General features: G+C 57.3%; 52 protein-coding genes, 17 tRNA genes, 1 rRNA gene and 1 other annotated feature (2 of these 71 only partly in view). Of the genes, 8 read left to right on the top strand and 62 right to left on the bottom strand.

Annotation, left to right across the window (positions count from 1 at the left end; translation table 11 throughout):
* Positions 1-486: the 5' portion of a phytanoyl-CoA dioxygenase family protein gene (locus tag MJA45_RS05595; RefSeq protein ID WP_315606284.1), read on the bottom strand. 303 nt of this gene lie to the left of the window's left edge; 486 of the gene's 789 nt are visible here — the first part of the coding sequence; its start codon is at positions 484-486; its stop codon lies beyond the left edge, outside the window.
* A gap of 119 nt (positions 487-605) precedes the next feature.
* Here MJA45_RS05595 and MJA45_RS05590 point away from each other — a divergent pair, with 119 nt between their 5' ends.
* Entirely contained in the window at positions 606-1502 is an 897-nt protein-coding gene (locus tag MJA45_RS05590) for a helix-turn-helix domain-containing protein (protein ID WP_315606283.1), read from the top strand.
* Positions 1503-1660: 158 nt separating this feature from the next.
* Here the strand turns inward: MJA45_RS05590 and MJA45_RS05585 are convergent, their stop codons facing one another.
* The 3 genes from MJA45_RS05585 to MJA45_RS05575 form a co-directional block, all read right to left on the bottom strand.
* Positions 1661-2710 (bottom strand): NAD(P)-dependent alcohol dehydrogenase, encoded by a 1050-nt coding sequence (locus tag MJA45_RS05585; RefSeq protein WP_315606282.1) that lies wholly within the window; start codon positions 2708-2710, stop codon positions 1661-1663.
* 146 nt (positions 2711-2856) lie between these two features.
* A complete protein-coding gene (locus MJA45_RS05580) occupies positions 2857-3360 on the bottom strand; it encodes a cyclophilin-like fold protein (protein ID WP_315606281.1) in 504 nt (167 codons plus the stop codon).
* Between the two features lie 79 nt (positions 3361-3439).
* On the bottom strand, positions 3440-4609 hold the full coding sequence (locus MJA45_RS05575; RefSeq protein WP_315606280.1) for an MFS transporter: 1170 nt from the start codon (positions 4607-4609) through the stop codon (positions 3440-3442).
* A 202-nt stretch (positions 4610-4811) separates the two neighbouring features.
* Between MJA45_RS05575 and MJA45_RS05570 the strand changes: the two genes are divergently transcribed.
* A complete protein-coding gene (locus tag MJA45_RS05570; protein WP_315607943.1) occupies positions 4812-5357 on the top strand; it encodes a TetR/AcrR family transcriptional regulator in 546 nt (181 codons plus the stop codon).
* A 112-nt stretch (positions 5358-5469) separates the two neighbouring features.
* On the opposite strand, the gene MJA45_RS05565 is transcribed toward MJA45_RS05570, so the two are convergent.
* The 3 genes from MJA45_RS05565 to MJA45_RS05555 all read right to left on the bottom strand — a co-directional run bounded on the left by MJA45_RS05565 (position 5470) and on the right by MJA45_RS05555 (position 9260).
* Positions 5470-7053, bottom strand: a complete 1584-nt coding sequence (locus MJA45_RS05565) for a peptide chain release factor 3 (RefSeq protein ID WP_315606279.1) — start codon at positions 7051-7053, stop codon at positions 5470-5472.
* A 52-nt stretch (positions 7054-7105) separates the two neighbouring features.
* Positions 7106-8167 (bottom strand): metallophosphoesterase family protein, encoded by a 1062-nt coding sequence (locus MJA45_RS05560; RefSeq protein WP_315606278.1) that lies wholly within the window; start codon positions 8165-8167, stop codon positions 7106-7108.
* Between the two features lie 184 nt (positions 8168-8351).
* Positions 8352-9260: an ArsR/SmtB family transcription factor gene (locus MJA45_RS05555; protein ID WP_315606277.1), complete on the bottom strand. Its 909-nt coding sequence runs from the start codon at positions 9258-9260 to the stop codon at positions 8352-8354.
* A gap of 191 nt (positions 9261-9451) precedes the next feature.
* Between MJA45_RS05555 and arfA the strand changes: the two genes are divergently transcribed.
* Positions 9452-10969 carry an arabinosylfuranosidase ArfA gene (arfA, locus tag MJA45_RS05550; protein ID WP_315606276.1) on the top strand — a complete coding sequence of 506 codons (1518 nt, stop codon included), beginning with the start codon at positions 9452-9454 and terminating at the stop codon, positions 10967-10969.
* 110 nt (positions 10970-11079) lie between these two features.
* On the opposite strand, the gene MJA45_RS05545 is transcribed toward arfA, so the two are convergent.
* The 6 genes from MJA45_RS05545 to zwf all read right to left on the bottom strand — a co-directional run bounded on the left by MJA45_RS05545 (position 11080) and on the right by zwf (position 16917).
* A complete protein-coding gene (locus tag MJA45_RS05545; protein ID WP_315606275.1) occupies positions 11080-12216 on the bottom strand; it encodes a zinc-dependent alcohol dehydrogenase in 1137 nt (378 codons plus the stop codon).
* Between the two features lie 164 nt (positions 12217-12380).
* A complete protein-coding gene (locus MJA45_RS05540; RefSeq protein ID WP_315606274.1) occupies positions 12381-14048 on the bottom strand; it encodes a b(o/a)3-type cytochrome-c oxidase subunit 1 in 1668 nt (555 codons plus the stop codon).
* Positions 14049-14139: 91 nt separating this feature from the next.
* Positions 14140-14616: a cytochrome c oxidase subunit II gene (locus MJA45_RS05535; protein ID WP_315606273.1), complete on the bottom strand. Its 477-nt coding sequence runs from the start codon at positions 14614-14616 to the stop codon at positions 14140-14142.
* 35 nt (positions 14617-14651) lie between these two features.
* The gene (locus MJA45_RS28615) at positions 14652-15020 is read right to left on the bottom strand and encodes a hypothetical protein (RefSeq protein WP_407083107.1); all 369 of its coding nucleotides are present in this window, start codon (positions 15018-15020) and stop codon (positions 14652-14654) included.
* 14 nt (positions 15021-15034) lie between these two features.
* On the bottom strand, positions 15035-15265 hold the full coding sequence (locus MJA45_RS05525; RefSeq protein WP_315606272.1) for a hypothetical protein: 231 nt from the start codon (positions 15263-15265) through the stop codon (positions 15035-15037).
* Between the two features lie 95 nt (positions 15266-15360).
* Positions 15361-16917, bottom strand: coding sequence for a glucose-6-phosphate dehydrogenase (gene zwf / locus MJA45_RS05520; RefSeq protein WP_315606271.1), 1557 nt, complete (start codon positions 16915-16917; stop codon positions 15361-15363).
* Between the two features lie 202 nt (positions 16918-17119).
* Positions 17120-17426 (top strand) — a binding site (T-box leader).
* 119 nt (positions 17427-17545) lie between these two features.
* On the opposite strand from zwf, the gene trpS reads away from it, so the two are divergent.
* Positions 17546-18547 (top strand): tryptophan--tRNA ligase, encoded by a 1002-nt coding sequence (gene trpS, locus MJA45_RS05515; RefSeq protein WP_315606270.1) that lies wholly within the window; start codon positions 17546-17548, stop codon positions 18545-18547.
* A 180-nt stretch (positions 18548-18727) separates the two neighbouring features.
* The gene (locus tag MJA45_RS05510; protein WP_315606269.1) at positions 18728-19063 is read left to right on the top strand and encodes a hypothetical protein; all 336 of its coding nucleotides are present in this window, start codon (positions 18728-18730) and stop codon (positions 19061-19063) included.
* A gap of 100 nt (positions 19064-19163) precedes the next feature.
* Here the strand turns inward: MJA45_RS05510 and MJA45_RS05505 are convergent, their stop codons facing one another.
* The 23 genes from MJA45_RS05505 to MJA45_RS05395 all read right to left on the bottom strand — a co-directional run bounded on the left by MJA45_RS05505 (position 19164) and on the right by MJA45_RS05395 (position 40261).
* On the bottom strand, positions 19164-19760 hold the full coding sequence (locus MJA45_RS05505; RefSeq protein WP_315606268.1) for a DedA family protein: 597 nt from the start codon (positions 19758-19760) through the stop codon (positions 19164-19166).
* 107 nt (positions 19761-19867) lie between these two features.
* Complete coding sequence (locus MJA45_RS05500) at positions 19868-20926, bottom strand: FUSC family protein (protein ID WP_315606267.1); 1059 nt, start codon at positions 20924-20926, stop codon at positions 19868-19870.
* A gap of 254 nt (positions 20927-21180) precedes the next feature.
* Positions 21181-22158: a polysaccharide deacetylase family protein gene (locus MJA45_RS05495; RefSeq protein WP_315607941.1), complete on the bottom strand. Its 978-nt coding sequence runs from the start codon at positions 22156-22158 to the stop codon at positions 21181-21183.
* A gap of 164 nt (positions 22159-22322) precedes the next feature.
* Complete coding sequence (locus MJA45_RS05490) at positions 22323-22964, bottom strand: response regulator transcription factor (protein WP_315606266.1); 642 nt, start codon at positions 22962-22964, stop codon at positions 22323-22325.
* Complete coding sequence (locus MJA45_RS05485) at positions 22957-24018, bottom strand: sensor histidine kinase (protein WP_315606265.1); 1062 nt, start codon at positions 24016-24018, stop codon at positions 22957-22959. Before MJA45_RS05485 ends, MJA45_RS05490 begins: the two co-directional genes overlap by 8 nt.
* A gap of 47 nt (positions 24019-24065) precedes the next feature.
* Entirely contained in the window at positions 24066-24725 is a 660-nt protein-coding gene (gene liaF / locus MJA45_RS05480) for a cell wall-active antibiotics response protein LiaF (protein WP_315606264.1), read from the bottom strand.
* Between the two features lie 183 nt (positions 24726-24908).
* Positions 24909-25631 (bottom strand): PspA/IM30 family protein, encoded by a 723-nt coding sequence (locus MJA45_RS05475; RefSeq protein ID WP_315606263.1) that lies wholly within the window; start codon positions 25629-25631, stop codon positions 24909-24911.
* Position 25632: 1 nt separating this feature from the next.
* Positions 25633-26031, bottom strand: coding sequence for a PspC domain-containing protein (locus MJA45_RS05470; RefSeq protein WP_315607940.1), 399 nt, complete (start codon positions 26029-26031; stop codon positions 25633-25635).
* A gap of 7 nt (positions 26032-26038) precedes the next feature.
* Positions 26039-26707, bottom strand: coding sequence for a PspA/IM30 family protein (locus tag MJA45_RS05465; protein ID WP_315606262.1), 669 nt, complete (start codon positions 26705-26707; stop codon positions 26039-26041).
* Between the two features lie 23 nt (positions 26708-26730).
* Complete coding sequence (locus MJA45_RS05460; RefSeq protein WP_315606261.1) at positions 26731-27024, bottom strand: hypothetical protein; 294 nt, start codon at positions 27022-27024, stop codon at positions 26731-26733.
* A gap of 244 nt (positions 27025-27268) precedes the next feature.
* Complete coding sequence (locus tag MJA45_RS05455; RefSeq protein ID WP_315606260.1) at positions 27269-27499, bottom strand: hypothetical protein; 231 nt, start codon at positions 27497-27499, stop codon at positions 27269-27271.
* Between the two features lie 206 nt (positions 27500-27705).
* Positions 27706-28884 (bottom strand): GIY-YIG nuclease family protein, encoded by a 1179-nt coding sequence (locus MJA45_RS05450; protein ID WP_315606259.1) that lies wholly within the window; start codon positions 28882-28884, stop codon positions 27706-27708.
* Positions 28885-29077: 193 nt separating this feature from the next.
* On the bottom strand, positions 29078-31654 hold the full coding sequence (locus MJA45_RS05445) for a transglycosylase domain-containing protein (protein WP_315606258.1): 2577 nt from the start codon (positions 31652-31654) through the stop codon (positions 29078-29080).
* A 273-nt stretch (positions 31655-31927) separates the two neighbouring features.
* Positions 31928-32758: an aldo/keto reductase gene (locus MJA45_RS05440; RefSeq protein ID WP_315606257.1), complete on the bottom strand. Its 831-nt coding sequence runs from the start codon at positions 32756-32758 to the stop codon at positions 31928-31930.
* 144 nt (positions 32759-32902) lie between these two features.
* Complete coding sequence (locus MJA45_RS05435) at positions 32903-33514, bottom strand: hypothetical protein (RefSeq protein WP_315606256.1); 612 nt, start codon at positions 33512-33514, stop codon at positions 32903-32905.
* Between the two features lie 124 nt (positions 33515-33638).
* A complete protein-coding gene (locus tag MJA45_RS05430) occupies positions 33639-34097 on the bottom strand; it encodes a ferritin-like domain-containing protein (protein ID WP_315606255.1) in 459 nt (152 codons plus the stop codon).
* Positions 34098-34191: 94 nt separating this feature from the next.
* The gene (locus MJA45_RS05425) at positions 34192-35541 is read right to left on the bottom strand and encodes a sodium-dependent transporter (RefSeq protein ID WP_315606254.1); all 1350 of its coding nucleotides are present in this window, start codon (positions 35539-35541) and stop codon (positions 34192-34194) included.
* A gap of 178 nt (positions 35542-35719) precedes the next feature.
* A complete protein-coding gene (locus tag MJA45_RS05420) occupies positions 35720-36193 on the bottom strand; it encodes a nucleoside deaminase (RefSeq protein ID WP_315606253.1) in 474 nt (157 codons plus the stop codon).
* Between the two features lie 57 nt (positions 36194-36250).
* A complete protein-coding gene (gene infC / locus MJA45_RS05415; RefSeq protein ID WP_315606252.1) occupies positions 36251-36706 on the bottom strand; it encodes a translation initiation factor IF-3 in 456 nt (151 codons plus the stop codon).
* On the bottom strand, positions 36703-37242 hold the full coding sequence (locus tag MJA45_RS05410) for a hypothetical protein (protein ID WP_315606251.1): 540 nt from the start codon (positions 37240-37242) through the stop codon (positions 36703-36705). The genes infC and MJA45_RS05410 overlap by 4 nt, the downstream gene beginning before the upstream one ends.
* A 57-nt stretch (positions 37243-37299) precedes the next feature.
* Complete coding sequence (locus MJA45_RS05405) at positions 37300-38505, bottom strand: GNAT family N-acetyltransferase (protein WP_315606250.1); 1206 nt, start codon at positions 38503-38505, stop codon at positions 37300-37302.
* Positions 38506-38559: 54 nt separating this feature from the next.
* Positions 38560-39687: an anti-sigma factor domain-containing protein gene (locus tag MJA45_RS05400; protein WP_315606249.1), complete on the bottom strand. Its 1128-nt coding sequence runs from the start codon at positions 39685-39687 to the stop codon at positions 38560-38562.
* A complete protein-coding gene (locus tag MJA45_RS05395; protein WP_315606248.1) occupies positions 39680-40261 on the bottom strand; it encodes an RNA polymerase sigma factor in 582 nt (193 codons plus the stop codon). The genes MJA45_RS05400 and MJA45_RS05395 overlap by 8 nt, the downstream gene beginning before the upstream one ends.
* Before the next feature lie 215 nt (positions 40262-40476).
* On the opposite strand from MJA45_RS05395, the gene MJA45_RS05390 reads away from it, so the two are divergent.
* Both MJA45_RS05390 and MJA45_RS05385 read left to right on the top strand, forming a co-directional pair.
* On the top strand, positions 40477-42066 hold the full coding sequence (locus MJA45_RS05390) for a copper amine oxidase N-terminal domain-containing protein (protein ID WP_315606247.1): 1590 nt from the start codon (positions 40477-40479) through the stop codon (positions 42064-42066).
* A 242-nt stretch (positions 42067-42308) separates the two neighbouring features.
* Positions 42309-43103, top strand: a complete 795-nt coding sequence (locus tag MJA45_RS05385; RefSeq protein WP_315606246.1) for a C40 family peptidase — start codon at positions 42309-42311, stop codon at positions 43101-43103.
* A gap of 112 nt (positions 43104-43215) precedes the next feature.
* On the opposite strand, the gene moaA is transcribed toward MJA45_RS05385, so the two are convergent.
* Positions 43216-44220: a GTP 3',8-cyclase MoaA gene (gene moaA / locus MJA45_RS05380; protein WP_315606245.1), complete on the bottom strand. Its 1005-nt coding sequence runs from the start codon at positions 44218-44220 to the stop codon at positions 43216-43218.
* Between the two features lie 229 nt (positions 44221-44449).
* On the opposite strand from moaA, the gene MJA45_RS05375 reads away from it, so the two are divergent.
* Positions 44450-45718 carry a cation:proton antiporter gene (locus MJA45_RS05375; RefSeq protein ID WP_315606244.1) on the top strand — a complete coding sequence of 423 codons (1269 nt, stop codon included), beginning with the start codon at positions 44450-44452 and terminating at the stop codon, positions 45716-45718.
* Between the two features lie 176 nt (positions 45719-45894).
* Here MJA45_RS05375 and MJA45_RS05370 read toward each other — a convergent pair whose 3' ends face one another.
* From MJA45_RS05370 to MJA45_RS05250, 25 genes are all read right to left on the bottom strand, one after another.
* The gene (locus MJA45_RS05370) at positions 45895-46551 is read right to left on the bottom strand and encodes an MOSC domain-containing protein (protein ID WP_315606243.1); all 657 of its coding nucleotides are present in this window, start codon (positions 46549-46551) and stop codon (positions 45895-45897) included.
* 267 nt (positions 46552-46818) lie between these two features.
* Complete coding sequence (locus MJA45_RS05365) at positions 46819-48120, bottom strand: molybdopterin-dependent oxidoreductase (RefSeq protein WP_315606242.1); 1302 nt, start codon at positions 48118-48120, stop codon at positions 46819-46821.
* A 58-nt stretch (positions 48121-48178) separates the two neighbouring features.
* Positions 48179-48760 (bottom strand): histidine phosphatase family protein, encoded by a 582-nt coding sequence (locus MJA45_RS05360; protein ID WP_315606241.1) that lies wholly within the window; start codon positions 48758-48760, stop codon positions 48179-48181.
* Positions 48757-49431 carry a molybdate ABC transporter permease subunit gene (gene modB / locus MJA45_RS05355; RefSeq protein WP_315606240.1) on the bottom strand — a complete coding sequence of 225 codons (675 nt, stop codon included), beginning with the start codon at positions 49429-49431 and terminating at the stop codon, positions 48757-48759. The genes MJA45_RS05360 and modB overlap by 4 nt, the downstream gene beginning before the upstream one ends.
* Positions 49432-49824, bottom strand: a complete 393-nt coding sequence (locus MJA45_RS05350; RefSeq protein ID WP_315606239.1) for a fluoride efflux transporter FluC — start codon at positions 49822-49824, stop codon at positions 49432-49434.
* Positions 49825-50141: 317 nt separating this feature from the next.
* Positions 50142-50531, bottom strand: a complete 390-nt coding sequence (gene crcB, locus MJA45_RS05345) for a fluoride efflux transporter CrcB (RefSeq protein ID WP_315606238.1) — start codon at positions 50529-50531, stop codon at positions 50142-50144.
* Positions 50528-50800 (bottom strand): winged helix-turn-helix transcriptional regulator, encoded by a 273-nt coding sequence (locus MJA45_RS05340; protein ID WP_315606237.1) that lies wholly within the window; start codon positions 50798-50800, stop codon positions 50528-50530. The genes crcB and MJA45_RS05340 overlap by 4 nt, the downstream gene beginning before the upstream one ends.
* Before the next feature lie 485 nt (positions 50801-51285).
* Positions 51286-51368: transfer RNA gene (locus MJA45_RS05335), tRNA-Leu, on the bottom strand.
* Between the two features lie 33 nt (positions 51369-51401).
* Positions 51402-51478 (bottom strand) — tRNA-Arg (locus MJA45_RS05330).
* A 14-nt stretch (positions 51479-51492) separates the two neighbouring features.
* Positions 51493-51581, bottom strand: a tRNA-Leu gene (locus tag MJA45_RS05325).
* A gap of 11 nt (positions 51582-51592) precedes the next feature.
* A tRNA-Cys gene (locus MJA45_RS05320) sits at positions 51593-51666 on the bottom strand.
* Positions 51667-51677: 11 nt separating this feature from the next.
* Positions 51678-51752, bottom strand: a tRNA-Gly gene (locus MJA45_RS05315).
* A gap of 6 nt (positions 51753-51758) precedes the next feature.
* Positions 51759-51833 (bottom strand) — tRNA-Gln (locus MJA45_RS05310).
* 23 nt (positions 51834-51856) lie between these two features.
* Positions 51857-51932: transfer RNA gene (locus MJA45_RS05305), tRNA-His, on the bottom strand.
* Positions 51933-51946: 14 nt separating this feature from the next.
* A tRNA-Trp gene (locus MJA45_RS05300) sits at positions 51947-52020 on the bottom strand.
* Positions 52021-52026: 6 nt separating this feature from the next.
* Positions 52027-52112, bottom strand: a tRNA-Tyr gene (locus MJA45_RS05295).
* 21 nt (positions 52113-52133) lie between these two features.
* Positions 52134-52209: transfer RNA gene (locus MJA45_RS05290), tRNA-Thr, on the bottom strand.
* A 7-nt stretch (positions 52210-52216) separates the two neighbouring features.
* Positions 52217-52292 (bottom strand) — tRNA-Phe (locus MJA45_RS05285).
* Positions 52293-52313: 21 nt separating this feature from the next.
* Positions 52314-52390: transfer RNA gene (locus MJA45_RS05280), tRNA-Asp, on the bottom strand.
* Between the two features lie 4 nt (positions 52391-52394).
* Positions 52395-52471: transfer RNA gene (locus MJA45_RS05275), tRNA-Met, on the bottom strand.
* A gap of 15 nt (positions 52472-52486) precedes the next feature.
* Positions 52487-52562, bottom strand: a tRNA-Val gene (locus tag MJA45_RS05270).
* Positions 52563-52570: 8 nt separating this feature from the next.
* A tRNA-Glu gene (locus tag MJA45_RS05265) sits at positions 52571-52645 on the bottom strand.
* Between the two features lie 4 nt (positions 52646-52649).
* Positions 52650-52741, bottom strand: a tRNA-Ser gene (locus tag MJA45_RS05260).
* Between the two features lies 1 nt (position 52742).
* A tRNA-Asn gene (locus MJA45_RS05255) sits at positions 52743-52818 on the bottom strand.
* Positions 52819-52958: 140 nt separating this feature from the next.
* Positions 52959-55237, bottom strand: a 23S ribosomal RNA gene (locus MJA45_RS05250) (it continues 655 nt past the right edge of the window).

Raw genomic sequence — 55237 nt, 5'->3', positions numbered from 1 at the left:
GCCGTTCTTGTGAGAGCCCGGAATGACGTGGAGGCAGCCGTTCTCCTCGTCCGCGTCGTCGAGATGAAGGCTTCCGGCCATCATCGTATGGCTGACGTGAGGAAAATAAGGCTGATCCTGGTGCATGGGGAAGGCGGCGCCGTTCTCCGGCGGCTTCACCAGCATCTTGCTATGGTGAAGCTGAACGTTCGGCCCGATCAGCTTCGACAGGACCGCGCGCATGTTCGGATGAACGGCGGCACGGGTGAAGGCCGCATCCTGGTAATGAACGTCGTGGAAACCCTTCAGCACCAGCTTCTTCATCTCCTCGGGAGAGAGAAAGTCGTTGTTCCAGGCGCTGTTGCGGTCATACTTCGATTCGGCCGCGCGTTGAAGGATGCCGTCAAGAGCGGTTCTCATCTCGGCCACTTCCTCCGCGTTAAAGACCTTTTTGACGAGAAGGTACCCATTTTCTTTGTAAAATTCCACATCTTTCTCACTTATCAAGTTATTCGCCTCCCTGGTCAATCTCTGAATTTGTCTATATTATAGAGGGATAAAGCGTTTGCGGTCTTTGCATACGGAAGACACTTTTTTGCACAAATCAGCCATAAAGGAATGGGATTATGTACAAGGACGCCTGCCGGAATGCCTCTCTCGTGTTGAATGTGGAAGCACTCACCCTGCCGGGAAACGGAGTCTCGTTTCAGGTGCATTACTGGGGGGCCCAGCCTGCGCATTACGATAACCCGGTCCATCGTCATTCCTTCTTCGAGGTGTGCTATGTTCTAGAAGGAACGGGGGCTTACCTCGACGACGGGGAATGGTTCGAGCTGCGGCCCGGTACCCTTTTCTGCTCGCGCCCGGGCATTTGGCACCAGATCCGAAGCCAAGAGGGCCTGCTGCTGCTGTTTACGGCGTTTGAGGCCGATTCTTCTCCTCTCTCCCCTGAGGAGAAGGAACGCTTCCGCAAGCTGGGGCAGACCGAAAAGCGGGTGGTCCACGATGCGGAAGAGTCCGTATCCGCCCTGATCTGGCGCTCCCTTCACCTGAGGGCGGCCCGGGCGGTGCCGAATGACGGGCTGGTCCGGTCGCTCGCCTACTCGCTTCTCGCCTCGCTGCCCGACCTTTTTCTCGGCAAGGAAGCGGTCCCTGATATCCGTCTCCAGGCCAAGAAGCTGCCTTCGGTACAGCTCCATCAGGCGAAGCTGTTTATTATGGACAACCTTTCCCGGCCTCTGCACCTCGAAGCGGTGGCGGACTACCTGCACCTCTCCTCCCGCCACTTGTCGCGGCTCTTCTCGGAGGAAACGGGCCTGACCTTCACCGCCTACGTCAACCGGGAGCGGATATCCCGCGCCGTGGGCCTGCTGAAGACGACCACACACACCATCAAGGAGGTGGCGCAGTTTACCGGCTTTGAGACCGTCCATTATTTCACCCGGGTGTTCACCGCGGAGATGGGCATCCCGCCCGCCCGATTCCGCCGGGAACAGCTGGAACGCGGTCCGGACAACGGGTAGCCGGTCAGGGCAGCCCGGCCTTCGGGTTCTTGTGTCACAACAAACGGCAGCCTTGTCGGCTGCCGTTTTCCGCGTGATATATCCTGCTTTCTCTGCTGATTTATTCAGTACCGACCTAAGGAAAGAAGCACACCATAGGCGTGCCCCTTCCTTTGCTGCTATTCCTTATTCATCGTGCTGATGTCGATTACAAACCGATATCGCACGTCGGAAGCCAATACACGCTCCCATGCTTCATCAATCTGATTGGCGGAAATAACCTCGATCTCAGGAGCAATGTGGTGTTCCGCACAAAAATCCAGCATCTCCTGCGTTTCGCGGATTCCCCCGATCATCGATCCGGCAAAGGACCGGCGGTGACCGATCAGGGAGAATACATTAACGGACAACGGCTCCGCCGGTGCGCCGACATTGACGAGCGTGCCGTCCAGCGCCAGCAGTGAAAGGTAGGCATTCATATCGACTTTCGCGCTGACCGTATTGACGATCAGGTCGAACGAACCGGCCAGTTTCTTGAACGTTTCCGGATCGCTCGTGGCATAATAATGATCGGCGCCAAGCTTCAGCCCGTCCTCTTTCTTCTTCAGGGATTGAGACAGAACCGTCACCTCCGCCCCCATGGCATGCGCCAGCTTCACCGCCATATGTCCCAGTCCGCCAAGTCCCACGACCGCTACCTTCTTGCCGGGAGCAGCTTCCCAATGGCGCAGCGGCGAATACGTCGTAATGCCGGCGCACAGCAGCGGGGCGGCGGCGTCAAGCGGAAGCCCGTCCGGAATTCGAACCACAAAATCTTCCGTTACGACGATATGAGTAGAATAACCGCCCTGTGTGTATTGCCCGTAACGGTCGGTTGCGGCATAGGTGCCTGTATTTCCTTCCAGGCAGTACTGCTCCTCTCCATTGTGGCAGTTCACGCACTCCCCGCAGGAGTCGACCATGCAGCCAACCCCCACCCGGTCGCCAACGGCATACTTGGTGACGTCCGAACCGACCTGGGCGACAAGGCCCGCGATCTCGTGACCCGGAACGAGCGGGTACTGGACCGGTCCCCATTCGCCGCGGGCCGTGTGAATGTCGGAGTGGCAGATCCCGGCGTATTTTATCTCTATTAGAACATCGTGCGGCTGAAGGTCCCTGCGCTCAATAGTCGTGAGCTTGAACGGACCATCTGGGCTGAATACAGCGCGTGCATTAGCATTAATCATGGTATAAGTTCCTCCACTTCATGATGGTATAAATAATTCCTGATTAATCAACACCTGTTTATTATAAAGGAAACAAGGATGGTTTCAATGGTTAAAAAACCGCCATTCGTTGTTTATTAAACAAATTAATAAAGATTGATTTATTATTAATCTATTTTTTGAATAGTCACCGTAAAATCACCTTTCGTATCTTGAAGCTTTTTTGTGAATTCTTCCAGTCCGGATTCGATCTTCCCTAATTTGACAAGTCCGCTCGAATAACTCCAGTCTTTATAATACAGGTTCACATCTTTCCAAGGAGCGTAATAGCCCAAATCTCCAACCTCCGGATCGCTTCCTGGTGGCGCATCTTCTGTAGATAATTCTTTTTCCAGGATGGTCAGTTTTTCGAAGCCGCCAAACTCCTTAAAGGTTAGCGTTAACGGGAGCCTGGACAGAAAGTCGCGGCTTGTCGGATTATCATACATTTTCACAATGAATTCATCAGGATTCATTATTAATTTTATCCTTACCTCTTTCGCGCTCTGATTATCTGGGTTCGAAGAAGCAGAAGGTTGGTTGGCTTGGAAGCTGGACTCCTCTTTTCCCCCGCAAGCCGCAAGGGAAGCGACCATCACCAAAGCGAGAAGCAGATCTAATCCCTTTATCATTCGGTTGGTATCCCCCTATGCCATTCATCGATTATTCCACAAACCTATATCTGTTGTTCAGTATCTTATACAAAGTTATTTACCCCGGAAGTTTTCGAGTAGGGGCGAATCTATCCTTTCGGAGGGTAAGGACGGCAAAACTCAATAGGATAGATAGGAAGCCTGCAATTACGACATAGGATGTACCCATTCCCGTTATAAAGAACCCACCTGCCGCTGCACCTAAGGTTGTTCCTACGTTGGTGGACGATAAAAATAACCCATTAGCGAAATCCGGTGCCTCCGGAGCGGCGGACGTCATTAAATATTGATTCAGATTCCCCCCCATACCGGCTAAAATTCCCCAAATCAGCGTAATGACCACCATAGGCTGGCTAAACGGTCCCAATAAAAATAACGCGAGGTAAACGCCACCCAAGGCAAAAGGAAAAGATCCTACCCATTTAATGGCATGCTTCGTAAGCAGCTTTCCTGCCAATACGTTTCCCACCATATTAGCGCCGCCGTATAGGAATAATAGGAAACTAATGGGATTCGGAGACATATGCGTTACCGCCTTCAGATACTCCGCAAAATAACTATAAACGCCAAATACAGCGGAGTTTAACAATAGGACAGCCGCTGCAGAAATCCAAGTGATGGGTTTCTTTACGATGGACAATTGAGCCCCGTAAGAAAGTCTTCCCTCAACAGGCATAGAAGGGACAAAGAGCAAGGTGGCAAGGAAGACCATGCCGTTTACAACAGCAAAGAATATCATCGCCATTTGTAAAGAAAAAGCACTCGCCATAAAACTCGCGATGGGTACACCGACTACCATACCGGCGGAAACCCCAATAAAGACCTTTGAAACGGCCTTGGGAGCTTCTTCCTCGGTAACCGAGTTAGCGGCTACGGTAAAGGCCAGCGAGCAATAAACCGGATGAAAGAAGGCGGGAATAACACGGGCAAGCAGGGCAACCGTGAAGGTAGGCGCCCATACGGAAACAACGTTCCCTGCAACGAAAACACCAAGTACGAGCAACATCACCTTCTTCCGGTTGATCCCCGAAAACAATAACGGCATTGTAGGACCAGACACGGCTACTCCTATGGCAAAAAGACTCACCAACCATCCTGCTTGTGAAATACTGACATCAAAGTGTTCCGCAAGGGAGGGCAAGATTCCGATCACCCCCATTTCGGTATTTAAGATGCCGAACACGCCCAGGGTTAAGATGAAAATCAACAAATGCTTTTGGTTAGTCAATAGAAACACCTCGATTTAAAGATTTGCGGCATCGGGAAGTTAGACAAGAAACGGATAAACGAAATCTATTGCTTAATCAACTTACGTCTATTATTATAGAGAAGAGATCCGAATGTTCAATGGTTAAAAAACCGGGTTTTGTTGATAGATCAACAAAACGAAGGAAGATGTTTATTATTTAGAAAGTCAGGTGGAATTTTCGATGGCCAAGGTGGACCGACGCATTCTTAAGACACAGGAATCCTTGAAAAAAGCGGTCATTGAGCTGATGACCGAAAAAAACTTCGATGACATTACCATTCAGGAAATCGCTGACCGGGCAAACGTAAACAGGGGAACCATCTATCTTCATTACCAGGACAAATTCGATTTGTTGGATAAATTGATCGAAGCCCATATTCAAGAAATTAGGGAAATGGGGGAATGGGCTTGCAAGCTGGATTGGAGCCATGCCCTTGAACCTTTCTTTGAATACTTCGCGAAAAATTACTTGTTCTTTTCGACCATGCTTGCGAGCAAAGGAGCGCCTTCCTTCCGCACCCGGCTGCTGGAATTTATTATGGAAGGTTTTAAAGGGGAAATGGACAATGAGGGTGGAAGAAACGAGGAGTTATATGAGGACGTTCTGCTGCAATACGCCGGAAATGCTTATGTAGGGGTAATCGAATGGTGGATCCGGAACGAGATGCCTTATCCCCCTCAGACCATGGCGAAACAAGCCGGGACTCTGTTGGGAAGAACTTTATAGGTTGGAAAAGCAAAAGTGTCCCGCCTAATGGCCGGGACACTTTTGTCTTTGTATAGAGGAATCAACATCTGCAAGGACCGGAGAAAATGTCCTCCGGGGCCTGCTCCCCCACTTAGGGAGCGGTCTCCAGAAACTTCGCCGTCGGGTTCTTCTCCATCGAGGTGCGAAGGGCATACTCATTCTCGAACAGGGCCACGTAGTTGTCCTTCTTGTCCTTCACGAGCTGCGAGTTGACGCGGAATTTACTCGGGTCGATCTTGTCGTCGACAATCCAGCGGGCGAACTGATAATTCGTCCTGTGCAGCTGGATTTCCACGCCGTATTCCGCCCGCATCCGGTGCTCGAGCACCTCGAACTGCAGCTGCCCGACCACGCCGAGAATCGTATCCTCGAAGCCGATCGTACGGAACACTTGGATCGTGCCCTCCTCCGTCAGCTGGTCGATGCCCTTCTGGTACTGTTTATGCTTCAGCGCGTTCTTGACCGTTACCTTCGAGAACAGCTCCGGCGAGAAGGTCGGCAGCTCGTCGAACTCCAGCTCCCGGCCTTGGGCGAGCGTGTCGCCGATGCGGAAGATCCCCGGGTCGAACAGCCCGATGATGTCGCCCGGATACGCGTTCTCGACGATGTCGCGGTCTTGGGCGAGAAACTGCTGCGGCTGCGACAGCTTGATCTCCTTGCCGACCCGCACGTGCTTCACCGCCATGCCGCGCTCGAATTTGCCCGACACGATGCGCAGGAACGCGATCCGGTCGCGGTGAGCCGGGTTCATGTTCGCCTGGATCTTGAAAACGTAGCCGCTGAACTTCGGCTCCGTCGGCTCGATCGGTCCCGCCGAGCTGTTGCGCGGCTCCGGCTTCGGCGCCATCTGCAGGAAGTTGTCGAGGAACGTCTGCACCCCGAAGTTGTTGATGGCGCTGCCGAAGAAGACCGGGGTCAGCTCGCCGCGCAGCACCTTCTCCATGTCGAGCGGGTCGCCCGCCACGTCGAGAAGCTCCAGGTCCTCGCACAGCTTCTTGTGAAGGAACTCACCGGCGATTTCCTTCACCAGCGGGTCCTCATAGCCGTCCACCTTGCGGACGCTGATGTTCGTATGCTCATCGCCCTGGAACAGCTCCACCTGCGTTTGCGCCCGGTCGTACACGCCGTTAAACTGCTTGCCCGAGCCGATCGGCCAGTTCATCGGGTACGAGCGGATGCCGAGCACTTCTTCGAGCTCCTCTAGCAGCTCGAACGGGTCGCGGCCCTCGCGGTCCATTTTGTTGATGAAGGTAAAAATCGGGATCCCCCGCTTGCTGCAGACCTGGAAAAGCTTCTTTGTCTGCGCCTCGACCCCTTTGGCCGAGTCAATCAGCATGACGGCACTGTCCGCCGCGGTCAGCGTGCGGTAGGTGTCTTCCGAGAAGTCCTGGTGACCGGGCGTGTCGAGAATGTTGACCCGGCAGCCCTCGTAATCGAACTGCATCACGCTGGACGTAACCGATATCCCGCGCTGCTTCTCGATCTCCATCCAGTCGGAGGTGGCGTGCTTGCTGGCCTTGCGGCCTTTAACCGTACCCGCGAGGCGGATGGCTCCCCCGAACAGGAGCAGCTTCTCCGTCAGCGTCGTTTTCCCCGCATCGGGGTGGGAAATGATGGCGAAGGTGCGTCTTTTATCAACTTCGCTTTGAAGCTCTTTCTCTATGGAGGTAGACATGAAGGTAATTCCTTTCGTTATTCAGAATCTTGGGAAGAGTTGCGGAAAGCGGCTACGCCTTTCGGAGCGCCACCTTCCATTCGGAGCCTGCAATCCAGGAACGGGAGGTGAACTCCCTGGCGCGGACGACGACCTTATCTTCAAAAACCTGGACGTACAGCCCCTGGGCTTCGTTCTCGCGGTCGTTCTGGAATTGCCGGTTCAGCACCCGTCCGACGGACGAGTTCTGGAACCAATGGAAGCTTTCTTTTACATAGTGAGGCTGGCCGTTCTTGAAATCCTGATGGGTATGGCCGGAGAACACGAAGACATTCGGGTGCCCCTTCAGAATGGCGCGGAACCGCTTCGCCGGAATGACCCGGTGCGCCCCTCCGTCACTGCCGGCTTCGGGCAGCGGCTGATGAATCATAACGAACACCGGACGCCCTTTCTCCTGCCCGGCAAGCTTAGCCTCGAGCCACTTCAGCTGCTCCTCCGAATACCAGCAGCCCTCGCTGACCTCCGGCTTCTCCTGAACGTAAGCCTCCTGTGACATCATGAGGAACGTGAACCCGTTCACTTGTCCTTCGCTGTAAGGCTTCTCCACCTCGAAAAATTGCTGGAAAGCCCGGCGCGAGCCTTCGTCCGTCTTGCCGTTCGGCATCGTCTCCCGGCTGAAATTATCCGATTTGTCCATCCAGATATTATAGTAATCGTGGTTCCCCATGTTCGCGTAAACCGGAGGAAGCTTGTATTTCTTCATTACTCCGGCGAGCTCCTTGTAATCCCGGTCCCGCCCGTAATCCGTCTGATCTCCGGTCATAATGACCGCTTCGACCCGCGTTTCGAATGCCTTAAGGTCATCGAAGGCATGGCGGAGATGCTGCGCCCGTTCCGGCAGATCGGGATTGATATGAAGATCGCTCAATATCGCAAAAGACAGCAGAGCCCCGCCCGTCTCCGCAGCCCCAATGAAGGCCTGCCGACCGGGGGATGGCTCTGCCGTCGCGGCGGCTGCCACACTCTCGCCTTCCGGGGCGGTAACCGGCCGGGCGAATCTCCATAATCCCGTTAAGCCGATCGCCCCGGCCGCTGCCGTTCCCAGCAGCCAGCGCAAAAAAGCGCGTCTGTCCATAGCACCCTTCCTTCACTCTATGCCTATAGGGAAACCCGAACCGACCGAGCCGCATGATGACTTACAATGGTACCCCTCCGTTACAGGGCCCTCTCTCCCTTATCGGAATAGGCTTCCGGGTAAAGGGTCGATGGCCGTATATCCTTCTATTATAGCCTTTTTCCCGCCTGCTGCACACCACTCCCTACCGTTCCCGGTAAAAAACCTTAAGCCCGATGTCCCGGCCGTAATTGCCGAATCCCCGGCCGAACAGGGTGAGCCCTCCCACATGCCTGGCGTTCGGCTTCACCTCGAACCTCAGCGTCCACTGCTTAAGGCCGGGCTCAAGCTCGGCGATCTTCACCTTGGACAGCTCCTCTCCGTCGAGAAAGGTTCCCTCGTTCGTCACCCGGAGAATTTTGAGGAAGCCGTATTGATTAATGTTGGCCGGCCACCATTCCGGCGTGCAGGCTCCCCGCTGTCCTCCGAAGTCTCCCGGGCTTGTCCACGTGCCGATCTCCTTCCCGTTGATGGAGAAGGTGATGTCCGAAGGCCACTGCTCGTTAATGCCCGGCGCTTCGGAGCCGAGCTCGAAGGACAGCTCCAGTTCCTCGGGAAGCTGGCTCGCCAGCAAATAATTCGGAATCTTGTATTCGACGAAGCCCTGGCCGAACCAGAGAATGCCGGCGTTGACTCTTTCCGGCTCATAGAAATAACGGGGATCGTCGAACTGGCCGATCATCTTGGCCGTCGTTGCCAATCCGCATGTCGGCCGGATGTCGAAGTCGGTATAATGGCCGACGGGAACCGTCGCCTCCACGAACGGCCTTTCGAGCCCGCGCCCAGCCGGGAAAGCCACCTCCAGCCGGTTCACGGCGAGCCGGCAAACCTTCTGGTTGCCTCCGCCGGACCTTCTCGGTTCCGCCACGATCAAGCCGGCCTGCTCCAGCTTCCGGACGTGCATGGACATGATCGCACTGCTTAAGCCCAGGCTCTCCGCCAATTCCTTGACGTTGTGCTCCTTAACCGAGAGCAGCTCGATCATTCTAAGCCGGACCCGGCTCGCCAGCGCTTCGTATACCGGAAGCCATTCCTCCGCTGCGGTAATCTTCATCCGTCTGTCTCCCTCTCTTCCATTCGTTAACCTATATATTAATTACTTGCGTGGGCTTAAGCAAGCCGGGTTTATTTATTAGTCGCAAGTCCAGAAAGAACTTGAAAAATTTTAGGATGGAGTTATAATCTAAATATTAATATCTTTACTATTTAATTAATATTTATATTAATTTATTAGGAGGACTTATCATGACGCTAACCGGTAAAGCCACCCTGACCGTGGACAAATCTTTCCGACTTGGGGAAATTGACAACCGCTTGTACGGCTCGTTTATCGAGCATCTGGGACGGGCGGTTTACGGCGGAATTTACGAGCCCGGTCATGCGGCCGCGGATGAAAGCGGTTTTAGGAAGGATGTCATCGATCTCGTGAACGAGCTCCAGGTTCCGATCGTCCGTTACCCGGGAGGGAATTTCGTCTCCGGCTACAATTGGGAGGACGGGGTAGGCCCTAGGGAGCAGCGCAAGAAGCGGCTCGACCTCGCCTGGAAAACGCTCGAGACGAACGCGGTCGGCACGAACGAATTCGCTGACTGGTGCCGCAAGGTGAACGCCGAGGTGATGATGGCGGTTAACCTGGGCACCCGCGGTCCCGACGAGGCCCGCAATCTGGTGGAATACTGCAACCATCCCTCCGGCACCTACTGGAGCGACCTGCGGATCTCCCACGGCTACGAGAAGCCGCACGGCATCCGTACCTGGTGCCTTGGCAACGAGATGGACGGCCCCTGGCAGATCGGCAGCAAGACGGCCGAGGAATACGGCCGCATAGCCTGCGAAACGGCCAAGGTGATGAAATGGGTCGATCCGACGATCGAGCTCGTCGCCTGCGGGAGCTCCAGCCGGTCCATGAAGACCTTCCCCGAGTGGGAAGCGACGGTCCTGGACCACACGTACGAACACGTTGAGTATATTTCCCTCCATACCTATTACGGGAACCGGGACAACGACACCCCGAACTTCGTCGCCCGCTCTCTCGACATGGACAGCTTCATCCGTACTGTCATCTCCACCTGCGACTATATCAAGGCCAAGAAACGCAGCAAGAAAACGATCAACCTGTCCTTCGACGAATGGAACGTGTGGTTTCACTCGAATGACCAGGACAAGAAGATCGCTCCATGGACGGAAGCGCCTCCTCTCCTGGAAGACGAGTATACCTTCGAGGACGCCATCCTTGTCGGCTGCATGCTGATCACGATGATCAATCATGCCGACCGCCTGAAGATGGCCTGCATCGCCCAGCTGGTCAATGTCATCGCCCCGATTATGACCGCAAACGGCGGCGAGGCCTGGAGGCAGACGATCTTCTTCCCGTACCGGGACGCCTCCGTCTACGGCCGGGGAGTCGCGCTGCAGCCAATCGTCTCCTCGCCTAAATACGATTCCAAGGATTTTACCGATGTTCCCTACCTGGAGTCGGCCGTCGTCTACAACGAGGAAGCCGGGGAGCTCACGCTATTCGCCGTCAACCGCAGCCTGGATGGAAAGCTTCCTCTCGAAGCCGATCTGCGGAGCTTCGGCGGGCTGAAGGTCATCGAACACCTGGTTTACGAAAACCAAGATCCGAAAGCGGCCAATACCCGGGAGAATCCGGACAACGCGATTCCCCATCAAGGCGGCAATGCTTCCGTGGACGGCGGCCGCCTGACCGCCGAGCTGCCTGCCTTCTCCTGGAACGTCATCCGGCTGTCGGTCGTTCAGTAAAGCCCAGCCCAGAATGCGAAAAAGCTGTGAGTCCTGCCTTCGGGCAGACTCACAGCTTTTTTAATTGGCTTTTGGTTAACCATCAGCCGGATAGGTTCCTCGCAAATGTCTTAAGGCTTCAGAACAACCTTAATGCAGTCCTCCTGCTTGTCGTCGAACACTTGATACGCATGAGCCGCTTCCCCGATCGGCAGGCGGTGTGTGATGATGTCCGTCGGGTCGATCTGCCCGTTCTTGATCTGGTTGTACAGCTCGGGCATGTAATGGATAACCGGGGCCTGTCCGGACTTCAGCGTAATGTTGCGCTCAAACAGACGGCCGAGCGGAAACATGTTGTATTTCAGGCCGTACACCCCGATCAGCTGGATGGTGCCGAACTTGCGGACGACGTCCACCGCCAGGTCAATGGCGCTTAAGGAGCCTCCTTGAAGCTTCAGCTTCGTCTGCACCTTCTCCATGACCGACTTCTTGGCATCCATCCCCACGCAGTCAATGACCACGTCGGCTCCACCGCCGGTAATTTCCTTCAAATGGCCTTCGATCCCCTTCTGCTCCTCAAAGTTAAAGATCTCTACGTTATTGGTCCGCTTCGCGTGCTCCAGCCGGTAGCCCACATGATCGACGGCGATGACGCGTCTTGCTCCCTTCTGCCAGGCGAACTTCTGCGTCAGCAGGCCCACCGGCCCGCAGCCGAGCACGATCACGGTATCCCCCGGCTTAACGCCGGCATTCTCTACGCCCCAGTAAGCGGTTGGCAGAATGTCGGAAAGAAAGAGAAGCTTCTCATCCTCCATCTCGGCATCCTCCGGCACGACGAACGGCATGAAGTTGCCGTAAGGCACGCGCAGGAGCTCGGCTTGACCGCCCGGCCAGCCTCCGTAACTGTCGGAGTAGCCCAGGTACCCGCCCGTGTCCTTCGTATCGTTGGCGTGGTCGCACTGGCTCTCCATCTCATGCCGGCAGAAGAAGCATTGGCCGCAGGAAACGTTGAACGGGATGACGACACGGTCTCCCTTTTGGACCCGGGTCACGTCCGGCCCGACATCCTCAACGATGCCCATCGGCTCGTGGCCGATGACATAATCGCCGTGCATGCCGGGGATCTCGCCGTGATAAATATGCAGGTCCGATCCGCAGATCGCTGTGGTGGTCACCCGGACAATGATATCATCCTTCTTCTCGATCCGGGGATCCGCCACATTTTTGACTTCAATCGATTGAGTTCCTTGGTAGGTAACAGCTTTCATCATCTTGCCCCTTTCCGTGCTTAAACTGGAGTGCGCCGCCTGAAGGACGAGGACTCCCTAACCTCTTACCCAAACGAAGGGGTAACGAAAAAACCGTTCCGGGCAGGAACGGTTTATGCGGGGTGGCGGGGAACCTTTTTATCGCGGCAAAGCGGTTTCCTGCCCTACCACGTCTTGTAGCCCGTCGATCCGGGACCGCCCCCTTGGATCATCTCCATGACGGGAATGGTGTAAGCGATCAGGATGAGCACCACCGTGATGCCGAGCCACAGGCTCCACCGTTCCAGAATGCGCGGAGTGGCCGCTTCCGGCTCCATCGGCTCGCCGATCGGATAATCCGTATGGCCCTTTGGGGCCTTGAGGAGAGCCAAGAGGTTATAAATCATGAGGAGCACGGCGGCAAAAAGAATCATGCCTCCGATCGCCATCGCCACGTGGTAAGGCATCCACAGAACGGCGTCCGGGTGGTTGTCATAGGTCGTGTACGCCGTGCGCCGGGGGGACCCGAGCAGCCCGACCGTATGCATCGACCCCGACATGAAGAACATTCCCACGCACCAGAGGATCGTCTGAATAAGCCCCAGCTTGTTAATCCGCGGCGTCAGCACCCGGTTCGTCACGACGGGAAGGAGCCAATAGGCGATTCCAAAAAAGGTTAGGGCTACACTCGTCGCCACCGTCAGATGGAAATGCCCCGTCACCCAGAGGGTGTTGTGAACGACGGCATCCATCTGGTTGCTCGCATTGATCAGCCCGCCGGCGCCTGCCGGGATGAAGACGAGCATGCCCATGAACGGGGCAAAGAAGCGGACGTCCTTCCAGGGAAGCGTTTTGACCCAGCCGAACAAGCCTGTGGCTCCCTTGGCCCGGCCGCTCAGCTCAAAGGTAGCGAAGAGCGAGAACGCCGTCATGAGCGACGGAACGACGACCATAAAGGTGAGGATGACCTGGAGAAACTTCCATTCGGATGAGATGCCGGGCTCCATAAGCTGGTGATGGAAACCGACCGGGATCGAGAACAGAAACAGCAGGAGAAACGACAAGCGGGCCAGCGCGTCGCTGTAGATCCGCCCCCCGATGAGCTTCGGGATGATGACGTACCAGCAAATATAGGTCGGCAGCAGCCAGAAGTAGACGAGCGGATGGCCGAAGTACCAGAACAGCGTGCGGCTTAAGAGAACATTGACCGTCTCCACCCAGCCGAACGACCACGGAATGAGTTGGAGCAGCACCTCCGCCGCGACGCCGAGGGTCGCTACCTGCCACAGCAGCATGGTGATGACGGCCATGAAAGCGAACAAGGGAGTGAGCTTGCCCGAATGGGTTTTCTTCCAATAGCGGTACTGGTAAAAGACGCCCCAGCCGCTGATCCAGCTGCCCACGACGACGAACACGAGGGCGACATAGAAGTAAGGGGAAGCCTTCATCGGAGCATAGAAGGTGTACAGGACCGTCGCCTTGTTAAGCAGGATCAGGATGGTGCCGAGCACCGTTCCGAACGCCATCAGGCCGAAGCCGGCCCAGGCTCCTCTGCGGACAACGGACAGCAGGCTGCCGCCCGTCGTGTGCGACAGGCCGGAGTACAGGAAGCCGATGATGAAGAAGGTGGTGAAAATAAGCGCCATCAGCACCCCGTGGGCGGTCAGAAGCTGGTAATAGCCGATGCCCGCCGGCAGCGTCAGCACCCCTCCCCTGACCATCCCTTGAAGGACGCCGGCGATTCCTCCCAAGAGAAGTGCCCCGAAGGCGAACAGGATGTGGGCCAGCACCAGCCCGCCGTCACGGCGGTCGAAGGGCTTGGCGGAAGCATTTTGCGGTTGAATAGGATCCATGGTGGATACCCCGTTTCTTAGGCGCCGGACGTAAGCCCGGCTTATTTCGTCTGCCGGCTGCGGGAGGCAGCCCGGCCGGATAAAAAGTCCGTTACTTCACGACGATAACCGTCTTCATCCATTCGTGGGCCGCGCCGCAGTACTCGTTGCAAAGCACCAGGTACTCGCCCGGCTTCGTGAAGGTGTAGGTCGCATGGTTGATCTCTCCGGGCAGGATCATCATGTTGACGTTAGTCCCCGGAATTTCGAAGCCATGAACGACATCCGAGCTCGTGATCGTAAAATGAACCGTGGACCCTGCCGGAACCTCCATCCGGTTCGGGGAATACCCGAAGGTGAAGGCCGTCATGACCGCCTCGTACTCGTGATCTCCCGTCTGGCGGAGGCCCGGCTTGTCAAAGGGAGCGGTTGTCTTCACTTGGGCCGGATCGATCTTGTGATCGTGGGCGTGGCTCGTCGGCGGCGCCATGCCCATGGCGAAGGCGGACACTCCGATCACAAGCAGGAAGACGGCCAGCATGGCCATGCCGAACGCGAGCCAAATTTTTTCCAATCGGTGAATGTGCATGGGATTCCCTCTTTTCTAAATGCTGGTTGGCGTTCTTAGTTCCGGTAGAGGAACAGCAGGAAGACAAGCACCCACGAGGCGGCTAGGAACCCGCCCAGCAGAAGCACGGCGGCAAAGGTTCCTTTCAGCGCAGGCTCCTGCGGAGGGGAGGAGGCAGGCTCCACGAGTGATGCGTGGTTGTCGGCCGCCAGAGAGGCTTGGCCGCCGGCCGTCAGGGGAACTTGCCGTTCCGTCCGCTCCCTTCCGGGCTTCCCCGATCCGGATAACTCCGGTCTTCCCTTCATCTGCTTGGGTTCCCCCGCCGAAACCCCTACTTCCGAACTCCCCTGTTCCTCATGAGATGCGGCAGCTTTCTCCGGAGCCTGCCTGGATTGGTGAGTCTGCGTCTTTTGCGGTGCAGCCATCGCCGTAACCTCCTTTATCGTTTGCGCGTTCTTGATCTGCCTTCAGTGTAGAGCAGAAGAACGGAATCCTCTGTGAAAAAAGTCACAAGATCAAGCCCAAAAAGAAAAAGCCCATCGGCGCTGGTAAGGGCTTCTTCTAGGCGGATCGTCATACGGGGCACGAACAGCTCCTTCCCTGCCGGGCCATCGGTCGAGCCCACAACAAAAAAACGGCCCTCTTGTGGAAGAGGACCGTTCTCGTTCATTTTTTAAATTCGCTATAAGGGAAAGCCTTAGGGTCCACCCTAGCCTCAAGGGAAATGCCCCTATTGTTACGGTGCCCCGCCCCTTCCCTTCCCGCTTACTCGGTCCGGTTCGTCACCCAGACGACCTCGCCTTCCTCTTGGCCGTTGATCGGCCACCAATGAAAGCCGTCCCGTTCAAGCAGCTCGTGAGACTCCTTCGGCCCCCACGAGCCGGCCGGATAGAGCCGCAGGTCATCAGCCCCTTCGTTCCAGGCGGCCTTGATCCGGTCGACATACTGCCAGGCCAAGGCCACCTCGTCCCAGCGGGTGAAGTGCGTGGAATCGCCGCGGACCGCGTCGAACAGCAGCCGCTCGTAGGCCTCCGGCGTGTTGATGCCGACCTGGCAGCTCTGGCAGAAATCCATCGCCACCGGGATGATGGTCTCGTCCGATCCCGGCTCCTTGGCGTTGATCTTCAGGTAGATCCCTTCCAGAGGGTGCACCCGGAAGACCAGCAGATTCGGCTGAAGCCGTTTGTTTTTGGCCAGGTAGACGTTGTCCGGAATGCTCTTGAACTCCACGACCACCTCGGTGGTCTTGACCGGGAGCCGCTTGCCCGTCCGGATATAGAACGGAACGCCCGCCCAGCGGAAGTTATCCACGAACACCTTCGCGGCAAAATACGTCTCCGTCACCGAATCGGGGTTCACGGAATCCTCCGAGCGGTAGCCCGGCTTCTCCTGCCCTTTCACCGTGCCGGCCGTATATTGGCCCCGGACTACATTCTGGCTGACTTCCTCGGAGGTCGAGAAGCCCCGAAGCGAGCGGAGAACCTTAACCTTCTCGTCACGGATGTCTTCCGGATGCAGCCGGCTCGGCGCTTCCATCGCCATCATGGTGACCATCTGCAGCATGTGGTTCTGGGCCATGTCCCGCAGCGCCCCGGAATGGTCGTAATAGCCGCCGCGGTCCTCCACACCCACCGTCTCGCTCAGCGTGATCTGGATGTTGGCGATGTATTTGTTGTTCCACAGCGGCTCGAAGAGCGTGTTGGCAAAGCGTACCACGTTGATGTTCTGCACCATTTCCTTGCCCAGGTAATGGTCGATGCGGTAAATTTCCTTCTCCGTGAACACGCTCTGAAGCTCCGCGTTCAGCTTCTCGGCCGAAGGCAGATCGAAGCCAAACGGCTTCTCGATCACCAACCGGTGCCAGCCGGAGCACTCGAGCACCCCGCCCTCGAGGAGATTCTGGGCCACACTGCCGAACAGATCCGGAGCAAGGGCCAAATAGAACAAGCGGTTGCCCGCGATGCCGAACTGCCCTTCCAGCCGGGACGCCGTCTCACTGAGCCGGCGGAAGCCGTCGACATTGTGAATGTCGAGCGGCATGTATTCGAAGTGTTCGGCAAACCGGATCCACTCCGGATCATCCGCACCCGCTTTGTGGCGGGCAAATTCCTGAATCGACTGAAACACGTCGTCGCGGAACTGTTCGTTGGTGCGCGGGCGCCTCGCCAGTCCGACTACGGCAAACTTGTCGGACAGCTTCCCTTCGCGGTACATGCTGTATATGGCTGGGTAGAGCTTGCGGCTCGCCAGGTCACCGGTCGCCCCGAACAGGAAGATGACCACACCCTGCTCGCGTACGCCGTCCATTCTCATTTCGCTCATTGTCATCATTCTTTCTGTATGTATTTGGAAGCTGGGATGGGCTTGGGGTCTGTTCCCCTAGTGTAGCATAGGAAGCCGGAAAATGGCCATTCTTCCACCTTTCCTTTCTCTCTATTGTGCGGCAAAAAGGAAAAGAAATGCAATCGCCGGAAAACTTTCTAGTGACAAATCCTCTTAATCGGCGTACACTGATTCTCAATCTAACCAGACGATGAAGAAGAAGAGTAAGCAGCCCCAAGCCGCTTCAGAGAGCTGATGGCGGGTGAGAATCAGTGCGGCAGGCTGCCGAATGGGCTTCGGAGTTCCGGACCGAACGAAGGGCTTCCTCTACCCGTATGGGCAGAGGACGGCCATCCTTCCGGTAGGCTGCGGCGGGACGTCTCCCCGTTACCCGAGACAGGCGCCCAGAGCGCCGGATGGAAGAACGCCGAACGTTCCTTCCATCCATCAGAGGGAGTCCGTCTCAAGCGGACTAAGTAAGGTGGCACCGCGATAACCTCGTCCTTAATAAGGGACGGGGTTATTTTTATTTTTTTGGCTTTTGGAAAGGGGGTGATGGCCGTGGATGACGGCTGGTGGTGGCGCTGCGATCGTAAGAACCTATACCAAACAAACGGAGGAATGAACCATGAAAGAACGTTTGCTGTCCGGCGACCGGGTGACGGGCAAGCTGCATCTCGGCCACTACGCCGGGAGCCTCAAAAATCGCGTCGAGCTTCAGTACCGCTATGACACTTTCCTGCTGCTGGCCGACGTGCAGGCGCTGACCACGCACTATGACCGCCCCCAGTTGATCGGGGAGCATTTGCGCCATGTGGCGCTGGACTACCTGGCCGCCGGAATGGATCCGGAGCACGCTACCTTCTTCGTCCAATCCCTTGTTCCCGAGATTGCGGAGCTGACCGTCTACTTCTCCATGTTCGTCACGGTCAACTCCCTGCGCCACAATCCGACGGTCAAGGCGGAGGCGGCGGAGCGGGGCTACACCCAGCTCTATTACGGCTTCCTCGGGTATCCCGTCAGCCAGGCGGCCGATATCGCCTTCTGCAAGGCGACGCTGGTTCCCGTCGGGGAGGACCAGCTCCCGCACATGGAGCAGACCCGGCGGATCATCCGGCGCTTCCACGAGCTCTACCGCCCCGTTTTCCCGGAGCCGCAAGCGCTGGTCGGCGATTTCCCCCGGCTCCCCGGGCTGGACGGCCGCGGCAAGATGAGCAAGAGCCTGGGCAATGCCATCGCGCTCGATGCGTCCTCCGGGGAAGTGAGCGAGAAGCTGAAGAAGGCGAAGACCGATCCCGCCCGCATCCGCCGGGACGATCCCGGCCATCCCGAAATCTGCCCCGTCTTCGCCTACCACGAGGCCTTCCGTCCGGAAGGGGCGGCGGAGATTCGCCGGACCTGCTCGGCCGGAACCATTAGCTGCACCGCCTGCAAGGAGAAGATCGGCTCGAGCCTTAACCGCCTGCTGGACCCTATGAGAGAGCGCCGTGCCGCTTTTGCTTCCCAGCCGAAGAGGGTCGACGAGCTTCTGCTCGAGGGTACGGCCCGGGCGAGAGCAATCGCCGCCGAAACCATGCTTGAGGTAAGGGAAGCCATGGGGCTCGCTTATTTCGGCGGAGACCGGCGATAGCCGTCTTCGGCCCCCTGCTGATCCCCTCCCTTCCCTCCACCTAAGCCCTGTCCGGACCGGCCCATGCCGGCGGATGAGGAGACCTCTTACAATTGGGCGCTTCCCCCCGGGCATTCGTCTAAGCCGCGGCCCAGCCGGCGGAATAGGATGGAGGGAAACCTGATTCGTGGAGGTGTTACAATGTATCCGATTCATCCGGTTACCGTGGAATCGTGCAAGCCGCACTACGGCCGACTTGTCTGTGCTGTTATGCAGGACGGTACGCAGCATATCGGCATTCTGAGCCGGGTTCACGGGGGCAAGCTTTACTTAAACGAGAGCGCGGAAACCACTTCAGCCTCAACCCGGAGCAAAAGCAAAGGCAAGGGCAAGGCGAAATCCGCCGCTTTGGGACCGGAGGGCTTTCCCCCTCCTCCGGGACCGGACGGCTTCTTCCCTCCCCCTCCTAACGCCTTTGGCGGAAGGCTTGTTCTTGACCTGACGGCCTTGGCCCTGCTGTTCCTGGTCATCTTGTAGAGCCCCTGCCCCTGGCCCAGCCGCCAAAAAAACCAAGGAACGGGTTTCCGTTACCTTGGTTTTTTGGGTTTGGGCTAGAGGGCGGCTTCCGGATAAAGCGCTAGGCTTCTTCCCTCCGGCGCTTATAAAGCCGCCATCCCACCAGCGCCGCGGCGGCTGCCCCGTATCCGATATAGAGCAGATAATGATGCATGGTGTGGGAGAAAGTGAGCCAAGATCTGCCGGCCATTCGCCCCAGGGTGACGAAGACGAAGGCCCAGACAAGTCCACCCGGAGCCGCATACGCGAGAAAGGTCCGGTAAGGCCAGCCGCTGATCCCGGCCGAGTAGGCGCTCAAGTGCCTAACGCCCGGGATGAAGTAGGAAAGCGTCACGGCATACCGGCCGAACCGGGTGAACCACTTCTCGGTACGCCGTAGTTTCTCCTCCGTCAGCCCGATCCGGGCGCCATACTTCTCCAACAGAGGAGTTCCGAACCGCCGGCCGATCCAGTAGCTGAACGAAACGCCGCTTATGGCTCCGGCCGATGCCGAGAGGAGTGCGGGCAGATAAATCAGGTCTCCCCGATAGACCAGGTAGCCGGTAAAGGCCATCAGCACTTCGTCGGGGATGGGGAGGCCGATGAGTCCGAGCATCATAGAGGCAAATATTCCGGGATACCCGAGACGCGCCAGGTAACCCAGGATCCGCTGTTCCATAAGAGACCGTACCTCCTATAAGGCTGACTATCCCTCCTAGTGCCTTATCCGTAGTGTTGTGGTACTAGTATACCCGAAAGCCCGGGCTCTCCTCACCGGCCCCTCTCTTATCTCCGCAGCCAGGCAGGGAGGAGGGATTCGCTCTCTCTGTCTTCCGTCCCCTTCAGGTAATGCTCCACCAATCTATCCAGACGAAACAGCTGATGCCCGTAATCGTACATGGCCGATGCTACGATGGTCAGCCTTACGGGGCCGTCCTTCCCGCCGTCCATGCGGCAGGCCGTCTCCTGAATGAACGCCTCGTTCTCCCGCTCATTCAGATGGGAGGCGCTGTCTGCTTTGATTTTGCCGTCGAATTTCAGCATGATATGCTCATGCAGCTTGATCAGCCTCTCCAGGTGGGCGTCATACCGCTTATCCGTCTCCGCCGAACGCGCCGCCTGAAAATAGTGCTGCTCCACCACGTCAAGGACGGTCAGTCCCGTCCGGAGGCCATGCAGCATCTGCTTATACACCACAAGAAGACGCACCTGGCCGAACTTTCCTTTTCTCAGCCGCTTGATCTCTTCCTCGAACAACTTGTATTTCTCCGACAGGGAGTGAAGGGAGTCCTCCAGTCCCCGTTTTTCCTCACGAAAAACCTTTTCCTTGATTTCGTCTGAGATGACGGTGCGAAGCAGCAGCGAAAGCTTGTCGAACACCGTATGGATCTGAACGATGAACTGCTCCTTAGGCCTCGGCGGAAAGAACACAATGTTGATCAGACAGGCCGAGGCGATCCCGATTAAGCTTAACAGGAACCGATTCAAGGCAAATTCCCATTGGCCGGAGGCTTCCATGACCGCAATGACGGTGACGAGTGTCAGCCCGACGGTCTCCTCCATGCCCATCTTGAGGCAGATCATGATGACCAGAATGCAGACGAGCCCGACGGCGATCGGCTTATTGGAGAAGATGGTCCCCGCGCCCATGGCGAGTGCGGCTCCCAATGTGTTCGTTTGAAGCTGCTCGAGGAAATACCTCCAGGACCGGTAAATGGAAGGCTGCATGGCGAAGATGGCCGCCACCGCCGCGATCACCGGGGGCTTGAAGGCGAGCAGGTCGCTAATGTACAGCGCCAGCGTGACGGCTATGCCGGTTTTGAGCACCCTTGCCCCGAACGTCATGCCCTTCCCTCCTTTTCATTAGTCTTGCCTGTTTCTTCTTACCCAACTATACCGGCAGAAAAAAGACGGCCGCAGCCGCCTGATCCCTTGCTCCTTCTATTTTCGGTATTTCTGGCTCATCCCCCACATAAAGACGCCGCAAATGATAATGACGGCAATGACAACGATCCAGGTGGAATCCACGATGGCTCTCCTTCTTCCTGACGCGATTCCTCTATTGTAGCGGGTCGTCTTCTCTCCTGCAAGGAGGCCGGTTACTTGGCTTCTTTAATCCCGTACAGCTCCGGAACCGTGACGAAGGTGTAGCCGTTCTGCCTCAAATAATCGATGATCCGCGGCAGGGCTTCCACTGTATTGTCCAGATTGCCGTTCTTCCCGCCTGCGCTGTGCTGCAGAACGACGGCACCCGGGGCGGTTTCTTTCCTAAGGTATTCCAGGATGGTCTCCACCGGGGTAGCGTCCCAGTCCCGGGTGTCCACGGTCCAACCGGCGAGCCGGTGCCCCGAAGCGGTCACATCCGCCTGTACCTGCTTGTTGACGGCTCCGTAGGGAGCACGGAACAGCGAGGGCACATAGCCCGTAATGCTCTTCAGCGTCTGGTCGGTCCGGCTGATTTCCTTAAGAATCTCTTCATCCGGAAGCTTGGTCAGCTGGGCGTGGTCCCAGGAATGGTTTCCCAGAGAATGACCTTCCGAGGCAATCCGCTTGATCATGCCCGGATAAGCTTCCGCATGCTTGCCGATGACAAAGAACGTGGCTTGGATATGCTGGGCTTTCAGGATATCGAGTATTTGCGGAGTGTACTTGCCGTCGGGGCCGTCATCGAAGGTGAGGGCCACCTTCTTTGCCGGATCGGCGGGAGGATAATTCCCTGCCCCCGTCTGCGGCTTCGCGGGAGCCGCACTCGGCTGCGGCGTGGCCTGCGGCTCCAGGCTAGGTGCCGGGGATCCCGTAATGGCCGGCGTGGCCGAAGGCTTGGCGTCGGCCGGTTTGCCCGGGCTCTGTGCGGTCCCCGGCGGCACCGTGACGGCGGGTTTCGGCCCGGTCCCGTCCGCCTGGACGGCTTTGGCCGGCAGGGCCGGCCCTTCAGGCGGTACCGCCTCGGCCTTAGGCAAATTCACAATCACCGCGGCCGGCGACGGCTGCGGCGGAACGGCGGAACGGCTTTTGCGCTCCTTCGACAAAACCTCCGTCGCTCCTAGAGCGGCGGCCGCGGTTACCGCGCAAATCATCAAAAGGTGGTACCTCCGCAAACGGGGTTTTTTGCTCTTTTTCTTACTCTTCGGCATGCACTTTCTTCTCTTTCTACTATATAATGACAATCTATCAAATATAGTATAAAACGAAGAAAAAGTTTTGTCGCCGCTTAATTTTTTTGGCGAAAAAAAAGAGATGCCTACTCGACGAGACCGTGCCGATACGCGTAGATGGCCGCCTGCGTCCGGTCCTCCACGCCAAGCTTCGCCAAAATATTGGTCACATGAAACTTGACCGTCTTGATGCCTATGTAGAGCTCATCCGCCACGTCCTGGTTAGACTTGCCCGAAGCGACAAGGCGAAGCACCTCCATCTCCCTCTCCGTCAGCTCCTCATGGGGAAGCTGGGACGGCTTTGGCTGGCGGAAGCGGTTCATCATCTTCGAAGCGACCTGGGATTCGATGATGGGCTGGCCCTTGGCGGCCGCCCGGATCGCCTGGGCGATCTCGGTGGCGCGTGACGTCTTAAGCAGGTAGCTGAACGCTCCCGCTTCAATGACCGGGTACATTTTCTCGTCGTCCAAGAAGGAAGTCAGGACGATGACCTTGCACTCCGGGCAGATTTGCAGGAGGCGCCGGGTGGATTCAATCCCGTCCATCCCCTCCATGACCAGGTCCATCAGGACGACGTCCGGCTTGTATTCCTGCGCGAGCCGGATGCCGTCCGCCCCGTTGCTCGCCTCTCCTACCACCTCGATGCCTTCCTCCGTTCCCAGCACGGCGGCCAGACCGATTCGGACCATTTCGTGATCGTCCACAAGCAGTACCTTGATATCATCCATGCTCGTACCGTTCCTCCCTTGGGCCGCCGAGAAGCGGTACCCGGATTTCAATTCTCGTTCCCTTTTCGGGAGCCGTGACGATATTGATCGTCCCCCCGATCTCGCTGACCCGCTCTCGCATCGACACGAGCCCGTAGGAAGCATGCTTGGCGGAATCGAGAACGAAGCCTACTCCATTGTCGCGGATCGTCAGACGCACCGCGTCAGGCGGGTGGACCAGCTTGATCTCCATCTTCGTGGCTTTGGAATGCCGCAGCGCATTAGACAGCGCCTCCTGCACGATACGGAACAGATGGTCCTCGATTCCCTTCGGCAGCTGGATTTCCTCGTCCATGTCCCAGCCGATCTCGATCGGAACCTTGGCCTGAAGCTCGACAAGAAGCTCGCGAAGCCCTTGGGAGAGCCGCTTGCCCTCGAGATGGACGGGGCGCAGATGAAGCAGAAGCGCCCTCATCTCCGACTGGGCGACCGACGACATCTCCTCGATGAGGAAAATTTGCCGCTGCGCCTTTTCGAAGTCCTTGTCCAGCGTCCGGCCGACGGCCGTGGCGGTCATGGAGATGGCGAACAGCTGCTGGCTGACGGCATCGTGCAGGTCCCGCGCCAGCCTTTGGCGCTCTTCGACAACGGCCGAATATTTGGCTTTCTCGGCAAGCTGCGCGTTGTTGTTCGACAAGCGCTGGAGGGAGGTCACCTGTTCCTCCCACTTCTTGCCGATCCGGTTGACCTGGTCCCCGAGACGGCCTATTTCATCCTCGCCCAGCTCGGGAACCGTCCGGGAGAAGCTTCCCTTCTCCAGGTACAGCATGCCTTCCCGCAGCTGCTCCAGCCGGCGGCTCGTCCGGCTTCCGTTCCAATAGCCGTAGGCGGCGCCTATTCCGGAAACGACGACCAGCAGCATAAGGCCGATTTTGACGCCTTCCTGCCAGGTCTCCACCGGCTTCAGAATGCCATAGGTATTCAGCAGGTAAATCACCACGCCAAAAAGAAGGAGGCCCAGGAGGCACGACTCCCACATGCTGCGCCAGATCATATTGGTCAGTCGTTTGTTCATCCCGGTTCCTCCTTCCTTTCAGGGCGCGGCGGCCTGGGCCGTGTCCTCTATAAAACTTTTATGTCTATATCTCCTACGATAAAAGAAACGATCAGTTTCACCCGGTTCTCGGCACTGGCGTAATTAGGGGAATGCCAATCGAGCCGGTTCATAACGCCGGCCCCTTTGTCCGCGCCTACATCCAGCTGGCCGAAGAGGATGCTGCCCTCGACGCACACGCCCACATCATCGGGAATGATGACGTCGATATCCCCGACAAGTCCCCGGAGGACTAGGGTCACTTCCTTCTCCTCGAAGATGGCGAGCGACAAGTCCAGCCGGGTCTCTCCCACCACATGGCTGTAGCTCATGCTTCTAAGCACCCAAGGATCCTGATCGTGCTTGACGCTCTGGATGAAATGCTTGCGTTCCAAGGCCGGCCCCTCCGGCTGGACATCTCTCGTTTTCAAGTAGTAATAACCGACCGCTATGAGGACAAGAGCGAGGATGACGGTAAAATGCTCCCCTGCCACCAGCAGTAAGCCTATTCCTAAAATGACGTAACCCTTACGGTCCGAGTTCCCCCGGATCCGCTGGATGCCAAGCAGAATGAGCAGGATCCCGATAATGGAAAAAAAGCCGACCGTTTTCTCGATCAGCAGGAAAAGACCCGCCGCAATCAGGAGGAGATACGTATTCCGCTGTCTGTTGTTTCGGCTGTTGTCCATCTCGCACCTCCCTGCGGGCGTGTCGGCTGTTCTTGCTCAAAGGAAAAGCCATAAAGGCGGGTTGCTTGCCCTATGGCTTAATCCTAACCAACTATATCATAATTTTTCGGCCTGCTCAAAGGCATTTTAGGGGGCCCGGCCGGGTTACCGGCCGGCTTCCCCTTGCTGCCCCAGCTCCTTTGATCAAGCTTCGGATCCGGGTTCCCGGCCTTGCTCCGGTGCGGACGGCGCCGCGCTTCCCAGCTTGCTCTTCAGCAGCTCCAGCTGCTCATCGACCTTCTGCTGCTTGGCCGTATCCACCGGCTGGTAGGAGCCGCCTGCACTTCCCGGAGTATAAGGAACGCGGGCGATTTCGGCCTGAACCTCCATCTGCATGATCTTCTCCTCCATGCGGTGGAAGCCGCGGGCCGCCTGGCCGCCTCCGATAACACCGTTGTACGTAACCTGGGCCATCTGCTGCTTAGCCTTCGCCAATTGGGCGCGGGAAACCAGCTCGTTGCGCTTGTTGCGCATTTTGTAGAATTCGTCCTTCATTTCGTGAAGCTGCTTCATCAGGTCCTCGGCCTGGCCTTTGGACTGGGCGTGCATATCGGTGTACTCGGCCAGCTTCTGGTCGTAGTACAGCTTCTCCTCAAGCGCCTGGCGGGCAGCGGCTTCCTGGCCGTTCTTCAAGGCTTGAGCCGCCTGGGCTTCCCGGTCGCCGGCCAGACGGGCCGTTTCCTGCAGGTGCTGCTGCAGCTTGCGCTCGTTGGCGATCTGCTTGGCGACGGTCACCTCCGCCTGGGCGATTTCCTCCTCCATGTCGCGCAGGTACTGGTTCAGCATGATGATCGGGTCCTCTACCTTATCCAGCACTTCGTTAACCGATGCTCTCGTCATATCCTTAATCCGCGAAAATACTCCCATGTTATACCTCTCCTTTTTCGTTTTCGTATTTGGCCAGCTTGGCGCGAAGCTCTTCCAGTTCTTTCTTCATGGCTTTCTGTTCAATGGATTTCATCATCTCGTCCAGATCGTCCTTGGCCGCCTGCTGAACAGGCTGGGCTTTCGTATAGGTTGTCGTCCCGCCCATCGGATAGGAAGGGACAGGGGGCGAGGAGGGGAAGAAGGGGTCGTTAAACACCGGCTCCTTCGGGATCACCAGGCTCGCGATAATGTAGATGGCGATCATGGTGCCGGCCGAGAAGAAGGCCGTTACCACGAAGACGAGCCTCAGGAGCGTCGCATCGACGTTAATCATCTCGGCAAGACCGCCGCATAATCCGAACAGCTTGCTGTCTCTTCGGGACCGGTACAGTTTGGTCATCACTTCATCAGGACTCCTTTTCCAGTTTTTGGCGAAGCTTGTTCAATTCCACCTCAAGGGCGGATTGCAGAGCGCTTCCCGCTTCGTAGGCGGCCTCCCGCGTCATCCGGCGGACGTCCCGCAGCGACCGGGCTTCGAGCTCCCAGGCGGAGACTTTGTCCTCGAGCCGGTTAAACATCCCGGGCGTGCCCGCCGCACCGGCTCCCGCCATCCGCTCGTTCATCCGCTGCTGCAGACGGACCGTTTCCATCCTCGCCTGGTAATAGCTTCGCTTGGCGGCAACTTCGGTATACTCCGCCTTCAGTTCCTTTAGCTGCGCTTCGAGCTCCAGCAGCTGAGCCTTGCATTCCTCGTACAGAGCTCCATACTGGACGCTCTTTTCTTCGTTCGTTATCTTCTCCTGGAGAGCGAGGCGGGCCACCTCTTCTTCGCCGGCCTTCAAGGCGACGAGCGCTTGCTGCTCCCGCTTGTTCTTCGTCTCGAGCGCCGTCAAGTACTGCTGGCGCAAGGACTGGGCATGACCGAAGCATTGGGAGTGAAGCTTCTCCGATTCCCGGATCTGCTCCCGCTGCCGCGCCAGGTAGTTGTCGATAAGCCGAACGGGATCTTCCGACCGTTCCAGCTTGTCGTTGAGGGTGGCGACCGTCATGTCCCTCATCCGCTTAAGTATGCTCATGCTTTTATGTCCCCTTCCCCGAATTAATACGCTCTGCTTCTAAGTACCGATATTCCGTAGGCGATCATCCCAATGCCGATCAGCAGGCCGATCAGTCCGCTCAGCTTGCCGAAGAGGATGATGCCTCCAAGAATCATCAGCGCGAGACCGATGATTTTCTTCCCGTTCTTCAAGCCGATGTAGCCGAAGATCAGCATGGCTGCCGGAATGATAAGGCCCATCAGATGGCCGAGCCCCCAGGCGAACTTGTCAAACAGGATCAAGGCGCCGCAGACGATAAGGACCAGGGCGAATCCGCTTTTTCCGTTCAGTTTCATATTCGTTCACCGCCTTTCCCGATGTGTTCTCTTCTTCATGTCTTTATTGTAGGGCAAACGGAAGCCGGCCAAAACGGACCCTCGGCGGTTTATGGACTGGACCTTAGTCGGGGTTCCCACCCGGACGTAAGATCGAACAAGCCGTAAGCCCAACGGAAAAGGAGCGGAGGCAGCAAAAAAAAGGCGAAGCCCGGGGGCTTCGCCTTCGTTATCTCCTCATCACAAGTTCGGTTGAGGAAACGGCTTAACGCTCGTATTCCTCATCTTGCTGCGGGTCGGGCACGAGCCCTTCCTGCTTGAGGGTCTTGTTTGTTTTCATCCCGTCCATATCCTTGCCGAGCTGCTTCATCTCGTCCAGATTCGGGGCCATTCCGTTCATAACCTCATGCACATTGCGGTTGGATTTATGGGAAGAGTCCTTGATTTCATGTTCTACGACGGTTTTGAGGTCTTCGTTTTTGTATTTTTTATCCATTTGAATCTCCTCCTCAGAACTTCAAGCTATAGCCTTATTTACCCGGCAACCAAACAAGTGAAACAGGATGGGCCGGATAAAGGGCCAGGCCGGTGCCCCTAACCAGCTTATGCGCGGGAGGAGCGGATAAGACCCGGGGGGCTTTCCTTAGGAAAAAGACCTGCCTTCGGAAAAGCCGGCTTAACGCGGGAAGGGACCGGGCTGCCTTACGCTTGAGCCTGGCACTCGGAGGAGGCGGCGGCTTCCGCTGCACCGGATACGCGGTATTCGTAGTTTTGCCGGCTAAGCTGAAGCAGCTCGAACTTTAAGCCCCGTTTCGGAATGGTTAGACGGATTTTATCTCCTCGCAGGGCGTTTAAGGCCTTGCGGACGGCGGCCGGGTTGCCGAGCCGGTTGACGATGAGCTCGTCCGGACGCTGCTTCCCCCTGTACTGCTCCAGAAGGAAACGGTCGCAGGCCTCGTCCGGCTCCACTCCCTTGTCGAGGCCAAGCAGGACAAAATCCCGCACCATTCCTTCCCTCAGCTTGGTGATCATGACCTCTTCCCGACCGAAATAGAGAACATCCTGGTCGATGGCGGCTTCCCGGTCCACGATTTGCTTCGCATAGGTTTTCTCCAGGAGCCGGATGTGGTGAAGCATATTATTAGCCTTCTCGAATTCGAGGTTCTCGGAATATCTCTCCATTTGCCGGTTCATTTCTTGAAGCAGACCGGCTCCCTGATTCTCCAGCAAGGAAGCAGCGGCGGCTAACGTGCGGGCATACTCCTCATCGCTTATCCGGCCTTCGCAGATGCCGCTGCATTTGCCGATATGGTAAAGAAGGCAGACCCGTTTCGGCAGAGACCGGCAGGAACGGATCTTGTAGTGATCCACCAGAAATTCCAAGAGCGCATTGCGGAACCGGGAGCTGGCATAGGGGCCGAACCGTCTCTCTCCCGGGATTTCGGCCGCATAGGGCTTCTCGGATCGTCCCTTTCGGGTCTCTCCTCCTCTCCCGGCGTCCGTCTTTTCCCGGGCCGTTCCTTTGCGGTTGCGGTAGTAGACGTCAAAACGCGGATACGGCTCGTCCGTCAGCTTAAGATAAGCATACCCGCTGTTGTCCTTCTTGAGCGCCCGATTGTAATAAGGCTTGTACTGCTTGATTAAGTTATTCTCGAGCAGCAGGCTTTCCGACTCGTTGTTAACGAGCACCACCTCAATATCCGCAATTTCGGCGACGAGCTGGCGGGTTCTCTTCTTGGGGAGATTTCCCCGGAAATAAGAACGAAGGCGGTTGCGGAGATTTTTGGCCTTGCCCACGTAGACAATTCTTCCGTCGGAGCTTTTCATCAAGTAGCAGCCGGGTGATTCCGGATACCGCTTGGGTTCAAAAAGAAAAGACATGCGCCGGGCTTCCCTCCTGGTTTACAATTTCGTCTTTGGCGTCGAGGGTGTCGAATGCTTGTTCGATTTCTATGTCTATTCTACCTTCGTTATGTAAACTTTTCCACCCCATTGAATCGGTTTCCACGAAATGGTCAACAAAAAAAGCCCCGCACCGGGCGAAAGCCCGATACGGGGAAAGTGGACAGATGGGTTAGGAGACCGGCTTGGCGGTTTCCTGGGTCTTGGGAGCTGCCGTCGGGGTAGGGGCAGGCGCTGGAGCTTGCGTCGGAGCCGGCGTGGACGCCCCGCCGCTTCCGGTACTGCTCGTCGTCGTGCCGCTAGTCGTTCCAGCGGACGTGGTCCCGCCGTTCGCCGTACCGCCCCCTGTCGTACCGGCGGATGTCGTTCCACTGCCGGATGGGGTTCCCCCGCTCGTCGTGGTGCCGCCCTGCGGTGTCTTGCCTCCAGACGCCGTCGAGCCGCTGCCCGACGAAGCACCGCTGCCGGAAGCCGTACCGCCCGATGGCGTACCGCCACTATCCGCCGTCGTGCCGCTTCCTCCTGCCGCGGTTCCGCCGGTACCGGCGCCCCCGGCTTCTCCTTTCCCGCTGCCGGAAGCCGGCACATTCGCCTCCTTCGCCGGCGGCTGCGCGGCTTTCTCTTCCACGGGTACGGGCTCCGCCGCCTTCGGCTTATCCCCCTGCCGCTCCCTTCCCGCGGAAGCGGTCTTCACGGCTGGCCGCTTATCGCGCGGCTCGGTGTAGGATTCGCCCTCATCGGCGAATTGGATTCCCGCCTCGGCATTGATCCGCTTGATTTCTCCTCCGGCGACGGCATAGCCGTCAGGCTGGCGGAAGGCCGTCACCGGTTCATCCTTCAGTGCCCGGGTCATCACCTCGCGGAACAGCGCGGCCGGAAGCTTGCCTCCCGTCGTCGTGAGGTAATGCTCCTTATTCGTCGATGGGTACCCGAGCCATACGGCGGCCACCAGCTCCGGCGTGTAGCCGACGAACCAGGCATCCTTGGAGCCGTCCAGGACCTCGCCGTTCTTATTGCGGAACTCGGCTACGTTCGGCAGCTGCACGGTACCTGTCTTGCCGGCAACCGGGCGGTCCATTTTGGCGTTCGTTCCCGTCCCTTCCTGGACGACCCTCTCCATCATGGCCGTCATGGTAAAGGCGGTGTTGGCGTCGAGCAGCTCCTTCACGACCGGCTTGGCCTCATGAAGCACCTTATCGTGGCTGTCGGTGATTTTGGTAATGGCATAGGCCTGGGACAGCTTGCCTTCATTGGCGAACATCGTGTAGGCCTGGGCCATGGCCAGCGGGTTCGTTCCCCGGGTCATCCCGCCAAGCGCCAATCCGAATACCCGGTCCTTGTCCAGAATGGGCAGGCCGGCCTTTCTTCCGAAGTCCATCGCCTTCGCGATGCCTACTTCCTTCATCAAGGCGACGGCCGGAACGTTATAGGACTGGGCGAGGGCTTCTTCTACCGTGACCCAGCCGTGGAATTTCTCCCCGTAGTTGTTCGGCTTGTAATTACCGAAATCCGTCTCCACGTCGTTAATCAAATCCTGGGGCTTGAAGCCGGCCTGGAGGGCAGGGGCATAGACCACGATAGGCTTGATGGCCGAGCCGGGCTGCCGTTCATTTTGCGTGGCGTAGTTGAAGCTCCGGTATTCGCGGCTTCCGGTCCCTCTTGCTCCGACCAGTCCGCGGATTCCCCCGGTTTTGGCATCCAGCAGAACGATGGCGCTCTGCAGCCCGCCTATATCTTCAGGGAAGAAGGACGGGTCGTTGTAGACCGCTTCCGCCGCTTCCTGCACTTTGGGATCCAGATTGGTGTAAATTCTAAGACCGGCGGACAAAACCTCCTGCTCGTCCATCTTGTATTTGTTGACGGCCTCACTGATGACATGATCCACATAGGAAGGATACTTATTGGACTCGGCAAGAATCGATTTCTCCGCCAGCCGAATCTCCTCGGCCTGGGCCTTGTCCCTTTCCTCCGCCGTAATTTTGCCTTGCTGCGCCATAAGGCTTAAGACCAGGTTGCGCCGGTCCTTGGCCTTTTGCGGATTGGCTACGGGTGAATAGCTGTTCGGAGCTTTCGGAAGCCCGGCCAGGAGGGCCGACTCAGCCAAGGTCAGCTCTTCGGCATTTTTGCCGAAGTATACCTGAGCGGCCCGTTGAAGCCCCCAGGCCCCCTGGCCGAAATAGATGTGATTTAAGTACATCTCCATGATCTGATCCTTGGAATAAGTTTGTTCGATCTTCAAGGCGGCGGCGGCTTCGCTTATCTTCCGCTGGAGCGTCTGCTCCGGGCTGAGCAGCATCGTCTTGGCCAGCTGCTGGGTAATGGTGCTTCCCCCCTGCACGACTCCCCCGTTTCTCAGATTCGTATAAAGAGCCCGGCTCAGCCCTTGAAAGTCTAGTCCGTGGTGCTCATAGAACCGGCTGTCTTCCACTGCCACGATGGCATCTTTCATGGTTCGGGGAAATTGGGAAACCGGTATGTATTCCATACGCGAGCTGGTCAGCTCCGACATGATTCCGCCGTTCTTATCGTAGATAACGGTGGACCGAGGAGGATCCGTATCCAGCTTGGAAATGTCCGTCGCCTGGTACATCGCCCATCCTTTGTTAGCCGCCCATCCTCCTGCGGCCAGTCCAATCACCAAGAAAACCAGCAGGGACCATCCCGCCAGCCTGACTACCCAGGACCTCTTGCGAGGCTTCTTCCCGGACTTCTTGACCGCCCCTTCTTCCTTTCCTTTCTCGTGCTTCATGGTTGTCCCCCCACGTATCCTGTTTTACCGTTACTTACCACACGACCGGGTGGACCAAACAGGGAAACGGAAGGAAGTTTACTTTCCCTTACCATAAACATCCAAATCGACAAGCCTCCATCGAGTGGTTTCCCGCTGAGACGTCAGGTTTCCCCATGGGGGCCTGTCCTTAAAAGACAAAAAACAACCCCCGCTTTAAATAAGCGGGGGTTGTCCAGCCTGAGTCTCCAGTCCCAGGGGTCCTCTATGACCAAAGCCCGGGAAGGATTTCCTTTAGAAATTGAAATTGTCCGGATCCGCTCCGAAACGCTGGTTCTCGTTCAATGCATCGATTTTGGCGATGTCCTCTTGAGTCAGCTCGAAGTTAAAGATGTCCGCGTTTTCGTTTATCCGCGACTCGGTAACCGACTTCGGAATCGTGACGATTCCGTTCTGAATATCCCAGCGCAGGATGATCTGGGCGACCGATTTGCCATATTTGCCGGCGATCTCGACCAGATCGGGGTGATCGAACTTTTTGCCCTGCATAAGCGGGCTCCAGGCCTCGATCTGAATGCCCTTGTCCCGGCAGAACTGGCGGAGCTCGCGCTGCGACAAGAGCGGATGAAGCTCGACCTGATCGACAGCGGGCGTCACTTCGCAGTCAGCCAGAAGGTCCTCGAGATGATGGACGTGAAAATTGCTGACGCCGATGGCCCGTACTTTCTTCTCCTTGTACAGCTGCTCCATCGCTTTCCACGTTTCCTTATACTTGCCTTTAACGGGCCAGTGAATCAGGTAAAGATCTATGTAGTCCAATCCAAGCTTGCTCCGGCTTTCCTCGAATGCCTTCAAGGTGCTTTCGTAGCCCTGCTCCGAATTCCATACTTTCGTGGTGACGAAAAGCTCCTCACGGGCCACTCCGCTCTCGCGGATCGCCTGTCCAACGCCTTCTTCATTGCCGTAGACGGCGGCGGTATCAATGCTGCGGTAGCCGGCCTTCAGCGCGTGCTTCACGCTGTCGATGACTTCGCTGCCTTCCTTTACCTGCCACACTCCAAAGCCAAGCCATGGCATGGCAACCCCATTGTTCAGTGTCGTCGTATCGGTGATGTGTTTGCCCATTCTGCTTTCCTCCTTCTGAACGTGTCTGTTTACACGGGTATAATACCACACCCGCAAGCCCAAAACAAAAGAACCCCCGAATCGCTTCGGGAGTCCTGCCGCCTGGTTGGCCCGGCCCTGCTGGGCAGCGGCCGCTTCCAACCATCAATGCCGAATGTCGGGAGCCGCCGGCTCTGTCCCTGCGGATTTTGTCAGACGGGCCTTCAGCTGGGCGAATTCCTCCCGCGTCAGCACCCCGTATTCGACAAGCTTGGCCAGTTTATACAGCTCATCGGAAAGCGTGACGGTTTCGGTCGAAGCCTCCAGACTGCGGGTGAGCCTTTTGGCGAGAAACGTCTTTTTCTGGCGGTTCAACCGTTCGATAAATTTCTCGGTTTCCTCCCGGCTCGGCTTGCTGTGAAAAAAGTCCAGATTCCCCTCGAACCCGCCTATGCGGATGTACGAGTCGTAATGCAGCCAGCACAGGAAGCCGCAGACCGCCGCCGCCCCGAGACAAACCAGTCCCGGGCCAACCGGCCGTTCGATTCCTTGCCCGAACAGGGAAACCATAAAGAACGCGGCGGAGAGGGCGAGGAAGGCCAGCGCCCCGAAGAAGGATTTTTTGGGAAACACGGTGAATTCGACCCTCCGGCTGCTCAACTCTTCAAAGGGCATGAAGTATTCCATCTTTTCAAGCCATCGCTTCGTGGAATAGACCAGCCCGTTGTCCACAATGCGAAAGGTTTTGGTGGTGAGCTTGCTTCTCTGGACCAGCATGGCCTCTCCCCCTTATTTCCCTGCCCATTTCCGTTCCCGGCCAAACGTCTTTCTTAACGGTGCTGGACGTTTTTTCGACCCTTACTGTTATGTAAGCCAATTAGGCCGGGAAGAAACAGGTTTCTTAAGAAGAAGGCCGTCCCGTCAAAAAGTAAAGAAACCAAACCGCATGATTCTGCTCGTCGGCCGCCGCGCGGCGAAAGCTCTCGCTGATGTAAGGATCGGATGCGGTGTTTGCCACTTCGTGATAGAAATCAACCGTGTCCTGCTCATCCTCTATCGCGGTCCTAAGGCCTTTGGCGTACTGCTTGGCACACTCTTCCGTCATCTGGGGGCTCGGCTGCCTACCCGTCAGTGACGTATAGATCCCCGTAAAGGTCCGGTAATGACGGACCTCGTCCTCGCGGATTTCGAGAATCCGCTTCTTTTCTTTCTCGGATGGGGCAAGCTGAGCCAGCTGGTTGTAGCAGACAATCGCGCTGTATTCCCCGTTAATCGCCTTAACCAGGTCGTTAACCAGCTTCGGATCCGGCGCCGGCCGGTAGTAAGCATCCGTGTAGGGGTTCCCGTAATAAGGGTACATGGTTCTTTCCTCCTCCTTGAACGGTCTCTCCTACAGCTTATGGGCCAATGCCCGGAAGTGTGCCTGGGGGCGCGAAATTAATCGGGTTAAGAGGTTAACCGAACAAGCCGAGGGAATAGAGAAAGATGAGAAGAATCATAACCGGAGCCACATACCGCAGCACAAACAGCCAAATCCGGTAAAGCGGCCCGGTCAGTCCGGCTTCTTCTCCCGCCTTCTTCCAGGCATAGCCCGTGAACAAGGTAACGACCAGTCCTCCGACGGGGAGCAAGACATTGGAGGCGGCGAAATCGAGCAGGTCGAAGTAGGTTTTTCCCCCAAGGGTGAATCTGCTTAGAGGCCCTCCAACCGACAGGGCGGATGGAATTCCCACGAGAAAAATCAGGGCAGCTGTGCCCCAGGCGGCCTTCGTCCGGGCCAGCTTCCATTTTTCCATGGCGTAGATTACGGGCACCTCGAGAAGAGAAACCGCCGAGGTGAGCGCCGCGATGGCCAGCAGAACAAAGAAGAGTCCGCCGAAGAAGGTGCCGTACGGCATCGCCCCGAAGGCGGCCGGAAGCACGACGAAGATCAAGCTCGGTCCCTGATCGGCCTTCAAGGCGAACGCGGCTGAGGTAGGGAAAATAATCATCCCGGCCAGCAGCGCATAGAACAGATCCCCGAGACCGATGGCCGCTGCCGCCCCGCCGAGCGACTGCCGCCTGTCGACATAGGCCCCATAGGTAAGCATGGTTCCCATCCCAAGGGAAAGCGAGAAGAAGGCATGGCCAAGGGCAACCAGGGCGGATTCCGCCGTCAGCTTGGAGAAATCCGGCTTCAGGAAGAAGCGCACCCCCTCCATGGCACCCGGAAGCGTCAACGCCCTTCCCATCAGAACAAGCAGAATGACGAGAAGAGCGGGAATGAGAATTTTGTTGAACTTCTCAATGCCTCCCGATATGCCCCTTGCCACGACCCAGCCGGTCAGAACCATGACGACCAGAAGCCAGAAAACCGGAACATAGCTTCCGCTGAAGGACGCGAAGGTCCCCCCGTAGTCGGAGCTGGAGAATAGGCTGCCCGTAAAGGAAAGGAAGGCGTAATGAAGCGTCCAGCCCGCCACCACCCCGTAGAAGGACAGAATCATAAAAGCCCCCAAAATCGCCAGAAATCCAAAAGTCCCCCATACCTTTACCTTGGACAGATTGCGGAAGGAGGTGTAGGCACTCCCCCGGCCTCCCCGCCCGATGGTCATTTCCGCAAGCAGGACGGGCAGTCCCACCAAGACTAGAAAAATAACGAATAGCAGGAAGAAGGCGGCTCCGCCATATTTGCCCGTAATATAAGGGAATTTCCACATGTTCCCCAGACCGACCGCGCTGCCTATGGCGGCAAAGATAAAGCCCGAGCGGCTGAAGTGATCCGCGCCGGTTGGCGGCTGACCGCCGCTAGATTGATTGGACATCGATTCATCCTCCTTTCCATTTGCGCAGATAAGGCACTAAGTAAGGTTTACCCATTTCCGGGAGGTCTTAGCCGCCGGCGGCCAAGACCTCGGCCGGCGGGCATAACAAAAGACCAGTCCGACTGCCGGACTGGTCTTCTTAGGTGAAGAAGAGAAGGAGCCATCCTTGCTTCCTTCTTCAATACTCCTTCTTCGCGGCGGAGCGGGTCCAAGCCTGGAAAGGCTCACCGGTCGCCGCCGTTACCTTCCGGATCATGGGAATCGACCTTTTCTCCATAGGCCGATCCAGCTCCTCGTAGATGAAGGCATCGTCAAAGCCTATGGAAGCGGCATCCTCCTTCGTGCTGCCGAAGTAAATGGCGGCCGGACGCGCCCAATAAAGAGCACCGAAGCACATCGGACAAGGCTCGCAGCTCGCATACACCTCGCAGCCGGTCAGCTGAAAGCTTTGGAGGCGGCTGCAGGCCGCCCGAATGGCCTGAACCTCGGCATGGGCGCTCGGGTCGTAATGAGCGGTTACTTCGTTGACTCCCGTTCCTATGACCTGCCCGTCTCTCACGATCACACAGCCGAACGGACCGCCATGGCTGCTCGTTACATTGTCCGTGGCAAGGCGGACCGCCATTTCCATGAACCTCTCATCGTATGTCATCTGGTCACTCCCTTCTAGGTTCCGCCGGTTACGGATCGGAATTCCCCCGGCGCTGCCCTACAGCGGCATAAGCCGGACCGCCGCTTGCTTGCCGCTCAGCTGGATTCCCGTTTCTTTGGCGCCGCTTCCGGCCAAATCGCGGGCGAGCCTTTCGAGCAATTCCTTGGCTTGGGGCCCTTCCTTTCCCTTCAGCCTTATGGTCAGCTGGACGGCGTCTCCGCCCTGGAGCAGCTTCTCCGCTTGGCGCCGCTTCGTCTCGTAGTCATGCTCCTCAATCGCGGCGGTCAGACGAAGCTCCTTCACCTGAGAGCTTTTCTTCGCCTGATTTTTGGCTTCGCCCCGGGCGGTAAGCTTGCAGGGAGGCGGGCTTGCGGCCAGCGTGAGGCACACCAGATCGGCTTTGCCTTTTCTGGCCATCTCCAGGGCTTCGCTCGTCGGCACAATCCCGAGCTTTTCGCCGTTCAGACCCGTCAGGTCAACCTCGGGGGCTTTGATCTTCTCATTTCTAATCAATGCGCTTCCCTCCCGTTCCATTCCTCCCACCGGGACCGGTACTGCTCCAGCCGGGGATGCAGAGGCTCCCCGTTACGCTCTATCAGGAGCCTTGCCTTGCGGATCCATTCCTCAAAGGAAGAGTAACCCGCCACCTTGTTGGCATAGACGCCAGGGAGGAAGACAAAATAGGGACCTTTGTATTTCTCCATTAGAAACCCCAGCGAGGTCTCGACCGGGGTATACTTCTTCCTTTTCCCCTCCCACCTATCCACGGTGACGGAAAGCGGGTACTGCTTCCCGTGGATCACTTCCTCCACCACTTTAATCCGCTTCGAATAGGGAACCGTGCTCTCGATCCCCATCCGACGCAGCGTCTCCTCGGTCTGAGGGTACAGCACAAGCTTGGTGAACCCGCGTTCTTCGCACAAGCGGATCATCGCCTCGAGCTGTTCCTCGTCATATTCTTCAAAGGTCCCGAAGACGAACAGCGTTCCCTTCTTCCCCTCCGGCTCCGGCTCATAGCCGAACGGCACGGACTTGGGCTCGCGCGCCATACCGCTCCCTCCTTGTCAGGTCGTAATCGATTCTGCCCAAACGGGCAGCAGCCGGCATTAGAAGAAATCCAGCAGGTAAGTCTGCCTGGCTGGAACAAGGGATTCCAGCAGGTTTACCGCTTGATCGTCTCCTTGAAGCCGGCCGGTTCTCTGAAGAAAGCCCGGTCTCTTATAGCCGATCAGCACGGCGGCCAGCGTCTGGATATCACAGGCCAGACCTGCCGGAGCCGCTTCCGTCCCTTCCCGGTGATGGTCGTCCGTCGGAGAGCTTTCGATACGCTGAACGCTCGCCCGGCCCTCTTCATCCACGGCCACGCGGTAGGAGCCCCGGTTCCACCCGGCCTGCAAATCCTCGAGATGAAGGACGAACTCCCTCTTACCTTCTCCCGCCGTGAAGGGATACTGCTCCAGGAAAAGGGCCGCATCCACGATGCGGGCCATGAAATAAGGGACCGTTTCCTGTTTGATCCGCGGGTCTTCGAGCAGGAAAGGCAGCGCATCGTCCCCGGGTGCGGTCATCTTAAACAGCTCGGCCATCGAATCATGATCCGACGTAAATTTCCACAGACTTCGGCGGGCCTGCTCGGTCAAATAAACGAATTCGTGAATTTGCATTTCCTTGTTCTTGACCTGGTAGATCATATACCCTTCGGGCTCTCCCGACGGATTGCGGCAAACGACCGAACGGCCTTTTTTGAAGCGGAAAATGCGGTCCTGCCACCACTCCTCCGTTCGCACCAACGTGCCGTTATACCGGCTGGCATAAGCCTCGTACAAGCCGTTCAGAAGCTCCCAATCGGCCGTGGCCTCAACTCGGCCTTCCTGCACGGGATAGCGGGGGAGATTCTCCGCCGTTAGCTCGTACTTGCGGTAGTCCACATAGGTTTCCCAGCCGTAGCGGCGGTAAAACCCGAAGGAGAACGGATGGAGGAAGGAAAGCGTCCGGCCCTCCTCCTTCATCACCTCCAGGGCATGCTGCAGCAGCTGCCCAACCATGCCGCGCCGGCGGTATTCGGGCCAGGTCGCGACACCGGCGATTCCGCCCATATCGAACTTCCGCCCGTGAAGCCATACCTGCATGGGCATGAGCATCAGCTTGGCCGCCAGCGTCCCGTCTATATAGTAGCCGTAATGCTCCTCCGGCTTGATTTTGGCCATCCGGGCCGCCCTTTCTTCCTCGGTGAACTCGTATTGAAAGGCAAACTCGGACAAGCGAATGCTTCTCTCGTAATCCTCCCGCCTCATGGGCTGGATTCCGTTCATATCCTTCGTTCCTTTCTCGATGGAATTTGGCTTGCGGCCTTTGCGGCGGTTGACCTACCCTCCCGCCTTAAGGGGAGCCGCCAGCACGAGCTTACCGCGCGGCTGATCCCCTACGGCGTCCGGCTCCAGCGTGATGGCCACCGTGTCGTAGCCCTTCGGCTCGAAGGTGTAATACATGGCCCCCTTGCCGTCATACGGCAGGAAGGTGCCCGCGCTGTACTTATCATCGCCTTTGATGAGCCAAACCTGGAACGCCTCGCTGCCCTTCAGCTCGGGCAGCTTCTCCGCCTGCACGACCAGGTGCGTGCCTTTGTCGTCAATGACGATGGTGGCGAGTCCTTGGGCGACGATGTCCTTCGCCGCCGGGTTCAGCGTCACCGCCTCATTGACTTTAAGGCCCTGCACCGGGCCGTTCTCGGAGGCGAGCTGCCCGCTCAGCCGCTCGACGTCGCCGCGGAGCCCGGCCGTGTACACGCCGAGCCCCACGAGGGCGGCGGCGAGCCCGGCGGACACCCAGCGCCAGCCGTGGCCCGGCTCGCCTTCGCGGCGGCGCGAAGCCGGAGGCTTCGGCGGCGCCAGCCGCGCCCGCTCCTCCGCGCGCCGCTGCGACTCCGCCCGCTGCTTCGCCAGGGCCGCCTCCTTCGCCCGCTGGGCGTCGCCGGCCGGCCCTTCAGCCGTGACCGCCTCCGCGGCTCCCCGGCTCCGCGCTTCGGCCCGGGCCTGCGCCTCCGCCCTCTGCCTCGCCATCACGCGTTCCCGCTCCGCGGCGGCAGACGCAGGGACCGCTCCGCTCTCCCGGCTTGACCGCTCCGCTCCCGGTGCGGCATCGGCTCCGCTTCCGCTTCCGCTTCCGCTTCCGGCCGGCCCGCCGGCACGCACTTCGGTCTCTGCCGGTCCGGGCTGGAGCCCCTGCCCGCTTTCTCCCCCGTCTTGACGGTTTTGCAATCCCGCATCACTTCCAAGGACGCGCGACAAAATGCGCTCCTTCATGCCGGAGGGAGGCTCAACAGCTTCCGAGGTCAGCGGAAGCACCTCCGTAATCCGGGCGAATTCCTCCACCCGGCTTCGGCATGTGGCGCAGATGGCCAGATGCTTCTCGTAGGGCTCTCTTTCTTCGGCGGAGAGTGCATCCAACACATAGAGCTCCGCCCAATCGCACAAGGTTTCCTTGTGATCACTCATGTACACTCCCCCTAACTTCCAGGCTGGAAAGCCGCTGCTGTAGATGCTTCATCGCGAGCCTCACCCGGCTTTTGACCGTCCCTAGCGGCAGCGAGGTTTGGTCGGCGACCTCCTGCTGGGTATAGCCCTGGAAATAAATCAGCTCCACCACCTGTCTCTGGTCATGGTTCAATTCGTTTAATGCCCCGCGGACCTGTTCCCCGATCAGCTTCCATTCCACCTGCTCCTCCGTAGCCCTGGTAGGATCGGGAATAATCGCCCACTTCTCCGGCTCCGCCGGCTGAAATGGAATGCGGGACTGTTTTTTGCGAAGCAGATCAATCGCTATATTTCTTGTAATGGCACACAGCCAGGTGGACAGCCTCCCGCTCGAAGCATCGAAGCGCTCCGCGTGATTCCACAGCTTCATAAACAATTCCTGAACGACTTCCTCTGCCGCCATGGCATCCCGAACCATCCGGAAGGCAAAGGAATAAATCAGCCGTTCATAACGGTCATACAGAACCTCGAGGGCCGCGGCATCCCGTTTGGCCACGAGATGCATCAAGTGCTTGTCATCGTTCGGTACGTTCAAGTTCAAACGCCCCTTTCCCCATTCCCTCTATGTAAAGTATTCGGATCCGCGCCCATCTTGGATTCCTTTTCTTCTGAAGATTCACACCTCTTATAGAATAGTAGAAAAAAATTATTTAAGCAAAGTGATCCAACATGGCCTTCCCGCCGTTACAGGGAATAGAACCGCTTGCGCAGGCGACCTAAACTTTACTATTCCTAAGGAGTGACAAAACCATGAGATTATTGAAATCCAAGCTCGCTCTTCTGTTGCTGTGCTTCTCCATCCTTCTCCCGGCAGCCGCAAGCGCCCACACGCCCGCCACAACGGGACCGGCTGCTGACCTTAGAGCGGCCCTGGGTCAGCTGCTAGGCGAGCATGCCTTCCTCGCTATTGCAGCCATGCAGAAGGGGTATGACGGGGCTCCCGACTTCAACAGCGCCGCCGGTGCCCTGAACAAGAACACGGACGATTTGACCGCCGCCGTCGCTTCCGTTTACGGCAAGGAGGCGGGGGACGCGTTCAAAGCGATCTGGTCCTCGCACATCGGCTATTTCGTGGATTATGTCAAAGCAACGGCTGCCAAGGATGAGAAGGGACGTCAAGCGGCGGTCGCCAACCTGGAGAAGTACCGTTTCGAACAGGCCGACTTTTTTGCCAAGGCCAACCCGGCATACTTTAAAGCCGACGCCATCGCCGACGGCCTGAAAATGCACATCAACCATCTGCTGATGGCGTTTGACAGCTACGTGAACAAAGACTACGCCAATACCTACAAGGATCTGCGCACGGCATACGCCCATATGTTCCTAACGGCCGATGCGCTGGCCGGGGGAATCGCCGCTCAATTCCCGGATAAGTTCCCGTCCATGGGCCAAGCCAATCCGGCCTCCGATCTGCGTTCCGCTCTGGGACGTCTCCTCGGGGAGCATGCTAACCTGGCGATTCTGGCCATGCAGAAGGGCATCAGCGGAGCGGCTGACTTCCCGAATGCAGCAGGCGCCTTAGGTGAGAACACCGACGATCTGACCGCTGCCGTCGCTTCCGTTTACGGCAAAGAAGCCGGAGAAGCGTTCAAGACCATCTGGTCCTCCCACATCGGCTATTTCGTGGATTATGTTAAAGCAACGGCTGTCAAGGATGAGAAGGGACGTCAAGCGGCGGTCGCCAACCTGGAGAAATACCGCTTCGAGCAGGCCGACTTCTTCGCCAAGGCCAACCCGGCTTATTTCAAAGCCGACGCCATTGCCGACGGCCTGAAAATGCACATCAACCATCTCCTTATGGCATTCGACACTTACGTGAACAAGAACTATGACGCAGCTTACGGAGATATTCGCACCGCCTATGCCCATATGTTCCTGACAGGCGACGCCCTTTCCGCCGGAATCGTCGGCCAATTCCCCGACAAATTCCACGGTCCGGCGGATATGGCGAAAACGACCGTTTGGATGAAGCTCAACAGCGGAGAGTTTAGAATCAATAACGCCGTTACGTACATGGACACGACGCCTTTCCTTTATCACGAGTCCACGTTCATTCCGATCCGATACCTGGCGGAAGGCCTGGGCGCTGAGGTCACTTGGGATAACAACACCCAGACGGCCTGGATCAAAGCAGGCAGCGATACGCTCACGTTCTGGATTGGCAAGAACTACATGGAAGTGAACGGCATGCGTAAAGAAATCGGCTCTCCGGTCATGCTTCACGGAGGCAGAACGTCGGTGCCGGTCCGCTTTATCGCCGAGCTTCTCGGTTGGGATGTGCAGTGGAACAACAGCGACCGGTCCGTTACCCTAACCAAAGCGATGGACATGAACCACTGATTTTATCTAGCTGGAAGGTTTCCTTCCTCCTGCGATAACCGGCATGCTAGAATCTTCTCTCCCATAAAACGATAGATTTTTCAGAAGCGGGTACCCGAGCCCGCTTCTTTTTTTGTGGCCGGTCCCCTCTTTCTTGCCTCCTATTGGTAACATTTACTACTAAAAAACCTCCCGGCCGCTATGGTATTCTGGGCTTATCTGCTGGTAAGGTAAACGCTTTACTGGACATTCCATGGATAAACATGAAACTGGAGGGATTATCGATTAGCATGAAGAAGACCATTCCTGCCGTCCTGCTTTCCGCCGCCCTGTTTCTGAGCCTGGCTCCCCCTTCCGCCTCTGCGGCCTCTTCCACCGTGCAAACGGCCAAAGTCGTCTATGGGGTTAACTTCCGGACACAGCCTGCTCTCAGCAGCAACATTATTCGCATGCTCCCTATCGGGGAATCGCTGACTATCCTGGAGAAGACCAATTCTGCCTGGTACCGCGTAAAGGACAGCAAAGGACAGATCGGGTATGTTTCCACCTCGTCCAAATACTTGACGCTCTCCTCCGCTTCTTCTTCGACGGGTTCCACCTCAGCCGGTACGGCCCGCGAGGCTACTATAGAGAAGGTCATCGCCTACGGCATGAAGTACCTTGGTACGCCGTACCAGTGGGGCTCGGACCGAAGCACGGACACCACGTTCGACTGCTCCGACTTCGTGCGCTGGATTTACCTGAAGCAGACGGGGATCAAGCTGCCTTACGGAGCGAGCGGCCAAGGAAGCTTCGTTAAGGCGGTCGGCAAGACCACGACCGACTGGACCAAGCTGAAGCGGGGGGATCTCATGTTCTTCATGAGCTACAAGGGAACCGGCGCCTCCGCCTATTCCGGAGTCAACAAATCCAGTCAAGGCATTACCCACGTCGGCCTGTACCTCGGCAACGGCAAGATCCTCCAAACCTACTCGAAGGAGTCGGGGGGCGTGAAGATTACGACTATTGGCAAAAACCATTGGGAGTACCGGTTCCTGTTCGGCGGTTCCGTCTTTTAGACAAGCGGACAAGCATAGGAGCTTTTCGCCATCCTTGTCGTTATTTATTCTTTCTTACATACCAAAAAGAGCGCCTTCGGGGCGCTCTTTTCTTAGCTGTGTACCCTTTCCGTTATCCCCCGATTTGCGACATGCGGCGAACCGTCGGGGTATGGGAAGGCGTCTGATTGATCAGAGCCTGGGCCATTTCATGATTTTGCGGCTTAACGTCGAGTGCCCGGAAGAAAAGCTCCGCCAAGGCGCGGTCGTCGCCGATGTACCGCCTTACGTTAAATTCGTCGGACCAGTACAGGCATGGCTTGATATTGCCGTCAGCGGTCAAGCGCAGGCGGTTGCAGGCCTCGCAGAAGTGGTCGCTGACGGGGTGAATGAGGCCGAACCCGCCCTGCCCGCCCTCAATCCGGTAATTGCGCGAAGGGCCGTTGCCGTAGACCTCACCCGTCGGCTCAGCCGTCCAGCCCGCCTCCCGGCAGTAATCGAGCACCGTGCTAAGCGGCAAATACCGCTTCTTCCAGCCTTCATCGTCGTGTCCGATCGGCATGTACTCGATGAACCTCACTTGAACCGGCCGTTCCCTGGTCATCTGAAGGAAATCCCCGATTTCGTCGTCATTCATCCCTTTCATGAGCACGACATTGATCTTGATGGGACCGAGCCCGAGCCGTTCCGCGGCATCAAGGCTGTCCAGCACTTTCCTGATGTCTCCGCCTCGTGTGATGGCGGAGAAGCGGTCGGCTCTAAGCGAGTCCAAGCTCAGGTTGACCCGGGTCAGCCCCGCTTCTTTCAAGGCCTCCGCCTTTCCCGCAAAAAAGATTCCGTTCGTCGTGAGGGCTATGTCTTCAATGCCCGGAATAGAGGAGAGCATGCCTACCAGCCGGGGAAGGTCCTTGCGGACAAGCGGTTCCCCTCCGGTCAGCCGCAGCTTGCGCACCCCATAGCCGGCAAGCACCCGGACCACCTCTCGAATTTCCTCGAACCGGAGCAGGTGCTCATCCGGCTCGAACTCCATTCCTTCCTCGGGCATGCAGTATACGCAACGCAGGTTGCATTTATCCGTGACCGATATCCGCAGGTAATCGTGGATCCGGCCGAATTTGTCGATCAGTTGATTCTGCATGGGTTCCCTCCCTGCCGGCCGCCCTTTCCGGGCGGACTGTCTCTGCTTCCATTATGACACAATCCCGCGTCAAAATATATCCCATTGCCGGCCCGCCAGGCTTGCACACCCGGCAGGCGCTTCCTATAATGGATAGCATGGGAATGGGAAAGAGTAGGAAGGAGTCTGTCGCCGGACAGGCTCTTTTTCAAGTTTGAATCCATGAATTCATCCTCTGGAGGTCCTCTGTATGCATTCGGAAAGTGTCGTGGCCGCGCAGCATTATTTAACTTATCTTCTTGTGATCTTTCTGGTGGGAACGCTCGGAGGCAAGCTGGCCGGGAAGCTCAGGCTGCCGGATGTCGTCGTGTTTATCCTGACGGGCATTGTGCTCGGTCCCTCGCTTCTGGGAGCGGTCGACATTCCCGCCTCTTCTACGGTGAATCAGCTTATCCTGCTGTTCGGGGCCTGCTTTATTATTTTTCACGGGGGGATGATTACCGAATTCAGCGTTCTTAAGCAGGTGTGGAGAACCATCAGCCTGCTTTCCGTGACGGGAGTGCTGATCACCGCCCTTATCGCGGCTGCCGCGGCTTATTATGTCTTCGGGGTGTCTTTCCTGACGGCTCTGCTGCTGGGCTCCATTCTCGCTTCGACGGATCCCGCCGCCCTGGTTCCCATCTTTCAGAAGTTTCCCATCCGCCGCCGGGTGGCCCAGACCGTCATTTCGGAATCCGCCTTTACCGATGCGACCGGAGCGATTATGGCCACAGTCGTTTTCGGCCTGCTGACGGCGGAGGGCGCGATTAGCGGAGGAGCGGTTATCGGCGAGTTTCTTCTGCTCGCGCTCGGCGGAATGGTGGTCGGGGTCATTACCGGAGGCATTGCCGCCTTCCTGATTTCGGAGAACGACCGCGGGCTGCTCCGGGAATTCACCCCGATGGTCGTGGTCATTACCGTTCTTGGGGCTTACCTGCTGGCCGAGAAAGTACACGCAAGCGGGTTCATGGCCGTATTCGTGGCCGGTCTTATGATCGGAAACGCCGGGTCGCTGAAGCTTACGATCCTTCCGAAGGAAGAACACGCCGCCCATCAATTCATGGATGCCGTCGGGCTGAAGCTTCGGATGCTGATCTTCATCCTGCTCGGAAGCCAAGTGGACTTTTCCGTCCTCCGGCAGTACGGGCTCCCGGCCCTTCTGGTCGTCTTGGTCTTCATGCTCATTGCCCGGCCTGTCACCGTCCTGGCAAGCCTCCTGCCGGACCGCAGGGCCGGCTGGTCCCGAAGCGAAGTGCTCTTCTTCTTCTGGACACGGGAAACCGGAGTCATCGCCGCCGCTCTTGCCGGCATGGCGGCGGGGGCCGGACTGGCCGAAGGGAAGCTGATCTCCGCCGTCGTGTTTGTGGCCATTCTTCTGACCCTTCTTATCCAGGCCGGCACCACTCCGTGGGTCGCTAAGAAGCTGGGCCTCCTGGAGGCAGACAACGGGTCTGGCCCGAAGGAGGAGAAGGGCGCATAGGGCTCCCCGTCTTCGATCCGCGGTTCGGAGCTAGGGCACCCCGGGACTTCCGCAGCGGGAGTGTCGTTCGCTAACCGCGGTGCCGCTTAATCGGATAGGAACCAAAGGACACCTAAGCTGCTTAAGCAGCCGGTGTCCTTTTTTCGGCACCGTATACGCATGTTCCGGGTAAGCCTTTACCGGTCCCTGGCCTCCAACCGGGGACGAAGCCACTCTCTCCAGCTCTTCGAGAGCTCCTTTACCTCTAGCAGCTGGAGAAGCCCTTCCCGGTTGTCCGGTTCGTGATAAGCGATGCGGTTGGCGGCCTCTACCGTCACCTGAAGCGGATGCCGATCCACCAGCATAATGGCGTCGCCCGGGGAGACCTCTCCCTTCTCAAGCACACGGAAGTAATACCCAGTAAGCCCGGTAAGCTGGACGCGCTGGGCGAGATCCGGAACGTCATGCTTCCGGGCGAGCTTAAAGCAGGGCTGCCGGGGCTGGCTGACCTGCACCAGGGCGCGGCCGAGCCGGTAGGTATCGCCCAGGCAAACGTCCGATTCCGTCAGGCCGGAGGCCGTCACATTTTCCCCGAACGCCCCGTACTCCAGCTTACGATTCAGCTCCTTCTCCCAGTAGGCATAATGCTCATATGGATACACGCAAACGGCCTTATCGGGGCCTCCGTGATGCTTAAGATCTCCTTGGCCATCTCCTTCAAGGTTAAGCTCATTCAGAAAAAGCGGTCCGGGAACCGCCTCTTTGTTAATTCCCGTGTACAGCTCCTGCCTGCCGTACCGCATCGCGGCGGGCTTGCCCACCTGAAGCGATTCGATTATTCCCTGTCGCGGCATTTCTTGACGACCTCCTTTGATCCCTTCGAATGAAGAAAAGTTTCCGCCCGGACACTGTTGCATGGGGAGAGGCCGTTTGGCCGGATCTCCCTTTTTCTACCTCTGGGAGAGCGTGGTTATTCTTTAGTATAAGCCAAGGCACCGGCTGTCGGCCATAACGGGATGAAAGGTGGACCAACAAAAAAACAGCCTGGGAACAGGCTGTTGCTCGCTTTCCTTCACCGTTGCCGGTTCTCAAGCCGGGTCTCGCCCCATGTCTCTTGTCTATCAGGTTCTTCCCTTCACCCACGCGTCGTTGTCATACCCGCGTGCTTCCCAATACCCGATGTGCTCCTTCGGGATAAGCTCGATGGCCTGAAGCCATTTGACCGATTTGTAGGCGTACATTTTCGGGACCACAAGACGTACCGGACCGCCGAGGGTTTGCGGAATCGGCATCCCGTCGATGAGCACCGCCACCATGACGTCCTCCATGGCCGCCTGCTCCAGCGAAAGCGCATCGGTGTAGACGCCGTCCCCCGAATAAAACTTCACGAACCGGGCTTCCGGCTTCACGCCGGCCAGCTCCAGCAGCTGGGAGAGGGCGATCCCTTCCCAGGTGACCTGGTAGACCGACCAGCCGGTCACGCAGTGAAAATCGCTGACCTGAACGGTACGCGGAAGCTTGAGAAAATCCTCCCAGGAGTATCGCTGCGGGTGGTCGACGAGTCCCTTGATGGTGAACTCCCAGTTGTCCGAGGCAAAAGACGGAATCCGCGTGACCGTGTACTCGCGGAAGTGGCCCTGCGCCCCTCCCCCTGCCGGGGTCACGGACGCCGGCTGCGGCTCGGGAGGAGGAAGCATGCGGTTGCCGTCGCTCCCGCCTGCATAGGCCTCCAGAGCCGACCCGCCGTCATCCGTCGCCCGCTTCAGCCAGCGGTAGAACGCCGGGCCGAGCGCCGCCAGAAGCACGCCGGCGGCCGTCAGCCGCACGAAGGTGCGGCGGCTGAGCCGGTGGCTCTCCCACGGCTGCCGGGGCAGCGCTGCCTCCGCCGCAGGCTTCCCTGAGGCGGCAGCGGCCTCCAGCAGCCGGGAGCGCCGCCCGGCGGCCTGCGCCTGGCGCTCGCGGGCCTCCTCGCGCTTTAGCCAGCGGCTGCGCGAGACGGAGTGGTACAGCGCGTAGGGCACGCCGACCCAGGTGAACAGGTCGTGCGTGAACAGCGCCGCGCTGCTCCACTCCGGCGGAAGCTGCCGCAGCTGCCACAGCAGCAGGCCCGACACGCTCCAGCCGGCCAGCATGAGCAGCACGATCCCCAGGTTCCATTGCTGGGGAGAGCGGCCTTTCAGCTGGCGAAGGTGCTTGGCGATCAGCGGCACATAGAGCGCGAGCAGCACAACCGAAAGCAGGCCCAATACGATATGGGCCTGCTTTAGCCACACGCGCACGATCCCGAGCGGGCCGCGAATCGCCTCCAGGCTGAGCAGAATTCCACTCACGGCAAGCAGCAGCACCGTCCAGGCATTCCAGGCGTGCAGGCGCTTCAGTTTTCGGCCATACCCCTCCTTCAGCCATCCCCTCAACCGGTCCATCTTACCCGCTCCTTCCGCTCGTTGGGTTTGCTGCCGTTCGCCGGGAAGAACCGAAGCTCTATCCCACGTTTTCCAGATGCTTGATGCAGTTCATCAGGAGACAGGTCCAGGTCCCCTCCGCTTTTTCCAGGACGCAAACCGAAGTATTCGTCAGCTTCGCGATTTCCTGGCCGGGCAGCAAGGTCTCGAGGGTGATCCCGATCCAAGCCCCGTGGCTGACCACCAGCACTTTTCGGCCCGGATACGTTTCCGTAATCTCCTTCAGAAAATCCAGGCTCCGTTCCCGGACGCTTTCCGCGCTTTCCTCGTCGTGGTCGAGCTCCCGCCAATTCGGCCCCCATTTCTCGACACGTTCAGCCTCCACCGTTCCATCCAGCCGGCCGTGGGTCTTCTCGCGCAGGCGGACATCATAGCCGTCCACCGACCGGCCCATCGCTTCCGCAATGGCATCCGCGGTTTCACGGGCGCGCGACAGGTCGCTCGAGAAGATGAGGTCCCATCCTTCGGCGGCCAGACGCTTTCCGAGCATCCGGGCCTGTTCTCTCCCCAGTTCGTTGAGAGGGACGTCATGCTGGCCTTGGGCGCGCCCCTGCACATTCCAATCCGTCACCCCATGTCTTACAAAACCAATTGTCGTCATTTCCGTTCCTCCTGAACTCCTCTATTATAAACTACGGCCAAAAGGACAAAAGAGATCACAATCATTGCCCCCGACCATACCCAGGCGGGGGTCCAATGTCCCGATTCCACTGCGACGTAAATGGCCGAGGGAACCGTTTGGGTGCGGCCCGGAATATTTCCGGCTATCATGACCGTGGCCCCGAACTCCCCTAATCCTCTCGCAAACCCGAGAATATACGCTGACAAGAGACTCTTGGCCGCAAGCGGCAGTGTGATATGCCGGAAGATCTGCCCTTCCGTCGCCCCTGACGAACGGGCCGCTTCCCGGAGCTCTTCCGGAATTCCTTCGAATCCGTTTTTGACCGTCATATAGACAAGGGGAAAAGCCACGACCACCGCGGCGATGACCCCGGCTCCCCAGGTAAACACAATGGGCTGGTCCCACAGCCACTCAATCGCCCGTCCGACGGCACTTTTTCGGCCAAGCATCATCAACAGAAGAAAGCCTACTACCGTGGGAGGGAGAACAAGCGGAAGTAGGAAGACCGTCTCCAGGACGGTTTTTCCCCGAAACCGCTTTCCCGCCATTCCAGCCGCAGCCGTCACCCCAAGGAGAAGCACAAGGACGCTTGCCAACCCATTGATCTTAAGGGATAAAACAACCGGCTCCAGCCATTCTCTCACATTCATTCAGCCGGCACCCGTTCCGCCCAGCCAGAACCCGGCATAGGCAAGGAGAATGCCAAGCGATGCGCTGATGCCCAGATACATCACAAGGGGAGCCCAAGCTCTTTGAAGACCAAATTGCAGCGATTCATAGTGAAAGGTAGAGAACGTCGTATACGCTCCCATGAATCCGGTTCCGATCAGCAGTTGAGCCTCATGACCCGCTCCGGATCCGACAAGCCAACCGAGCAGAAAAGATCCGGTCAGATTAACGAACAGCGTTCCCCGGGGAACGCGCCCGCTGCCCTTTTGTCCTAACCAGCGGGTTACCGCATAACGGCCGATCGCCCCCGCAAAGCCTCCTATACCGACCAGAAGGCAGTTCCCCAGCATACCCACCGCCTCCAGCCTCCTCATGGTTACTTTTTTCCTGATTTCCTTTACGAAACACTTTCAGACGGGATCCCAGATGAAGGGGAACCATCCTCCATATTTGCCCACCTTTTACTCTATGCCCTTAGCGTGGGAAGTCCTTCTTCTTACTGAGGGTTAAAATCCCCTCGGCCGAATAGACAGAGTAAAGAGTATCTTACCGGCTAGCCGAATAGACAGGGTAAAGAGTAGCTTACCAGCCAGCGGAATAGGCAGGCTTGAAGAATCTTTTCCGCTCAGTCAATTTGCCAGATCCTTGGTGAATCTGCTCCGCTCGTCCCGAATGGACAAGCTACTCAAGCTTAGGAGAGCACACGGTCGCCTCTTCCCCGTTTTGCGGCCACATGCCCAAGTCCAGCAGCTCCCAGTCCGGCCCAGATGCTAACCAGTACATAGACAGCGGCCATCCCGGCATGGTGTGTCTGAGCCATGCGGACGGTCTCCACGCTGAAGGTCGAGAAGGTCGTAAACGATCCGATAAAGCCGGTCCCTAAGCCGCTTTTCCAATAAGGGTGGACCGACGGATGATCGAGCAGATACGTCAACAGCCCGGCGAGCAGAAAGCAGCCGATCACATTGGCAGTCAATGTCGCGGCCGGGAACCGGTCCGGTTCCCAAGGCAGCAGGAGCCCAATAGCATACCGCAGCAGAGCTCCGGCCGCACCGGCCCCGCCAATAATAAAATAAATCACAGCTTCTTCCCCCAAGCCTCCGCCCATTTCTGCAGCTCGTCCATCGAAGCCTTCAAAGCTTTGCCTTTATCGGTTAATTCGTATTCGATGCGCACCGGCGTCTCCGGGTACACCCGCCGCGTAATGAGACCTGCCGTCTCCAGTTCCTTAAAACGCTCCGACAGCATACGGTCGCTCATTCCCGGAATAAGCTCCGATATATCTTTAAACCGTTTAGGTCCATCCAGTAGCACCCGGATAATCAGGCCGGTCCACCGTTTTCCCAACAATTCGAAAGCCGCCTCAAATTTAGGACATAATCTGTGATCGTGCTCCACTGTAATCAACTCCTTAGCATTATTTTATCATAGCCACTTGTCAAAAGTAAGCCACGAGGAATAATAACCTTACCAAAAGTAAGTTGATTACATGAGTAATTAACGGCAGCCTCTACTTATGGCTCCACTTTTCCTTCTAAGGGTAAGTCCATTCTGGCTCTTTCCGCTCCCCATTGCCACGAAGTCTTTTTCCTCAAAGACACCTTCACCGGGCTGGATCCACCAACGGCTGCTTCCTTGGAGAGGGTTCGTTCTCTTCCTGTGGCCCTTAGCATGCGCCGAAACGCTCAAAAGGTTGCATCTCTCCCTTCCCTTGATACCTCTTGCCCCGCGGGAAAGCCGATCAGGATGTCTATTCCTTTACAAGACAAGCCCTGTCCGTCAGCAAAAAGAAAAAAGCACCAATCCCAAAAGGATTGATGCTAGTCTTATGTAGGTGGTGCCGGTGAAGGGACTCGAACCCCCACGGTTTCCCTCACGATTTTGAGTCGCGCGCGTCTGCCAATTCCGCCACACCGGCCTGATGAATGAATATCTAGTTATCTAAATAAAATGGCGTGCCCTAAGAGATTCGAACTCCTGACCTTTTGATTCGTAGTCAAACGCTCTATCCAGCTGAGCTAAGGGCACACGTGGCAAAAACCTGGTGCCGAGGACGAGACTTGAACTCGTACGGTGGTCACCCACCGCAGGATTTTAAGTCCTGTGCGTCTGCCGATTCCGCCACCCCGGCAAATAAAAGAATGGAGGCACCACCCAGATTCGAACTGGGGATAAAGCTTTTGCAGAGCTCTGCCTTACCACTTGGCTATGGCGCCACCATATTCTATGGAGCGGACGACGGGAATCGAACCCGCGACCCTCGCCTTGGCAAGGCGATGCTCTACCGCTGAGCCACGTCCGCATGAAATGGCTGGGGATCAAGGATTCGAACCTTGGCATGACGGAGTCAAAGTCCGTTGCCTTACCGCTTGGCTAATCCCCAACATTTATAGGGTGAAGCATAAATGGGGCGATCGACGGGAATCGAACCCGCGGATCCCGGAGCCACAATCCGGTGCGTTAACCACTTCGCCACGACCGCCATTATTATAAAATTGGCAGGGGCAGCAGGAATCGAACCCACACCAAAGGTTTTGGAGACCTTTGTTCTACCTTTAAACTATGCCCCTATGAAATGGTGGAGGATGATGGATTCGAACCACCGAACTCGTCAGAGAACAGATTTACAGTCTGCTGCGTTTGGCCACTTCGCTAATCCTCCATATAGTATAACAAAAAACAATGGTGCCGTCGAGAGGACTTGAACCCCCAACCTACTGATTACAAGTCAGTTGCTCTACCAGTTGAGCTACAACGGCGCTTCAGTGGTGGCTCGGGACGGAATCGAACCGCCGACACGAGGATTTTCAGTCCTCTGCTCTACCGACTGAGCTACCGAGCCTTACTGTGCTTTGAAGATGAATGGCGGAGCTGACGGGATTCGAACCCGCGGTCTCCTGCGTGACAGGCAGGCATGTTAGGCCTCTACACCACAGCTCCATGTTGGTTGCGGGGGCAGGATTTGAACCTGCGGCCTTCGGGTTATGAGCCCGACGAGCTACCGAGCTGCTCCACCCCGCGATAGTGTGTTTCATATGGTGGAGGCTGACGGGATCGAACCGCCGACCCTCTGCTTGTAAGGCAGATGCTCTCCCAGCTGAGCTAAGCCTCCATATGATGTGGTGACCCGTAGGGGATTCGAACCCCTGTTACCTCCGTGAAAGGGAGGTGTCTTAACCCCTTGACCAACGGGCCTTAATGGCGGAGAGAGAGGGATTCGAACCCTCGAGACGCTTGTGACGCCTACACGATTTCCAATCGTGCTCCTTCGGCCAACTCGGACACCTCTCCATGGCTCCCCGAACAGGACTCGAACCTGTGACAACTCGATTAACAGTCGAGTGCTCTACCAACTGAGCTATCAGGGAATATTTAGTTTTCAAAAAAGACTTACCTATTATATCAAGTGAACGACTTCTTGAAAACATGTATTTTCAGGAAATTCATTCCTTGAAAACTGGAATCGAAGCTTACGTTTGTTCATCCTTTAAACTCCCCTAGTGGGGTCATGAATAAGCCCTCGACCGATTAGTATTCGTCCGCTGCATGCCTTACAGCACTTCCACGCCGAACCTATCTACCTCGTCGTCTACAAGGGGTCTTACTAATTGGGAAATCTCATCTTGAGGGGGGCTTCACGCTTAGATGCTTTCAGCGCTTATCCCGTCCGTACTTGGCTACCCAGCGGTGCTCCTGGCGGAACAACTGGTACACCAGCGGTACGTCCATCCCGGTCCTCTCGTACTAAGGACAGCTCCTCTCAAATTTCCTGCGCCCGCGACAGATAGGGACCGAACTGTCTCACGACGTTCTGAACCCAGCTCGCGTACCGCTTTAATGGGCGAACAGCCCAACCCTTGGGACCTACTTCAGCCCCAGGATGCGATGAGCCGACATCGAGGTGCCAAACCTCCCCGTCGATGTGGACTCTTGGGGGAGATAAGCCTGTTATCCCCAGGGTAGCTTTTATCCGTTGAGCGATGGCCCTTCCATTCGGTACCACCGGATCACTAAGCCCGACTTTCGTCCCTGCTCGACCTGTACGTCTTGCAGTCAAGCTCCCTTCTGCCTTTGCACTCTGCGAATGATTTCCAACCATTCTGAGGGAACCTTGGGGCGCCTCCGTTACGCTTTAGGAGGCGACCGCCCCAGTCAAACTGCCCGCCTGACACGGTCCCTCTCCCGGATTCACGGGAGGAGGTTAGAACCTAGATACGATCAGGGTGGTATCCCAACGTCGCCTCCTCACAAGCTGGCGCTCATGACTCTCTGGCTCCCACCTATCCTGTACAGATCGTACCCAAGTCCAATATCAAGCTGCAGTAAAGCTCCATGGGGTCTTTCCGTCTTGTCGCGGGTAACCTGCATCTTCACAGGTATTAAAATTTCACCGGATCTCTCGTTGAGACAGCGCCCAAGTCGTTACGCCATTCGTGCGGGTCAGAATTTACCTGACAAGGAATTTCGCTACCTTAGGACCGTTATAGTTACGGCCGCCGTTTACTGGGGCTTCGGTTCACAGCTTCGCTTGCGCTAACCGCTCCCCTTAACCTTCCAGCACCGGGCAGGCGTCAGCCCGTATACTTCGCCTTGCGGCTTCGCACAGACCTGTGTTTTTGCTAAACAGTCGCTTGGGCCTTTTCACTGCGGCCCCCTCGGGCTATTCACCCTACCGAGGCACCCCTTCTCCCGAAGTTACGGGGTCATTTTGCCGAGTTCCTTAACGAGAGTTCTTCCGCGCGCCTTAGAATTCTCTTCTTACCTACCTGTGTCGGTTTGCGGTACGGGCACCTTCACCTGGCTAGAGGCTTTTCTTGGCAGCATGAGTACAAGACCTTCGGTACTGTAATTTTCCCTCCCCGTCACAGCTCAGCCTTACAGTGTGCGGATTTGCCTACACACCAGCCTTGCTGCTTGGACAGACTCTTCCATCCGTCTGCGTCTCTTCCCTTCTGCGTCACCCCATCGCTCGTAGCGGTTTACGGTGGTACAGGAATGTCAACCTGTTGTCCTTCGACTACGCCTTTCGGCCTCGCCTTAGGTCCCGACTTACCCTGAGCGGACGAGCCTTCCTCAGGAACCCTTAGGTTTTCGGCGGACAAGATTCTCACTTGTCTTTTCGTTACTTATACCGGCATTCTCACTTGTGTGCTCTCCAGCGCTCCTTACGGTACACCTTCAACGTACACACAACGCTCCCCTACCCCAAGACATCTTTAGATGTCGTAGCCATAGCTTCGGTGGCGTGTTTAGCCCCGTTACATTTTCGGCGCAGAGTCACTCGACCAGTGAGCTATTACGCACTCTTTCAATGGTGGCTGCTTCTAAGCCAACATCCTGGTTGTCTGGGCAACTCCACATCCTTTCCCACTTAACACACACTTGGGGACCTTAGCTGATGGTCTGGGCTGTTTCCCTCTTGACGATGGATCTTAGCACTCACCGTCTGACTCCCGGGGTCCAAGTTCATGGCATTCGGAGTTTGACTGGACTTGGTAACCCTTGGCGGGCCCCGCACCCAATCAGTGCTCTACCTCCACGACTTAACCTCCCGAGGCTAGCCCTAAAGCTATTTCGGGGAGAACCAGCTATTTCCGAGTTCGATTGGAATTTCTCCGCTACCCCCACCTCATCCCCGAATTTTTCAACATTCGTGGGTTCGGGCCTCCAGTGCGTGTTACCGCACCTTCACCCTGGACAGGGGTAGATCACACGGTTTCGGGTCTACGTCTACGTACTTAAGCGCCCTATTCAGACTCGCTTTCGCTGCGGCTCCAGCTCTTCACT

It is taken from the genome of Paenibacillus aurantius, assembly GCF_032268605.1.
GTDB classification, from domain to species: domain Bacteria; phylum Bacillota; class Bacilli; order Paenibacillales; family NBRC-103111; genus Paenibacillus_AO; species Paenibacillus_AO aurantius.
This window is presented reverse-complemented; position numbering and strand designations above follow the sequence as displayed.

Bases quoted from the DNA above. Each gene is read 5' to 3' on its own strand.
- MJA45_RS05485 (WP_315606265.1), bottom strand. From the start codon at position 24,018: ATGAACAAACGACTGACCAATATGATCTGGCGCAGCATGTGGGAGTCG.
- MJA45_RS05560 (WP_315606278.1), bottom strand. From the start codon at position 8,167: ATGGACAGACGCGCTTTTTTGCGCTGGCTGCTGGGAACGGCAGCGGCC.
- MJA45_RS05400 (WP_315606249.1), bottom strand. From the start codon at position 39,687: ATGAGTGATCACAAGGAAACCTTGTGCGATTGGGCGGAGCTCTATGTG.
- MJA45_RS05545 (WP_315606275.1), bottom strand. From the start codon at position 12,216: ATGAAAGCTGTTACCTACCAAGGAACTCAATCGATTGAAGTCAAAAAT.
- MJA45_RS05390 (WP_315606247.1), top strand. From the start codon at position 40,477: ATGAGATTATTGAAATCCAAGCTCGCTCTTCTGTTGCTGTGCTTCTCC.
- MJA45_RS05500 (WP_315606267.1), bottom strand. From the start codon at position 20,926: ATGACGTTCGGGGCAAGGGTGCTCAAAACCGGCATAGCCGTCACGCTG.
- MJA45_RS05445 (WP_315606258.1), bottom strand. From the start codon at position 31,654: ATGAAGCACGAGAAAGGAAAGGAAGAAGGGGCGGTCAAGAAGTCCGGG.
- MJA45_RS05470 (WP_315607940.1), bottom strand. From the start codon at position 26,031: ATGACCAAACTGTACCGGTCCCGAAGAGACAGCAAGCTGTTCGGATTA.
- MJA45_RS05475 (WP_315606263.1), bottom strand. From the start codon at position 25,631: ATGGGAGTATTTTCGCGGATTAAGGATATGACGAGAGCATCGGTTAAC.
- MJA45_RS05455 (WP_315606260.1), bottom strand. From the start codon at position 27,499: ATGGATAAAAAATACAAAAACGAAGACCTCAAAACCGTCGTAGAACAT.
- MJA45_RS05510 (WP_315606269.1), top strand. From the start codon at position 18,728: ATGTATCCGATTCATCCGGTTACCGTGGAATCGTGCAAGCCGCACTAC.
- trpS (WP_315606270.1), top strand. From the start codon at position 17,546: ATGAAAGAACGTTTGCTGTCCGGCGACCGGGTGACGGGCAAGCTGCAT.
- zwf (WP_315606271.1), bottom strand. From the start codon at position 16,917: ATGAGCGAAATGAGAATGGACGGCGTACGCGAGCAGGGTGTGGTCATC.
- modB (WP_315606240.1), bottom strand. From the start codon at position 49,431: ATGAATGTGAGAGAATGGCTGGAGCCGGTTGTTTTATCCCTTAAGATC.
- MJA45_RS05540 (WP_315606274.1), bottom strand. From the start codon at position 14,048: ATGGATCCTATTCAACCGCAAAATGCTTCCGCCAAGCCCTTCGACCGC.
- MJA45_RS05410 (WP_315606251.1), bottom strand. From the start codon at position 37,242: ATGGCGCGCGAGCCCAAGTCCGTGCCGTTCGGCTATGAGCCGGAGCCG.
- MJA45_RS05420 (WP_315606253.1), bottom strand. From the start codon at position 36,193: ATGACATACGATGAGAGGTTCATGGAAATGGCGGTCCGCCTTGCCACG.
- MJA45_RS05430 (WP_315606255.1), bottom strand. From the start codon at position 34,097: ATGTACCCTTATTACGGGAACCCCTACACGGATGCTTACTACCGGCCG.
- MJA45_RS05525 (WP_315606272.1), bottom strand. From the start codon at position 15,265: ATGAACGAGAACGGTCCTCTTCCACAAGAGGGCCGTTTTTTTGTTGTG.
- MJA45_RS05465 (WP_315606262.1), bottom strand. From the start codon at position 26,707: ATGAGCATACTTAAGCGGATGAGGGACATGACGGTCGCCACCCTCAAC.
- MJA45_RS05360 (WP_315606241.1), bottom strand. From the start codon at position 48,760: ATGACGACAATTGGTTTTGTAAGACATGGGGTGACGGATTGGAATGTG.
- MJA45_RS05450 (WP_315606259.1), bottom strand. From the start codon at position 28,884: ATGTCTTTTCTTTTTGAACCCAAGCGGTATCCGGAATCACCCGGCTGC.
- liaF (WP_315606264.1), bottom strand. From the start codon at position 24,725: ATGGACAACAGCCGAAACAACAGACAGCGGAATACGTATCTCCTCCTG.
- MJA45_RS05350 (WP_315606239.1), bottom strand. From the start codon at position 49,824: ATGAGGAGGCTGGAGGCGGTGGGTATGCTGGGGAACTGCCTTCTGGTC.
- MJA45_RS05460 (WP_315606261.1), bottom strand. From the start codon at position 27,024: ATGAAACTGAACGGAAAAAGCGGATTCGCCCTGGTCCTTATCGTCTGC.
- MJA45_RS05555 (WP_315606277.1), bottom strand. From the start codon at position 9,260: ATGAAGATTACCGCAGCGGAGGAATGGCTTCCGGTATACGAAGCGCTG.
- MJA45_RS05370 (WP_315606243.1), bottom strand. From the start codon at position 46,551: ATGCCGCGACAGGGAATAATCGAATCGCTTCAGGTGGGCAAGCCCGCC.
- MJA45_RS05405 (WP_315606250.1), bottom strand. From the start codon at position 38,505: ATGAACGGAATCCAGCCCATGAGGCGGGAGGATTACGAGAGAAGCATT.
- MJA45_RS05440 (WP_315606257.1), bottom strand. From the start codon at position 32,758: ATGGGCAAACACATCACCGATACGACGACACTGAACAATGGGGTTGCC.
- MJA45_RS05375 (WP_315606244.1), top strand. From the start codon at position 44,450: ATGCATTCGGAAAGTGTCGTGGCCGCGCAGCATTATTTAACTTATCTT.
- MJA45_RS05435 (WP_315606256.1), bottom strand. From the start codon at position 33,514: ATGCTGGTCCAGAGAAGCAAGCTCACCACCAAAACCTTTCGCATTGTG.
- MJA45_RS05495 (WP_315607941.1), bottom strand. From the start codon at position 22,158: ATGATTTGCGCGGTAACCGCGGCCGCCGCTCTAGGAGCGACGGAGGTT.
- MJA45_RS05565 (WP_315606279.1), bottom strand. From the start codon at position 7,053: ATGTCTACCTCCATAGAGAAAGAGCTTCAAAGCGAAGTTGATAAAAGA.
- arfA (WP_315606276.1), top strand. From the start codon at position 9,452: ATGACGCTAACCGGTAAAGCCACCCTGACCGTGGACAAATCTTTCCGA.
- MJA45_RS05535 (WP_315606273.1), bottom strand. From the start codon at position 14,616: ATGCACATTCACCGATTGGAAAAAATTTGGCTCGCGTTCGGCATGGCC.
- MJA45_RS05585 (WP_315606282.1), bottom strand. From the start codon at position 2,710: ATGATTAATGCTAATGCACGCGCTGTATTCAGCCCAGATGGTCCGTTC.
- MJA45_RS05490 (WP_315606266.1), bottom strand. From the start codon at position 22,964: ATGGATGATATCAAGGTACTGCTTGTGGACGATCACGAAATGGTCCGA.
- MJA45_RS05385 (WP_315606246.1), top strand. From the start codon at position 42,309: ATGAAACTGGAGGGATTATCGATTAGCATGAAGAAGACCATTCCTGCC.
- MJA45_RS28615 (WP_407083107.1), bottom strand. From the start codon at position 15,020: ATGGCTGCACCGCAAAAGACGCAGACTCACCAATCCAGGCAGGCTCCG.
- moaA (WP_315606245.1), bottom strand. From the start codon at position 44,220: ATGCAGAATCAACTGATCGACAAATTCGGCCGGATCCACGATTACCTG.
- MJA45_RS05365 (WP_315606242.1), bottom strand. From the start codon at position 48,120: ATGGACCGGTTGAGGGGATGGCTGAAGGAGGGGTATGGCCGAAAACTG.
- MJA45_RS05425 (WP_315606254.1), bottom strand. From the start codon at position 35,541: ATGTCCAATCAATCTAGCGGCGGTCAGCCGCCAACCGGCGCGGATCAC.
- MJA45_RS05580 (WP_315606281.1), bottom strand. From the start codon at position 3,360: ATGATAAAGGGATTAGATCTGCTTCTCGCTTTGGTGATGGTCGCTTCC.
- MJA45_RS05570 (WP_315607943.1), top strand. From the start codon at position 4,812: ATGGCCAAGGTGGACCGACGCATTCTTAAGACACAGGAATCCTTGAAA.
- MJA45_RS05590 (WP_315606283.1), top strand. From the start codon at position 606: ATGTACAAGGACGCCTGCCGGAATGCCTCTCTCGTGTTGAATGTGGAA.
- MJA45_RS05505 (WP_315606268.1), bottom strand. From the start codon at position 19,760: ATGGAACAGCGGATCCTGGGTTACCTGGCGCGTCTCGGGTATCCCGGA.